The sequence below is a fragment of the Rothia nasimurium genome, from assembly GCF_928381705.1.
In the GTDB taxonomy this organism is placed as follows: Bacteria; Actinomycetota; Actinomycetes; order Actinomycetales; family Micrococcaceae; genus Rothia; species Rothia nasimurium_G.
Map to the genome: position 1 here is coordinate 1 of NZ_CAKMSR010000004.1, position 57,671 is coordinate 57,671.

The 57,671-nt window shown below is 62.3% G+C and carries 47 protein-coding genes (1 of these 47 running past the window's edge); 26 read left to right on the top strand and 21 right to left on the bottom strand.

What is annotated here, in order from left to right; all coding sequences use genetic code 11:
- Window positions 1-158: 158 nt before the first annotated feature.
- The 4 genes from L6762_RS04405 (at window position 159) to L6762_RS04420 (ending at window position 4,650) form a co-directional block, all read left to right on the top strand.
- The gene (locus L6762_RS04405) at window positions 159-1,457 is read left to right on the top strand and encodes a PIG-L family deacetylase (protein ID WP_237185772.1); all 1,299 of its coding nucleotides are present in this window, start codon (window positions 159-161) and stop codon (window positions 1,455-1,457) included.
- 122 nt (window positions 1,458-1,579) lie between these two features.
- On the top strand, window positions 1,580-1,903 hold the full coding sequence (gene fdxA, locus L6762_RS04410; RefSeq protein ID WP_135013646.1) for a ferredoxin: 324 nt from the start codon (window positions 1,580-1,582) through the stop codon (window positions 1,901-1,903).
- Window positions 1,904-2,012: 109 nt separating this feature from the next.
- Window positions 2,013-3,143 carry a succinyldiaminopimelate transaminase gene (gene dapC / locus L6762_RS04415; RefSeq protein ID WP_237185773.1) on the top strand — a complete coding sequence of 377 codons (1,131 nt, stop codon included), beginning with the start codon at window positions 2,013-2,015 and terminating at the stop codon, window positions 3,141-3,143.
- 226 nt (window positions 3,144-3,369) lie between these two features.
- Window positions 3,370-4,650, top strand: coding sequence for a citrate synthase (locus tag L6762_RS04420; RefSeq protein WP_237185774.1), 1,281 nt, complete (start codon window positions 3,370-3,372; stop codon window positions 4,648-4,650).
- Between the two features lie 85 nt (window positions 4,651-4,735).
- Here L6762_RS04420 and galE read toward each other — a convergent pair whose 3' ends face one another.
- The 3 genes from galE to dapD all read right to left on the bottom strand — a co-directional run bounded on the left by galE (window position 4,736) and on the right by dapD (window position 9,094).
- Window positions 4,736-5,749 carry a UDP-glucose 4-epimerase GalE gene (gene galE / locus L6762_RS04425; RefSeq protein WP_237185775.1) on the bottom strand — a complete coding sequence of 338 codons (1,014 nt, stop codon included), beginning with the start codon at window positions 5,747-5,749 and terminating at the stop codon, window positions 4,736-4,738.
- Between the two features lie 118 nt (window positions 5,750-5,867).
- Window positions 5,868-7,979 carry a 5'-nucleotidase C-terminal domain-containing protein gene (locus L6762_RS04430; protein WP_237185776.1) on the bottom strand — a complete coding sequence of 704 codons (2,112 nt, stop codon included), beginning with the start codon at window positions 7,977-7,979 and terminating at the stop codon, window positions 5,868-5,870.
- A 149-nt stretch (window positions 7,980-8,128) separates the two neighbouring features.
- Window positions 8,129-9,094: a 2,3,4,5-tetrahydropyridine-2,6-dicarboxylate N-succinyltransferase gene (gene dapD / locus L6762_RS04435; protein ID WP_237185936.1), complete on the bottom strand. Its 966-nt coding sequence runs from the start codon at window positions 9,092-9,094 to the stop codon at window positions 8,129-8,131.
- 50 nt (window positions 9,095-9,144) lie between these two features.
- Between dapD and dapE the strand changes: the two genes are divergently transcribed.
- The gene (gene dapE, locus L6762_RS04440) at window positions 9,145-10,293 is read left to right on the top strand and encodes a succinyl-diaminopimelate desuccinylase (protein ID WP_237185777.1); all 1,149 of its coding nucleotides are present in this window, start codon (window positions 9,145-9,147) and stop codon (window positions 10,291-10,293) included.
- Between the two features lie 151 nt (window positions 10,294-10,444).
- On the opposite strand, the gene L6762_RS04445 is transcribed toward dapE, so the two are convergent.
- The 4 genes from L6762_RS04445 to L6762_RS04460 are packed head-to-tail and all read right to left on the bottom strand — an operon-like array spanning window position 10,445 to window position 13,691.
- Entirely contained in the window at window positions 10,445-11,362 is a 918-nt protein-coding gene (locus tag L6762_RS04445; RefSeq protein WP_237185778.1) for an amino acid ABC transporter permease, read from the bottom strand.
- Window positions 11,359-12,042, bottom strand: a complete 684-nt coding sequence (locus tag L6762_RS04450; RefSeq protein WP_135013730.1) for an amino acid ABC transporter permease — start codon at window positions 12,040-12,042, stop codon at window positions 11,359-11,361. Before L6762_RS04450 ends, L6762_RS04445 begins: the two co-directional genes overlap by 4 nt.
- Before the next feature lie 59 nt (window positions 12,043-12,101).
- The gene (locus L6762_RS04455) at window positions 12,102-12,950 is read right to left on the bottom strand and encodes a glutamate ABC transporter substrate-binding protein (protein ID WP_237185779.1); all 849 of its coding nucleotides are present in this window, start codon (window positions 12,948-12,950) and stop codon (window positions 12,102-12,104) included.
- 12 nt (window positions 12,951-12,962) lie between these two features.
- Entirely contained in the window at window positions 12,963-13,691 is a 729-nt protein-coding gene (locus L6762_RS04460; RefSeq protein ID WP_237185937.1) for an amino acid ABC transporter ATP-binding protein, read from the bottom strand.
- Window positions 13,692-13,911: 220 nt separating this feature from the next.
- Here L6762_RS04460 and L6762_RS04465 point away from each other — a divergent pair, with 220 nt between their 5' ends.
- From L6762_RS04465 to L6762_RS04475, 3 genes are all read left to right on the top strand, one after another.
- Window positions 13,912-14,268, top strand: coding sequence for a DivIVA domain-containing protein (locus L6762_RS04465; protein WP_237185780.1), 357 nt, complete (start codon window positions 13,912-13,914; stop codon window positions 14,266-14,268).
- Window positions 14,269-14,272: 4 nt separating this feature from the next.
- Window positions 14,273-15,592, top strand: a complete 1,320-nt coding sequence (locus L6762_RS04470; RefSeq protein ID WP_237185781.1) for a hypothetical protein — start codon at window positions 14,273-14,275, stop codon at window positions 15,590-15,592.
- Window positions 15,593-15,714: 122 nt separating this feature from the next.
- Complete coding sequence (locus L6762_RS04475; RefSeq protein WP_135013726.1) at window positions 15,715-15,876, top strand: DUF3117 domain-containing protein; 162 nt, start codon at window positions 15,715-15,717, stop codon at window positions 15,874-15,876.
- Window positions 15,877-15,932: 56 nt separating this feature from the next.
- Here the strand turns inward: L6762_RS04475 and L6762_RS04480 are convergent, their stop codons facing one another.
- Window positions 15,933-16,574 (bottom strand): O-methyltransferase, encoded by a 642-nt coding sequence (locus tag L6762_RS04480; protein ID WP_237185782.1) that lies wholly within the window; start codon window positions 16,572-16,574, stop codon window positions 15,933-15,935.
- 110 nt (window positions 16,575-16,684) lie between these two features.
- Here L6762_RS04480 and L6762_RS04485 point away from each other — a divergent pair, with 110 nt between their 5' ends.
- Entirely contained in the window at window positions 16,685-17,050 is a 366-nt protein-coding gene (locus L6762_RS04485) for a Sec-independent protein translocase TatB (RefSeq protein ID WP_135013724.1), read from the top strand.
- 90 nt (window positions 17,051-17,140) lie between these two features.
- Here the strand turns inward: L6762_RS04485 and L6762_RS04490 are convergent, their stop codons facing one another.
- Genes L6762_RS04490 through L6762_RS04500 form a run of 3 tightly spaced genes read right to left on the bottom strand, consistent with a single transcriptional unit; the run spans window position 17,141 to window position 20,285 of the window.
- Window positions 17,141-18,274, bottom strand: a complete 1,134-nt coding sequence (locus tag L6762_RS04490; RefSeq protein WP_237185783.1) for a P-loop NTPase — start codon at window positions 18,272-18,274, stop codon at window positions 17,141-17,143.
- Between the two features lie 12 nt (window positions 18,275-18,286).
- Window positions 18,287-18,985, bottom strand: a complete 699-nt coding sequence (locus tag L6762_RS04495) for a DUF1003 domain-containing protein (protein WP_237185784.1) — start codon at window positions 18,983-18,985, stop codon at window positions 18,287-18,289.
- The gene (locus L6762_RS04500) at window positions 18,978-20,285 is read right to left on the bottom strand and encodes a magnesium transporter MgtE N-terminal domain-containing protein (protein ID WP_237185785.1); all 1,308 of its coding nucleotides are present in this window, start codon (window positions 20,283-20,285) and stop codon (window positions 18,978-18,980) included. The genes L6762_RS04495 and L6762_RS04500 overlap by 8 nt, the downstream gene beginning before the upstream one ends.
- A gap of 138 nt (window positions 20,286-20,423) precedes the next feature.
- Here L6762_RS04500 and L6762_RS04505 point away from each other — a divergent pair, with 138 nt between their 5' ends.
- Together L6762_RS04505 and L6762_RS04510 are read left to right on the top strand one after the other, a co-directional pair.
- Window positions 20,424-21,509, top strand: coding sequence for a general stress protein (locus L6762_RS04505; RefSeq protein WP_237185786.1), 1,086 nt, complete (start codon window positions 20,424-20,426; stop codon window positions 21,507-21,509).
- A complete protein-coding gene (locus tag L6762_RS04510) occupies window positions 21,506-21,871 on the top strand; it encodes a hypothetical protein (protein WP_237185787.1) in 366 nt (121 codons plus the stop codon). The genes L6762_RS04505 and L6762_RS04510 overlap by 4 nt, the downstream gene beginning before the upstream one ends.
- A gap of 80 nt (window positions 21,872-21,951) precedes the next feature.
- On the opposite strand, the gene L6762_RS04515 is transcribed toward L6762_RS04510, so the two are convergent.
- Window positions 21,952-23,502 carry an aminopeptidase P family protein gene (locus L6762_RS04515; protein WP_237185788.1) on the bottom strand — a complete coding sequence of 517 codons (1,551 nt, stop codon included), beginning with the start codon at window positions 23,500-23,502 and terminating at the stop codon, window positions 21,952-21,954.
- Window positions 23,503-23,622: 120 nt separating this feature from the next.
- On the opposite strand from L6762_RS04515, the gene L6762_RS04520 reads away from it, so the two are divergent.
- Complete coding sequence (locus L6762_RS04520; RefSeq protein ID WP_237185789.1) at window positions 23,623-24,444, top strand: PHP domain-containing protein; 822 nt, start codon at window positions 23,623-23,625, stop codon at window positions 24,442-24,444.
- A 225-nt stretch (window positions 24,445-24,669) separates the two neighbouring features.
- Here the strand turns inward: L6762_RS04520 and L6762_RS04525 are convergent, their stop codons facing one another.
- Window positions 24,670-26,355: a glycoside hydrolase family 13 protein gene (locus tag L6762_RS04525; protein WP_237185790.1), complete on the bottom strand. Its 1,686-nt coding sequence runs from the start codon at window positions 26,353-26,355 to the stop codon at window positions 24,670-24,672.
- Window positions 26,356-26,635: 280 nt separating this feature from the next.
- On the opposite strand from L6762_RS04525, the gene L6762_RS04530 reads away from it, so the two are divergent.
- Window positions 26,636-28,069 (top strand): GuaB1 family IMP dehydrogenase-related protein, encoded by a 1,434-nt coding sequence (locus tag L6762_RS04530; protein ID WP_237185791.1) that lies wholly within the window; start codon window positions 26,636-26,638, stop codon window positions 28,067-28,069.
- Window positions 28,070-28,159: 90 nt separating this feature from the next.
- Here L6762_RS04530 and L6762_RS04535 read toward each other — a convergent pair whose 3' ends face one another.
- The 4 genes from L6762_RS04535 to L6762_RS04550 form a co-directional block, all read right to left on the bottom strand.
- Window positions 28,160-29,779 (bottom strand): DEAD/DEAH box helicase, encoded by a 1,620-nt coding sequence (locus L6762_RS04535; protein WP_237185792.1) that lies wholly within the window; start codon window positions 29,777-29,779, stop codon window positions 28,160-28,162.
- A gap of 272 nt (window positions 29,780-30,051) precedes the next feature.
- Window positions 30,052-30,279 carry a DUF3107 domain-containing protein gene (locus L6762_RS04540; RefSeq protein WP_237185793.1) on the bottom strand — a complete coding sequence of 76 codons (228 nt, stop codon included), beginning with the start codon at window positions 30,277-30,279 and terminating at the stop codon, window positions 30,052-30,054.
- A gap of 134 nt (window positions 30,280-30,413) precedes the next feature.
- Window positions 30,414-31,070 (bottom strand): TetR/AcrR family transcriptional regulator, encoded by a 657-nt coding sequence (locus L6762_RS04545; protein WP_237185794.1) that lies wholly within the window; start codon window positions 31,068-31,070, stop codon window positions 30,414-30,416.
- A 63-nt stretch (window positions 31,071-31,133) separates the two neighbouring features.
- On the bottom strand, window positions 31,134-32,426 hold the full coding sequence (locus L6762_RS04550) for a glutamyl-tRNA reductase (protein WP_237185795.1): 1,293 nt from the start codon (window positions 32,424-32,426) through the stop codon (window positions 31,134-31,136).
- A gap of 87 nt (window positions 32,427-32,513) precedes the next feature.
- On the opposite strand from L6762_RS04550, the gene hemE reads away from it, so the two are divergent.
- From hemE to hemL, 8 genes are all read left to right on the top strand, one after another.
- Window positions 32,514-33,641, top strand: coding sequence for a uroporphyrinogen decarboxylase (hemE, locus tag L6762_RS04555; protein WP_237185796.1), 1,128 nt, complete (start codon window positions 32,514-32,516; stop codon window positions 33,639-33,641).
- Window positions 33,642-33,654: 13 nt separating this feature from the next.
- Window positions 33,655-35,118, top strand: a complete 1,464-nt coding sequence (gene hemG / locus L6762_RS04560) for a protoporphyrinogen oxidase (protein WP_237185797.1) — start codon at window positions 33,655-33,657, stop codon at window positions 35,116-35,118.
- Between the two features lie 45 nt (window positions 35,119-35,163).
- The gene (gene hemQ / locus L6762_RS04565) at window positions 35,164-36,009 is read left to right on the top strand and encodes a hydrogen peroxide-dependent heme synthase (protein WP_237185798.1); all 846 of its coding nucleotides are present in this window, start codon (window positions 35,164-35,166) and stop codon (window positions 36,007-36,009) included.
- Window positions 36,009-37,310 carry a ferrochelatase gene (locus tag L6762_RS04570; protein WP_237185799.1) on the top strand — a complete coding sequence of 434 codons (1,302 nt, stop codon included), beginning with the start codon at window positions 36,009-36,011 and terminating at the stop codon, window positions 37,308-37,310. Before hemQ ends, L6762_RS04570 begins: the two co-directional genes overlap by 1 nt.
- A gap of 382 nt (window positions 37,311-37,692) precedes the next feature.
- Complete coding sequence (gene hemC, locus L6762_RS04575; protein ID WP_237185800.1) at window positions 37,693-38,700, top strand: hydroxymethylbilane synthase; 1,008 nt, start codon at window positions 37,693-37,695, stop codon at window positions 38,698-38,700.
- A gap of 4 nt (window positions 38,701-38,704) precedes the next feature.
- The gene (locus L6762_RS04580) at window positions 38,705-39,526 is read left to right on the top strand and encodes a uroporphyrinogen-III synthase (protein ID WP_237185801.1); all 822 of its coding nucleotides are present in this window, start codon (window positions 38,705-38,707) and stop codon (window positions 39,524-39,526) included.
- A gap of 32 nt (window positions 39,527-39,558) precedes the next feature.
- Window positions 39,559-40,566, top strand: coding sequence for a porphobilinogen synthase (gene hemB, locus L6762_RS04585; protein ID WP_237185802.1), 1,008 nt, complete (start codon window positions 39,559-39,561; stop codon window positions 40,564-40,566).
- Window positions 40,567-40,571: 5 nt separating this feature from the next.
- Complete coding sequence (gene hemL, locus L6762_RS04590) at window positions 40,572-41,897, top strand: glutamate-1-semialdehyde 2,1-aminomutase (RefSeq protein WP_237185803.1); 1,326 nt, start codon at window positions 40,572-40,574, stop codon at window positions 41,895-41,897.
- A gap of 232 nt (window positions 41,898-42,129) precedes the next feature.
- Here hemL and L6762_RS04595 read toward each other — a convergent pair whose 3' ends face one another.
- Together L6762_RS04595 and L6762_RS04600 are read right to left on the bottom strand one after the other, a co-directional pair.
- A complete protein-coding gene (locus tag L6762_RS04595; protein WP_237185804.1) occupies window positions 42,130-43,467 on the bottom strand; it encodes a threonine/serine ThrE exporter family protein in 1,338 nt (445 codons plus the stop codon).
- A gap of 143 nt (window positions 43,468-43,610) precedes the next feature.
- Window positions 43,611-44,297 carry a 3'-5' exonuclease gene (locus L6762_RS04600; protein WP_185174396.1) on the bottom strand — a complete coding sequence of 229 codons (687 nt, stop codon included), beginning with the start codon at window positions 44,295-44,297 and terminating at the stop codon, window positions 43,611-43,613.
- 140 nt (window positions 44,298-44,437) lie between these two features.
- Between L6762_RS04600 and L6762_RS04605 the strand changes: the two genes are divergently transcribed.
- Window positions 44,438-47,914, top strand: a complete 3,477-nt coding sequence (locus L6762_RS04605) for an ATP-dependent DNA helicase (protein ID WP_237185805.1) — start codon at window positions 44,438-44,440, stop codon at window positions 47,912-47,914.
- Window positions 47,915-47,924: 10 nt separating this feature from the next.
- Window positions 47,925-51,605 carry an ATP-dependent DNA helicase gene (locus L6762_RS04610; RefSeq protein ID WP_237185806.1) on the top strand — a complete coding sequence of 1,227 codons (3,681 nt, stop codon included), beginning with the start codon at window positions 47,925-47,927 and terminating at the stop codon, window positions 51,603-51,605.
- On the opposite strand, the gene L6762_RS04615 is transcribed toward L6762_RS04610, so the two are convergent.
- Window positions 51,590-52,546 carry a phosphotransferase gene (locus tag L6762_RS04615; protein WP_237185807.1) on the bottom strand — a complete coding sequence of 319 codons (957 nt, stop codon included), beginning with the start codon at window positions 52,544-52,546 and terminating at the stop codon, window positions 51,590-51,592. The two genes, L6762_RS04610 and L6762_RS04615, sit on opposite strands and share 16 nt — an antisense overlap.
- Before the next feature lie 53 nt (window positions 52,547-52,599).
- Here L6762_RS04615 and nudC point away from each other — a divergent pair, with 53 nt between their 5' ends.
- The 3 genes from nudC (at window position 52,600) to L6762_RS04630 (ending at window position 56,279) form a co-directional block, all read left to right on the top strand.
- Window positions 52,600-53,817 carry an NAD(+) diphosphatase gene (gene nudC / locus L6762_RS04620; RefSeq protein WP_237185808.1) on the top strand — a complete coding sequence of 406 codons (1,218 nt, stop codon included), beginning with the start codon at window positions 52,600-52,602 and terminating at the stop codon, window positions 53,815-53,817.
- Between the two features lie 63 nt (window positions 53,818-53,880).
- Entirely contained in the window at window positions 53,881-55,707 is a 1,827-nt protein-coding gene (locus L6762_RS04625) for an ATP-dependent helicase (RefSeq protein WP_185174401.1), read from the top strand.
- Complete coding sequence (locus L6762_RS04630; protein WP_237185809.1) at window positions 55,707-56,279, top strand: M48 family metallopeptidase; 573 nt, start codon at window positions 55,707-55,709, stop codon at window positions 56,277-56,279. The genes L6762_RS04625 and L6762_RS04630 overlap by 1 nt, the downstream gene beginning before the upstream one ends.
- Window positions 56,280-56,322: 43 nt before the next feature.
- Here L6762_RS04630 and L6762_RS04635 read toward each other — a convergent pair whose 3' ends face one another.
- Window positions 56,323-57,671, bottom strand: the 3' portion of a protein-coding gene (locus tag L6762_RS04635) for a zinc-dependent metalloprotease (protein WP_237185810.1). 40 nt of this gene lie beyond the right edge of the window; 1,349 of the gene's 1,389 nt are visible here — the last part of the coding sequence; its start codon lies off the right edge, out of view; the stop codon is at window positions 56,323-56,325.

Below are 57,671 nucleotides of genomic sequence, written 5' to 3' on the forward strand. Positions count from 1 at the left end.
CCCCCGGTTGAGGGAGCGGGCCACGGCCCTACTGATAACCACAGGGATAAGAGCGAGATGACCAAAGCACATCGTTAAAACAGCAAACCCAGCTAGAGCCCAGTAACTAAAGCTAAAATTGCTAGGAACCAAACAGCACCCAGCAGAAAACCGCCACCATGGAACTCGACGCCCAGCCCCACTACCCGGTCGCCGGTGAAGTCATCACCGACAGCGCCACTTTCAGCCTGATACCCGACGGCCTCAAACCCAAAGACGCCACCGTCCTCTTCGTCCACGCCCACCCCGACGACGAAGCCTCATCCACCGGCGCCACCATCGGCGCCCTCACCGCCGCCGGCGTCACCGTCCACCTGCTCACCATGACCCGCGGCGAAATGGGCGAAGTGATTGACCCCGCCCTGCGCCACCTCGAAGCAACCCACCCCGCGAACACCGACCGGGGCCATGCCCTGGGCGAGTACCGCACCGGGGAACTCAAGGCCTCCCTCAAAGCCCTCGGCATCCGCCACCACCTCTACCTGGGCGAAGGGGCAAGTTACCTGCCCGGCGAGCGCACCAGCTACCGCGATTCCGGTATGACCTGGGGGTCGGACGGGCGCGCCATCGCCAACCCCGCCGCAGCCGACGATTGCCTCACCCGCCTGCCCCTCAAGTCCCAGGCAGACGCCATCGCCAGCGCTATCCGCGAGATCCGGCCGGACGTCGTCGTCACCTACGACGCGGACGGCGGCTACGGGCACCCCGACCACAAACGCACCTACGAAGCTACCTTGGCAGCCGTCCGTTCCCTGGACGGAACCCCCTCGGCTCCCATCGCTCTATGGGGCATCGAGGGCGACCCCAACCCGCACGATACCCGCCAGCAAGCCGTCATCATGGGCAGCATCGACCACAAGCGTGAGGCCATGCGGGCCCACGCCACCCAAATCGTCATCACCAGCGATACCACCTTCGAATACTCAAACGGGGTCTCCCAGCCCATCAACCCCACCGAAACCTACCGCCTACTCTGGGGTACTGCCCAAGCAGGAACCCCAGCGGACGCTGCCCCCGAAGAGAGCGTCGAAGCTCCCGGCCCTATCAACTCGGCCATTACCGCCGTCGCCCTCGGCCTAATCGCAGGTTTTGCCGGAACCATGTACCACGCCCACATCTGGTACCCCACCAGCACCCTCTGGGTGCCCTGGGGCGCTGCCCTCGGCCTGCTCACGGTCTACTTCGCTGCGACCTGGGCAGCAATCCACACCGAAAAGAACTGGGCCGCGGCCGTCGTTGGGGCCACCGCCTTCGTGCTCATCGGCATCTTCGCCTTCACCAAAGGCACCTCAATGCTGGTCTACATCAACCCCATCAACCCCGTGGGGACCGCCGGAACCATCTGGGCACTAGGCTCCCTGGCCGCAGCAACCTTCGGCATGGTGAGCGCTACCAGGTATCGCCGCAACAAAACTTAACCCGGCTCAACAAGCTATCTCATCCATCACAAAAATCTGCCCCCCACACCGGTGACCAGATACACTAGAGCACAGTTAACCAACACACCACGCACCGGTGCGTCACCACCAGAAAGGCACCCATGACCTACATCATCGCCCAGCCCTGCGTCGACGTAAAAGATCGCGCCTGCGTCGAAGAATGCCCTGTCGACTGCATCTACGAAGGCGAACGCTCCCTCTACATTCACCCCGACGAATGCGTCGACTGCGGTGCCTGCGAGCCCGTCTGCCCCGTAGAAGCTATCTACTACGAAGACGACGTACCCGAAGAATGGGAAGATTATACCGCCGCTAACGCCGACTTCTTCGACGATCTTGGCTCACCCGGTGGCGCAGCCCGCCTGGGCGTCATCGCTAAGGACGCCCCCATGATTGCGGCCCTGCCCCCGCAGAACCAGGACTAAGATTCTAAACGCGGTTCAAGGAGCGAGTATCTCGTGAGATACTCGCTCCTTTAGTTTTAAGCGAAGGCTTACACTAGAAAACAAACATATTTACAAGAGAAAGCAGACCATGCGCGAATTTGGCCTCGACCTGCCCGACTACCCCTGGGACACTATGGCCCCCTACCGGGCTACCGCTGAAGCCCACCCCGAGGGACTCATTAACCTTTCTATTGGAACCCCGGTTGACCCTACCCCCTCAGTTATCCGTGATGCCCTGGCCGGTGCCACCGACGCCCACGGCTACCCCACGACCCACGGTACCCTTACCCTGCGTCAGGCTATCGTTGACTGGTTCGACCGCCGCCGCGGCGTGCCCGGCCTAACCACCGACCAGGTCATGCCCACTATCGGTTCAAAGGAGCTTGTTGCCTGGCTGCCCTTCCTGCTGGGTCTGGGGGAGGGGGATGTGGTCGTCCGCCCCACCGTTGCCTACCCTACTTATGACATCGGTGCCCAGCTCGCCGGTGCAACCCCCGTGGCCGCTGACTCCCTGGACGAGCTCGATGAGGCGACCCGTGCCCGCGTCCGCCTGGTATGGATCAACTCGCCGGCCAACCCCACCGGCATCGTGCGCGATGTGGATGAGCTGAAAAAGATAGTGGAGGACGCCCGCGCCCTGGGTGCCGTGGTTGCCTCCGACGAGTGCTACGCAGAACTGGGTTGGGGAGAATGGGACGCTACCCGCGGCGGGAAGCCGGTGCCCTCCGTCCTGGACCCCCGCGTCTGTGGCGAGAACCAGGACCTGGTGCTGGCAGCCTACTCTCTTTCTAAGCAGTCCAACTTCGCTGGCTACCGCGGCGCTTTTATCGCGGGAGACGCCGCGATTATGGCCAACCTGGTCAACTCCCGTAAGCACGCAGGTATGATTGTGCCCGCTCCCGTGCAGGTTGCCATGACCGCAGCGCTCTCAGATGACGCGCACGTTGAGGCCCAGAAAGACCTCTACCGGGCTCGCCGTGAGACCCTACTGCCCGCCCTGGAACGCTTTGGCCTGACCGTCGAGCACTCCGAGGCAGGGCTCTACCTGTGGGCTACAGCAGGTGAAGATACCTGGGCTACCGTCCAGCGCTTTGCAGACAAGGGTATCGTGATTGGCCCCGGCATTTTCTACGGAACCGCAGGTGAGGGCTATGTGCGCATTGCCCTGACCGGCTCAGACGACGACATTTCCCGTGCCGCTGCCCGACTGTCAGAGTAAAGCAAAACTGTTAATGTCAAATAAGCTCAGCTAAAGAACGTAATGTAGCTTCTGAACTCACACCAATGTGACCCTGCGCATCATTCTGCTGTAATGTAGACCATAGATGACGTGCGTACGTGCACGGTGCGGCCTTCCACCACCCCGCGAAAGCCGCACCGTCCTTTTTTAGAATCCCACTTCATCACACAGCACGTACGTTGCCTCGTATGACAGGAGGAACACAATGACTGAGAACAAAGCGCTGCTGAGCTATGACGGCAAAGAACTGCCCCTGCCCGCAGTAGAAGCAACCGAAGGTAACGGTGCCTTCGAAGTTGCAGGCATGCTCAAAGAAACCGGCAAGGTAGCCTACGACCCGGGCTTCATGAACACCGCAAACGCAAAGTCAGCTATCACCTACATCGACGGTGACGCCGGCATCCTGCGCTACCGCGGCTACCCCATCGAAGAACTGGCAGAAAAATCCAGCTTCATCGAAACCGCCTACCTGCTTATCTACGGGGAACTGCCCACCCCCGCCCAGCTCGAAGACTTTGACCAGATGATTCGCCGCCACACCATGGTGCACGAAGACTTCAAATTCTTCTTCCGCGGTTTCCCCCGCGACGCCCACCCCATGGCCGTCCTCGCATCCAGCGTCTCAGCCATGTCAACCTTCTACTCTGACTCCCTCGACCCCTTCGACCCCCGTCAGGTAGAAATCTCAACCTACCGCCTGCTCTCCAAGGTGCCCACCCTGGCAGCCTATGCCTATAAGAAGTCCAAGGGCGAGCCCTCAATCTACCCCAAGAACCAGCTCAACTACACCGAGAACTTCCTGCGTATGTGCTTCGGCTTCCCCACCGAGGAGTACGAGGTTAACCCCCTGCACGCTAAGGCTCTCGATCTGCTGCTGCTTCTTCACGCAGACCATGAGCAGAACTGCTCCACCTCCACCGTGCGCCTGGTCGGCTCATCAAACGCCAACATGTTCGCCTCCGTCTCAGCCGGCATTAACGCCCTCTACGGCCCCCTGCACGGCGGCGCCAACGAGGCTGTGCTGAAGATGCTCAACCAGATCAAGGATCAGGGCATCAGCCCCGAAGACTTCATGGAGAAGGTCAAGAACAAGGAAGACGGCGTGCGCCTCATGGGCTTTGGCCACCGCGTCTACAAGAATTACGACCCGCGCGCCCGAATCGTCAAGAAGACCGCCGACGAAATTCTCGAAAGCATCGGCGGTAACAACGAACTGCTCGATATCGCCAAGCGTCTCGAAGAGAAGGCCCTCAACGACGACTACTTCATCGAACGTAAGCTCTACCCCAACGTAGACTTCTACACCGGTCTCATCTACAAGGCCATGGGCTTCCCCGAGCACATGTTCACCGTCCTCTTCGCACTGGGCCGCCTCCCCGGCTGGATCGCCCAGTGGACCGAAGGCATCCAGGACCCCGACCGCAAGATCGGTCGCCCCCGCCAGGTCTACATCGGCGAAGCTGAACGCCACTACCCCGAACGATAAGCTGCCAGGCAGAGCATCACTAAGCCCCGGCGTCCTTACCTCTGTGGAGATAAGGACGCCGGGGCTTGGCTTTAGGGGCTACCCGTTACGCTTCGTAGCCATTCGGGTTATTCTTCTGCCAGTTCCAGTGGTCGCGCACCATGGTGTCGATGTCGCGGGTAGCAGACCAGCCCAGATCTGCCAGGGCAGCAGCGGGGTCGGCGTAGGAAACAGCCACATCGCCGGGGCGGCGGTCCACAATCTTGTAGGGTAGCTCTTTACCAGCAGCCTTCTCGAAAGCGTGCAGAACCTCAAGCACCGAGTAGCCGTTACCGGTACCCAGGTTCCAGGTGTGCAGGCCGCCGTGGGTGGTGATGTAATCCAGGGCCTTGAGGTGGCCGTCCGCCAGGTCAACGACGTGAATGTAGTCGCGCACGCCGGTGCCGTCGACAGTGGGGTAGTCGTTGCCGAAAACGTTGAGATATTCGCGGCGCCCCACAGCGACCTGGGCGATGAAGGGTACCAGGTTGTTGGGGATGCCGGCCGGGTCTTCACCGATGCGGCCGGACTCGTGGGCACCTACCGGGTTGAAGTAGCGCAGCAGGGCGATGTTCCACTTAGAATCTGAGGCTGCCAGGTCAATGAGCATATCCTCGATGTGTTCCTTGGTGCGGCCGTAGCAGGACTGGGCGTCCATGTTTAGCTTTTCGGTCAGCGGCATAGACTCGGGTTCGCCGTAGACGGTTGCAGACGATGAGAAGACGATGGAGTGGCAGCCTGCGTCTTCCATGGCGTAGAGCAGGTTGAGGGTGCCGGTGACGTTGGTCTGGTAGTACAAGAGGGGCTTCTCTGCGGATTCGCCTACAGCCTTGAGGCCGGCGAAGTGGATGACGGCATCGGGCTTGACCAGGTTGAAGAGCTGCTTCATCTCGGGCAAATCCAGTAGGTCAACCTTGCGGAACTCCACAGTCTTGCCGGTGAGTTCTTCAACGCGGGCCAGGGACTCCATGGATGAGTTTGAGAGGTTGTCCATAACGGTTACCTCGTGGCCTGCCTTGAGTAGTTCGAGTACGGTGTGGGAGCCGATGTAGCCGGCGCCGCCGGTAACGAGAATCTTCACGTTTTCCCCTAGTAGACGATTGGTGTTTTTTCTAGCTTACCTGCACTCAGCCCCGCCAGCCGGTATAAGCGGTGGCGGGGCTGAGCACATCTAGGGTAAAAGGCGCGGACGCTTACTCCTAGCTGTTCTTGCGGCGGGCAGCGAAGAAAGCGGTAGCGCCTAGACCTAGCAGGAGGGCAGCACCTGCGAGGAGGTGCAGGGCAGTAGCGCCGGTGTGGGCTAGTGCGCCGCTCTTTCCAGTTTCATGGGCCCCTGCCACAGCGCTCTGGCTGGTGTTAGCGGAGGCCGATGAAGCCGGGCTATCGCTGGGAGCCGGGGCGGGGGCGTCCGCGCTGGGGCTTGCAGTCGGCTCTTCGGTGGGGGCTACCGTGGGCTCAACCGAAGGAGCAGCGGTAGGGCTGTCGCTGGGAGCCGGGGCCGGGGTCTCTTCGGGTGCCTGCTCGGTAGGTAGGGAGCTGGTGCCAACCGTCCAGTTCTTGACGAAGAAGGTGGTCGGGTCGATGGTCTTGTTGGTGATAGCCCAGTCGATCATGAGGTCGCGCACGGCCTTCTGCTCCTCGTAGACGATAGGAGCTGCGGTGACGTGCGGGTAGCCTGAGCCGCCTGACCAGCGGTAGTTGTTCAGAGCCAGGATGACCTTCTGATCATCGGCGAGGGGAGTGCCATCTGGCAGGGCTAGACCCTCGATGCGCTCGCCGACAGGCTTGGAGATGTTGATGTGGTAGTTCACACCTGAGAGCACGTCGTAGGAGTAGTCGGGGATACCGCGGGTTGCTCCCTCGTAGAGGGCGTTAGTAACGGTGGACCAGTCGGTGATCTCAGCGCCGGGCTCCTGCTGCTTGTAGTAGCGGGCTGACCATTCAAGGTAGTCCTTGAGTTGGGCGCCGGTGAGCTCAACAGCGTAGAGGGTGTTGTCGTAGATGTAGAGGCTTGCCATATCGGCGATGGTGACATCGCCCTGCTTGAAGACGGCGGTGCGGGAGAAGGGGGAGGCCTCAGCAAGGACGGGCAGGCCCTCGTACTGGGTTCCGGCTAGGGCCCGGGCGACTTCTTCGGTCTGTACCATGTTGATGAAGTCCAGAACAGCGGTGTCTTCCCAGGCGCTGGTGGCGGCGGGCATTTCAGCGGTTGCCTGAGCAACGACGGTCTGCACCCACTCGGTTGTCTTTGAGTGGTAGGGCTCGATAGCGGTGAGGACGGACGCGTCGGCAGCGTAGTCACCGGCGTTGAGGGCAACGGCGGTGGGCTTTTCGGCTTCAGTCCACTTGACCTCGATGTCACCGTCTGCTTCCTTGACCAGGGGTAGGGTGACTTCGGAGAGGAAACGGGCCCAGTAGCCGGGCTGGGTGTAGAGCACCGGCTCACCGTTCTTGTTGGTGAAGTATTCCTGAACCTTGTTGGTGACGTGGGAGTGACCGCCCACGACCACATCAACGTCGGTGGACTGTTCGGCAACAGACTTAGCGACGTTTTCGGTCAGGTCGGCGGGGTCGTAGGTGTAGCCCTCGGCGTCCAGGCCGGTGTGGGCGAGGACGACAACCACGTCGGCCCCTGCCGCCTTGACCTTGGGTGCCCATTCGGCGACGGTAGCGGCGGCGTCCTTAAATTCCAGCTTGCCCTCAACGGTAGCCTTATCCCACACGCGAACTCCGGGGGTTACCACGCCGATCACGGCTACCTGGATCTTCTCGCCGCCCACGGTCTTTTCAATCATGGTATAGGGCTCGTAGGCGGGAGCGCCGGTTGCGGTGTCGATGACGTTAGCGCCGAGCAGGGGCATGGTCAGGTTCTGGGTGTACTGGGAGGCTGCATCGGGGCCATAGTTGAACTCGTGGTTGCCCACTACACCGGCGTCATAGCCCAGCAGGTTGAAGACCGAGGCCATGGGGTCAACACTGGTTGCGGTGCGGTTGTTCTGGTAGTAGGTCTGTAAGGGGTTGCCCTGGTTGGCGTCACCGTTATCGAGCACCAGGGTGGACTCTGTACCCTTTGCTGCCCGGGTCTGGGCGATGGCGGTTGCCAGGTGCTCCATACCCAGAGCCTTAGCACCTTCGCCGTACGGGGCGCCGGTGAAGTAGTCGTAGTTGAGGGCGCGGCCGTGGACGTCGGTTGAGGCCAGCACAGTCAAATCGCCCAGGTCGGTAGTACCGTCTGCTGCAAAAGCTGCGGGAACGAGAATGCTGGAAGAAACCAGGCCAAGACCTGCCAGCAGAGAAAGAGAACGCTTCATGAATAGCTTTCTGATGTGTTGTGAGTGTGTTCTCCCATTGTAAAGACCCGCCCTACCGGTAAGCCGGTAGGGCGGGTCTTGCGTATATTAATCTTCAGTAAATATCGGCAGCGAGCATAAGCCCGTCTCGCGAAATGATTACTTACTTTTTAGTTAGCGTGCAGCTCTGAGTTCAGCTCCACGGTGTTGTTGGCGCGGGGCAGAACTTCGATAGCGCCGGTCACGGAGTTGCGGCGGAAGAGCAGGTTGTTGGCGCCGGAGAGTTCCAGGGCCTTGACGATCTTGGGCTCAGCGCCGGGGTTGAGGACGGTCACGCGGGAGCCAGCGGTGACGTACAGGCCAGCTTCAACCACGCAGTCATCGCCCAGGGCAATGCCGATACCGGCTTCAGCGCCGAGTAGGGAGCGCTCGCCGATGGAGACACGCTGGGTGCCGCCACCAGACAAGGTGCCCATGGTGGAGGCGCCACCGCCGATGTCGGTGCCGTTGCCAATGACAACGCCCTGGGAGATTCGGCCCTCAACCATGGATTCACCGAGGGTACCGGCGTTGAAATTGACGAAGCCTTCGTGCATGACGGTGGTGCCTGCGGCCAGGTGGGCACCCAGGCGGACGCGGTCGGCATCACCGATACGAACACCGGCGGGCACGACGTAGTCAATCATGCGGGGGAACTTGTCGACGTGGGTGACGACCAGGGCGCCGCGGCGACGCAGCTTCAGCGAGACGGTGTTGAATTCGCTAGCCAGGACGGGGCCGAAGTTGGTCCAGGCGACGTTGGCGAGAGCACCAAAGAGACCGTCGAGGTTGATGGTGTTGGGGGCAACCAGGGTGTGGGAGAGCAGGTGCAGGCGCAGGTAGGCATCCGCTGCGTTGGCGGGGGCCTCGTCGAGGTTGATGGTGACGTTGACCAGCTCACGCACGACGTTGCGGTCTTCGTCGGCTTCGACCAGGGCTTCGAGGTCGGCTGCTACGGAGTCGTCGGGGGTGTCGGTGAGGGCGGGGGCGGGGTACCAGACATCGAGTACGGTGCCTTCGTTCTCGCCGGAGGCGACGACGGTGGCCAGGCCCAAGCCGGATGCTACACGGGTGTTGTTTTCAGTCATGCCTACCAGTCTACGGAATCAGGCGGGTGCGGGGCGCTATCTGCTTGTATGGTGGAACTATGATCAAGAACCCTACCCTCGCCCAGGCCGCTGAGTTCGCTCAGGTGGGCCCCGGCGTCCTGAACCTAACCCAGCCCGTTGAAGATCTCACTGCTGACCTGCTCAATATTTATTCTGTTTCTGGCGCCGAGGTGCGCCTGGCGGACGCCGTGCAGGCGGCCCTTGAGGGGATTGGCGGCTTAGAGATAACCCGCGACGGTGACGCCATTATCGCCCGCACTAACCTGGGCCGGGATACCCGCATTGTGCTGGCAGGTCACCTAGATACGGTGCCCCTGCCCCGTACCGAGGGCTCACGAGGTACCGTACCTGCTTCTTGGTCTGAGGAAGCGGGGGAGCGGGTTCTCTACGGCCGCGGGGCCGTGGATATGAAGGGCGGGGTTGCCGTGCAGCTAGCCCTAGCTGCCCGCCTGAAGGAGCCCCACTACGATATCACCTACGTCTTTTATGACAATGAAGAAGTTGCATCAGAGCTCTCAGGGCTTGCTCGCCTGATGCGCAACCACCGGGAGAAGCTGACCGACGCGGCCTTTGCCGTGCTCCTGGAACCCACCGACGGCACCATTGAGGGCGGCTGCAACGGCACCATCCGCTTCTGGATTCGTACCTCGGGTGTCGCCGCCCATTCTGGTCGCGCCTGGAAGGGCGTCAACGCTATCCACAAGATGGCGGACGTTCTGGGGAGTCTTGCCGCTTACCAGCCTGCCACCTATGAGGTTGAGGGCCTGGCCTACCGCGAGGGGCTCAATGCCGTGCAGATTTCAGGCGGGGTCGCGGGGAACGTCATTCCCGATGACGCGGGCATCCATATCAACTACCGCTTTGCCCCCAATAAGACCCTGGATGAAGCCGTCGCGCACCTGCACGAGGTTTTCGAGGGCTACGAGCTGGATTTCGTGGACCTTTCATCAGCCGCCCGCCCCGGCCTGGACGCTCCGCTGTCTAGATCTCTGATTGAGTCGGTCGGCCAGGCCCCCAAGCCCAAGTACGGGTGGACGGATGTTGCCCGCTTCAGCGAAATCGGTATTCCCGCCGTAAACTTCGGGCCCGGCGACGCCCTGCTGGCCCATACCGATAACGAGCACGTTAAAGCCTCCGAGGTGCGTACCTGCTATACGGCGCTGGAAAGCTGGCTGACGGCGTCCTAACCCTGCCAGCCTGTGCAGACTTCTTGGGCTGTGTGCAGAGAAAAACCTGCTCACAGCCTAAAAACCCTGCACAGCCCCATCGAGAAAAATGCCAAGGGCCCCATCGTATGATGGGGCCCTTGACCTGTAACCGGAGCGTAAAGCGCGGACGCTAGTGCTTGGGGATCTTGAACATCAGCTCGGTCTTGGGGCGGGCTTCGTCCACTTCACCGGGCACACCGTCGGCGTGCTTGATCTCTACGTCGGAGCGGGAGCTCATGTACTTAGCGAGCCACTCAGCGAAGAGGGTCAGGGCGAAGTTGATCACCACGAAGATGAGGGCTGCCAGCAGGAGCATCTGCAAGATATTGCCCTCGCCAGAGCCGAAGCGGCGGGCAGCGGCCAGCAGCTCGGGGTAGGAGATGATGTAGCCCAGGGCGGTGTCCTTGAGAATGACCACGAACTGCGAGAGCAGCGAGGGCATCATGGCGGTCAGAGCCTGGGGTACCAGAATCAGGGTCAGAACCTTCCACGGAGTCAGGCCGATAGCCAGACCGGCTTCACCCTGGCCCTTGGGCAGCTGCTGCACACCGGAGCGCAGAAGCTCAGCGATGACCGAGCCGTTGTAGAGGGTCAGACCCAGAATAACGGCGATGAAGGGCAGCTGGGAGGGGGCAAAGAGGTTGAGCTTGCCCAGGAAAAGCCAGAAGAAGATCATCATGATGAGCACGGGTACGGCGCGGAAGAATTCCACGACCACGGTGCCGAAGGCTCGCACGGCCTTATTGGGTGACAGGCGGGCCAGACCGAAGAAGAGACCGAAAGCCACCGAGGTGACCACAGAGATCAGGGCTGCTGAGAGGGTCTTCCAGAGGGCGGGCAGGATGTAGTTGGCCCAGAGGTTACCCGAGAAGAGGGAGGTCCACTTATCGGCTTCCAGCTGGCCCTGGCGGTTCATCACCATCATGATGTAGGCAAAGCCTGCTGCCAGGAGCACAAGAGCCACGATGTTGAAGATGCGGGTTCGGGCACGGGCCTTGGGGCCGGGTACGTCAAAGAGTACCGAGGTTGAGGTCATACGCTTGCTCATCGCTTCACCGCCAGTTTACGAGAGGCCCAGGTGGTTAGCAGGCCGATGGGGACAACAATAATCACAAAGCCCATGGCGAAGACGAAGAAGATCATGAAGATGAGGTCTGAGTTGAACTCAATCATGGACTTCATCATGCCGGATGCCTCAGCGACTGAGGCTACGGTGGCTACGGTGGTGTTCTTGGCTAGCGCAATCAGGGTGTTGCCCAGCGGGGTGATGGAGCCGCGTAGAGCCTGCGGGAAAATCACGTAGCGGGCGGTGGGGAGGAAGCCCAGGCCGATGGCGCGGGCCGCTTCAGCCTGGCCGACGGGTACGGTATTGACGCCGGAGCGGATGGCCTCACAGACGAAGGCCGCGTGGTAGATGGCAAGGACGATGACGGCGTAGATAAAGAAGTTCCACTCAAAGCTGGTTGCTAGTGAGAGCTGGAACTGGGTCCACACGCCCAGGATTGCCAGGGTCATCAGAATGGTCAGCGGGGTGTTGCGAACCAGGTGCACGTAGGCGGTACCCGCCCAGCGTAGGGAGGGCACAGGCGAGATACGCATAAGTGCCAGCAGAGAGCCGAGGACGAAAGATCCGATGGCTGCCCAGAAGGTCAGCTGGATGTTGGTCCAGAAGGCGCCGATGACGTCGTAGGTGGCAAAGAGCGTGGAGAGCTGTTCAGAGAACGACATGAAAGCCTCCGATGGTTGAAAGATTGTGGTGTGGTGAAGGTGCGCTGGGCGTCGCGGCCTTATTTGGCGTCAACGGTGGCGCAGGCGTCGGTGAGGACGGGCGGGTTCAGCTCGGCGTTGTAGGTGTAGTTAGCGGCACCTACGTTCTTTTTGATGGCTTCTTCCCAGGCGCCGGTTTCGACCATCTTGTTGATGGCTGCGTTGATGGCGGCGCACTTGTCGGAGCCCTTGGGCAGGCCGACACCGTAGTTTTCGGTGGAGAAGGTGTTGCCCACGAGCTTGAGCTCGCCCTGGTTGGCCTTGGTAGAGGCAAGGCCCGCGAGGATGATGTCGTCGGTGGTCACAGCATCGACCATGCCGGCGTTGAGGGCGACGACGCAGTCAGAGTAGGAGTTCTGCTGAACCAGCTGGACCTCTGATGAGTACTTGTCCTGGATCTTCTTTGCACTGGTTGAGCCGGTGACGGAGCACAGGTTCTTCCCGGCAAGAGATTCGGGGCCGGTGATGTCGGTGTTCTCTGCCTGGACTAGCAGGTCCTGGCCAGCGACGAAGTAGGGGCCGGCGAAGTCGACGGTCTTGAGTCGCTTTTCGGTGATGGAATAGGTCGCAAAAATCATGTCTACCTGGTTGTTGGTGAGCATGTTTTCGCGGTTGGCGCTGGGGGCTTCGACCCATTCGATCTGCTCTTCGGAGTAGCCGAGTTCAGCTGCAACGTAGCGGGCTACGTCGGTGTCGAAGCCGGTGTAGTCGCGTCCGTCCTGGTAGCCCAGGCCGGGCTGGTCGTACTTGATGCCGATGCGGATGGTGTCTTCGCTGCCGGTAGCGGAGCAACCGGAGAGCGCGAGGACGCCGGTGGCGAGCAGAGCGGCGCAGGCTGCGGCCTTTGCTTTGGCGCGGGAGAGATTCATGGCTGGCCGTCCTTAGTGACCCAGGATCTTACCCAGGAAGTCCTTGGCGCGGTCTGACTGGGGGTTGGTGAAGAACTGGTTGGGGGTGGCTTCTTCGACGATTTCGCCGTCGGCCAGGAAGACGATGCGGTCTGCTGCCTTGCGGGCGAAGCCCATTTCGTGGGTTACCACGATCATGGTCATGCCTTCGCGGGCGAGAGAGACCATGGTGTCGAGTACTTCGTTGACCATTTCGGGGTCAAGGGCGCTGGTGGGCTCGTCGAAGAGCATGACCTTGGGCTTCATGGCGAGGGCGCGGGCGATAGCGACGCGCTGCTGCTGGCCGCCGGAGAGCTGGGCGGGCATCTTGGAGGCCTGGTTATCGACGCCAACCTTCTTGAGCAGGCTCATGGCCAGTTCTTCGGCTTCGGCCTTGCCCATGCCGCGTACCTTGCGGGGGCCAAGGGTGACGTTTTCGAGGATGGTCTTGTGGGCAAAGAGGTTGAAGGACTGGAAGACCATGCCGACTTCTGCGCGCAGGTTGGCGAGTTCTTTACCTTCTTCGGGCAGTTTTTTGCCGTCGATGGTGATGGTGCCGTCGGTGATGGTTTCAAGACGGTTGATGGTGCGGCAGAGGGTTGACTTGCCGGAGCCTGAAGGGCCGAGGAGGACGACAACCTCGCCCTTGCCGATGGAAAGGTTGATGTCCTTGAGGACGTGGTTCTCACCGTAGTGCTTGTTGACGTGGGTGAGCTGAACCAGTGCGTCAGTAGTCACTGGGCTTCCTCTCTTGTGGTGGATTCAGTGCGTGCACCGGTAGCATGGAGGTGCTGTGGCACAAACCAAATGGTGTATGTGCCTTACCTTACCCCCTGTAAGGTAAACAACTTGTTACACGGGGTGTCGTGTTTTTACAGTCATATTTGTTGGGTTTTGTTGAGGGGCGCTGGGCGAAAGGGCTTGGCTCCTGCGGGAGGACGGTATGAATTATCTACTGGTTGCGGTGACCTTTGTGGTGCTGGCGGCGGTGATGGCCGGGTGCGCGGTGCTGGGTACTGACCGCTTGATTCCGGGGCGGAAGGCTATCGAGGCGGCAAGCAAGGACGGCGTAGCGCTGGTTCCTGCCGCTGAGCCGCCCCTGATTCTTTCGGACCGCCCGGGCGCGGACGAGCTGGAGCGGGTTCGTTTTGCTACCTCGGCCCTGGGCTATAACCGCGATGAGGTTGATGGGGTGCTCGCTAAGGTGGTTGCTGAGAATAGCCGCCTGCGGGCAGAACTTGAGACCCTGCGCGGTGATCGGGGTCAGGACGCCGCTACCGACCTTGGCGGGGAGGGCTAGGGGAGTGGGGCGTCCGTCCGCACCACAGCATAGCGGGGTGCTTGACCGCACCGCTGCGACCCTGAGCGTGAGCGCCAGTCGGGGCCTGCTGTTCTTCACGAGCCTGCCCATCGGCCTGCGGGTGGCCCTGGTCTATGCCGCAAGCCGGCTCTGGGGCTGGTTTATTTTCTCAACCGTGGGTCTGCACCAGACCTTTAGCCCCTGGAAAAATACCTCAATGGGTTACCTGGAGTTTGTCACTATTTGGGACGCCGACTGGTACGCCAAGATAGCCGCTGGTGGCTACCCTGCGGTTCTCCCCGTGGACGCCAGCGGTCACATTGCCCAAAACGAGTGGGCTTTCTACCCCCTCTACCCCCTGATCAGCGGAGCCATGACGAGCGCGACCGGGCTGAGCTATCAGACGGTTGCCCCTACTGTCTCCCTGCTGTTTGGCTTTGGGGCAGCCTGGTTTATCTACCGGCTCTTTGAAGCCAGCCTACAGGCACGCGAGGCAGCTGCCGGAAGCGCTCCTGCCCACCGGGGCACTGAGCTAGAGACAACCGTCCTGTGGGCAACCGCCGCCGTTAGCTTCTGCGCCGTTGCACCGATTCTGCAAACCGGCTATGCCGAGGCAACCGGCCTCTTCTTCCTGGCCTGGGCCCTCTACTGGCTGGTACAGCAACGCTATGTACTTCTGCTTCTTCCGGCCCTTGGGGCGGCCCTGTCCCGCCCTGTAGGTGTGCCCCTGGGAGCCGTGGTTGGCATCTGGTGGTTCGTGTGCTGGGTTCAGCAGGCCCGCACTGAGAACCTGCTGAGCGCCCTGAAAGCAACCGCCCCGCAGCTGGCCTCTGCCCTCACCGTGTGTGCTTTCGCCTTTATCCACCCGGCCATTGCCTGGGCGTCCACCGGGCGTATCGACGCCTACACCGCTACCGAGGCCGCATGGAGAGCTGGCGGGGAGCACGTGCTGCCCTTTGCGCCCTGGTACACCCAGAGCCAGCTCTACCTGGGGCAGGGGAGAGGCCCCCTCGTCCTTATCCTGCTACTGGGCGCCTACCTGCTGGCCCTGCTGGCTCCCGTGACCCGGCGGGTGCTCCACCCGGCGCTCATCACCTGGTGTGCAGCCTACGCGGTGTATATGCTGGCCTTCTTCAACCCGCAGTCCTCCACTTTCCGCCTGCTGCTGCCCCTCTTCCCGCTCCTGCTGCCCCTCGTGGCCCTATCCGCTTCGCGGGCCTACCGCTGGCTGCTGATTCTCAGCGGAGCAACCCTGCAGTTTGGCTGGGTCGGCTGGCTCTGGCACTGGAAGCAGCTACCCGGCGGCGGGGACTACCCGCCCTAAACCTGTAAGTTTCCACCCAAAAACGCCAGAAGTGAGCCACTAAGCACTATGATTAAAAGAAGGTGAGACCGGCAACAGAAGCCGAGAAACCGCAGACCAACCCTCGTTGAAGGAGAACCAAGATGGCAGCTCAGAAACCACGCACCGGCGACGGCCCCCTCGAAATCGTGCGCGAAGGGCGCAGCATCGTCATGCGCATTCCCGTTGAAGGTGGCGGCCGCCTGGTTCTTGATATCACCGAAGAAGAAGTTGAAGCGATCCGCAAGTGCGTTGAAAACGTCTAGGCTTCGGCTCTAAGCCCGGCCCCTGCTCCGAACCCCACCGGTTTGGGGCGGGGGCTTTAGCGTTTGTAGACCAGGTAAAGACCCTCGCCCGCGTGTACAAGGGAGACAAAAACATCGGCGGTACAGGCCGCTACCTCGTGTAAGACAGAGCGTACCGAAACGGTTACGGCATCACGGGCCGTGGGATTAGCAACAGCCCCGCCCACCAGCGGGTCGTGCAGAATCAGGAGCCCGCCAGGTTCTAGGAGGGCCAGCGTATCGTAGACCAGCTGTTCAGCTAGCTGGCTACCGGCGTCTATAAAGGCCAGATCGTAGGAGGCCGCTGAGAGGCGGGGGAGTACCTCGGCAGCATCGCCGGTGATGACGCGCACCCGGTGGCTCTTATCAAGACCGGCAGCTGCCAGCAGCGTGCGAGTTGCCTGGCAGCGGGTGGCATCGATATCGATGGCGGTGAGCGCCGCACCGGGGGCCAGACCCGTGAGCAGGGCAGCCGTAGCAACTCCGGCACCGCAACCGATTTCTACAGCGTGTTGGGCCTTGGTAGCTGCCGCGAGCACCGTAAGCAGGGAAGCTACCGACGGGGCGACGGGGGCGGCGTCCAACCGCTCGGCCCCAGCCCGGGCAGAAGCCACCGCCGGAGCCTCCAACGGGAACTCTTCAGCATAAACCCAGCTTCGAGCCTGTTCCTGAGTATTCACCTAGTACTTCACCTTCACATGAGTGCGCGCGGGAATGATTCTGGAAACATCTTAATCAACCCCGCTCGTTTTATGGGCGAACACTCGGGCTGAGCTGGTAATCTCTTTGTGTGTTTGGAATTAGCGGCCTCGAATTTATCGTTCTAGCGATCCTGGTGTTTGTTGTCATCGGGCCAGAACGCATGCCCGAATATGCCCAGCAGCTCAAAGACTTTATCAAGTGGGTTCGCCGTATGGCCTTTGACGCTAAGGACGACCTCAAAGAAACTCTCGGCCCCGACTTGGGCGATATTAACTGGCGCCAGTACGACCCCCGCCAGTACGATCCCCGCGTCATTGTGCGCGAGGCTTTTGCTGAGGACGACGAAGAGCGCCGCAAGGAACTTGAAGAAAAGGCGGCAGCTGCACCGGCTCCCTCTGTGAGTGTGCGCCTGCCCCGCGGCGCCTGGGCTCCCTTCGATACTGAGGCCACCTAAATTCTTTCTCCCGCTAAGGGGACCTGATTTTCAAAAAAGGACCGCATAATATGCGGTCCTTTTGAAGTTTTGCGGTCCCCTTGGGCCGGGCTAGACGGTGAAGGGCAGGGGGGCTCCCGCTAGCCCGCGCGGACGGTGGGTCAGGGCCCGGGCGGTTTTGACCAGTTCCTGCGCCGCAGCGGTCTCGGGCGCACCCCAGACCACCGGGGTGCCGGCGTCCCCGCCCTCGCGCAGGGCAACCTCGAGCGGTACCGACCCCAGTAGGGGCACCTCGTAGCCCAGGGCCCTGCCCAGGGACTCGGTGAGGACGGCCCCACCCCCTTCTCCGAAGAGGGGCAGGGTGGTGCCGTCCGGCAGCTGCATGGCGGCCATATTTTCTAGCACCCCAATCACCTTCTGCTCGGTCTGCAGGCTGAGGGTTCCGGCCCGCTGGGCCACGTCCACGGCGGCCAGCTGCGGGGTTGAGACCAGAAGAATCTCGGCGTGGGGCAGCAGCTGGGCCATTGAAATCGCGATATCGCCGGTGCCCGGGGGCAGATCGAGGAAGAGCACATCCAAGTGACCAAAGTGCACGTCGGTGAGGAACTGCTCTAGAGCCCGGTGCAGCATAGGGCCGCGCCAGGCGACCGGCTGGTCTGGCTTCACGAACATACCTATAGAAATTACCTTGATGACACCGTCACCTGACGGGGCCTCAACCACCGGTGGAATAATCATGTCGTCCATGCGGGTAGGGCCAGCGGTAATGCCCAGCAGCCCGGGAATCGAGAACCCGTGCACATCGGCGTCAATAATGCCAACGCTCAAACCCATGGAGGCACAGGCCGCTGCCAGGTTAGCGGTCGCAGAGGACTTGCCAACCCCGCCCTTACCCGAAGCTACCGCAAAGATACGGGTCAGTGAGCCGGGGGCAGTAAAAGGGTTCTGCTTGGTGTGTCCAAGACGCTGGCGCAGGGTCGCGCGCTGATCCGGGCTCATATAACCAATCTCAAGCTGCACCTCGCTCACCTGCTCCAGGGCAGAGACCGCAGCGCGGACGTCCGCCTCAATCGTCGAACGCAGGGGGCAGCCCTCAATGGTCAGGAGCACCCTGATATCGGCGACCGAACCGGTCAGCTCAGCCCGGTCGACCATACCCAACTCGGTGATGGGCTGGCGCAGCTCAGGGTCAATAACGGTTGCAAGAGCTGCAAGCAGCTCCTCATTCAGATGTGATGTCTGCATGGGGTAAATCGCCTACTCAAACGAGCGGTCGATGTCCTTTACCTTCTTCTTCTTACGCATTTTCGGGTGGTCATCGCTCAGCACATCAAAGGCGCTGGTCACAGGCTGGGCGGCATTGGGATCGAAGGGCTTAGTTTCTTCGGGTGCCTCAAGCTCATTCGCCTTAGCCGCCAGGGCCTCAGCGCGGGCAAAGAGCTCCTCCTGGCGACGCTGCACCTCAGCGAGCTCTTCCATAATGTCGCGCATCTCGCCGCGTACAAAGTCACGGGTGGCAACCTCACGCAGGGTAATACGTAGGGACGCAATCTCACGAGTCAGATACTCGGTTTCTTCGAGGTTACGCTGGTCGCGCTGCCTGTCCTGGCAGGCAACCACGCGGTCGCGGTCGTCCTGCCGATTCTGCGCCAGCAGCAGCAGGGGAGCCGCATACGAAGCCTGCAAAGAGAGCATCAGCGTGAGCAGAGTAAAGTTCAGCGCACGGGGGTCAAACTGAAGCTCCTCAGGCGCCAACGTATTCCAACCCAACCAGAGGGCACAGAAAATCGTCATCCACAGCAAAAACTGCGGAGTACCCATAAAACGCGCAATTTTTTCGGTCATTTGACCGAAAGCATCGGGGTTAGGGCTCAGCTGAAAGAGAGGCCGCCGCTTCTTCTGCTGCGGGGTCCCGAGAGTCTGCGCTGAATCGTTGCGCTCGCGTGCATCACTCAAAGCGGCGGCCTACCTTTCGAATTGGGGTTCCATCGTCATAGGTGCGCCAGTCGTCGGGCAGCATCTCATCGAGCACGTCATCCACGGTGACCGCCCCAACCAGGCGGTCGTGGTCGTTGACCACCGGGATGATGGTCAGGTCGTAGGTTGCCAGCACGCGGGTTACTTCTTCAATGCTGGCTGCGTCGGCGACCGGCTCAATGGAGGTGTCGATAATGTTGCCCACCTGTTCGCTGGGGGAGTGGCGCAGTAGCCGCTGCATGTGCACAATGCCCAGGTACTTGCCGGTGGGGGTTTCAAGGGGCGGACGCGTGACCACAACCGCCGCTGCCATGGCAGGGGAGATTTCTTCCTGGCGGATATGGGCCAGCGCTTCAGCTACGGTCGCTTCGGGCGAAAGAATGATCGGCACCGGGTTCATGAGCGAACCGGCGGTACCCTCCTCGTATTCGAGCAGGCGGCGCACGTCGTCCGAATCTTCGGGGTCCATCAGGGTCAGCAGCTCTTCACGCTGGGTGTCTGAGAGCTCACCCAGAAGGTCGGCGGCGTCGTCCGGTTCCATCTCTTCCAGAACGTTGACCGCTCGCTCCACCTCAAGGTGGGACAGAATCTGCACCTGGTCTTCTTCGGGGAGCTCCTGCAGCACGTCCGCTAGGCGTTCGTCCTGGAGCTCCTGGGCCACCTCAACCATGCGCTTATCGGGCATCTCGTGAATAGCGTCTGCCAGGTCAGCGGGGTTGGAGTCTTCGTGGCTTGCCACAAACGCGGTTGCAGCCTGCGGCTCAAAATCTGTGGAGAGAATGACCTCGTCCCAGTCCACAATCAGGGTTTCCTTGCGGCGGCGCATCAGGCTGGTGTGGCCGCGCGAAATAAAGAGCTCAGAGATAAACCAGTCGCCGTTGCGGCGCTGCTCCATCGCAACGTCCTCAATCTGAGCCCTACCCGACCCGTCACGTAGCTGTACCTTGCGGTCAAAGAGCTCACCGACCACCAGAGCCTCAGAACCGCGCTGCTCAAAGCGGCGCAGGTTCACCAGACCGGTCAGAATCACCTGGGTGGAGTCGATACTGGTCACACGAGTCATGGGAACAAAAATACGCTTCTTGCCCAGGATTTCGATGACGATACCCACCACAACCGGTTCCTTGAGCTTAGCCAAGGACCCCACTGCGTTGAACTGGGTGAAACCGCTTTTCAGCACCACCACATCGCGCAGACGGCCCAGGCGGTCGCCGTGGGGGTCAAAAACATCAAGACCCAGAAGGCGGGCGATAAAAATCTTGTTCGGTACGCTACTCACAGTTATCAAGGGTACTCGCCCCAGCCCGCAGCTGCCACCGGTTGCCAGCACAATGAGAATAACCCTACTTAGTTCACCTGTGGCGATACACCGGCGTGCTCCCAGCAAACTCCCTGCACTTTGCGAAAAAATAGGGGCATGGATCAACTCAAAGCACCTCCCGCACTGGCCATGGCAGACGGCACCCACCTACCTCCCGGCGAGCTGGTAGCTACCTTTACCGACCGTAAAGAGGTCAACAAGGCTATCGAATTTCTTGCCAGCCAGAAGTTCCCCGTGCACTCCCTCTACGTAGTGGGCCGGGACGTGCAGCAGGTTGATTACATTACCGGTCAGGCCACCTACCCGCGGGCGGCCCTCAGCGGCGTCTTCCAGGGCCTGAGCCTCGGTGCCCTGGTCGCCCTCTTCAACGCTGTGATTACTCAGACCTCAATTCTGGCTAACTTCCTGAGCATTGTGCCCCTGGCTATTGCCTTCTGCATAATTTACGCAATTATCGTTGCCTCCCGCACCAAGGGCCGCGGAATCCGTACCCGCACCCAGATGCTACCCCAGTGCTTTGACCTGATGGCTATTCCTGCCACCGCCCAGGCAGCCCGCCATCTGCTGCGCGTAACCGTCCTGCCCGGTGGCACCCACAGCGGCGTGCACGGCCCCGGCACCCACCCCTTTGCCCAGAACGGGCAGACCTCAAGCCCCTACGTACACCCCGGCATGAGCCAGGCCAACCCCCAGGGCTACTCGGCCCAGCAGCCCCAGGGCGCCCCGAGCGGCCAGCAGGTACAGAACGGTCAGCAGGCGCAGAGTAACCAGCAGGCCCCCCAATGGTTTGACCCCTCAGCCCCCTCTCCCAAGCAAGAGCAGGCCCCCGAACCCTTCCTGCCTGGATTTAACCCGGCCGACCAGAAGCAGGACCAGGCACCGGCAGCCGAGCAGCGTCCGTCCGCCCCCGTCTTCACCCCTCCCGCTGAAACCAACCGCGACGGCTCGAAGGCCGCCGGTAAGTTCGGTCTGCGCGTGGAGTCCCCCGAAGAATTCGAGCAGATGATCCGCAAGGCCCCCGAGCCCCCTGCCACCAACGAGCGTATCGAAGCGATCCGCGCAGAAAAGGGCGAGCAGCGCTACGGCCTGCGCGTGGAGTCCCCCGAAGAATTTGAGGCAACCATCCGCAAGGCCCCCGAAACCGCAGAAGCCGAGCAGACACCGCAGAAGGACGGCCAATGACACCCGACCAGAAACTCGCCACCCGCTTTGAAGAACTCATCGGCTACATCGGCGAGAACAACCAGCACCTCATTATCGAATTCCTCACCGGCGATTTTCAGCTCACCCTACCCAACGGCGCGGTAAAAACCGCCCAGGAGTGGATTGACGATCTCGACGCAGACCTCTTCGACCTCGACGAGGCAATCATTGAAGACATCGCCACCACCGCCGGGGAAGAAACCGGCTCGGCTACCGCCCAGGTACAGCTGGTAGGAACTGCCTACGAACAGGACGTCACCGGCCCCCACCGTTTCGAGGCTACCTTCATCTGGACCTTCTCAGACTGGTTCATCAAGTCCCTAAAAATCACCCGCCTCTAAACGGCAAAACTTAACGAAAACCCCGCCCGCTCTGGAAGAGAGCAGGCGGGGTTTCGTTATGCAGGAAATGAAGCCCTTACTTAGCGGGAGTTCTCCGCCATCCAGGCTTCGATACCCTCAACGGTGCGGGGCAGGGCGGCAGAAAGGTTCTCGTTGCCGTCCTCGGTGACCAGTACGTCGTCCTCGATACGGATACCGATGCCGCGCAGCTCCTCGGGGATAGCGAGGTCTTCTTCCTTGAAGTAGAGACCGGGCTCAATGGTGAAGACCATGCCGGGCTCGATGATGCCCTCCATGTAGAGCTCGTTCTTGGCCTGGGCGCAGTCGTGCACGTCCAGACCCAGGTGGTGGCTGGTGCCGTGGGGCATCCAGCGGCGGTGCTGGCCGCCCTCAGCCGACAGGGAAACCTCAGCGGAGACAGGCAGCAGGCCCCACTCGTGTAGGCGGGTCGCCAGAACCTGCATGGCAGCGTCGTGAACCTCGTGGAACTTCTTACCCGGCACCGCAACCTTAAAGGCGGCGTCGGCAGCTTCGAGCACGATGTTGTAGGCCTTGGCCTGAACCTCGGAGAACTTGCCGTTGACCGGGAAGGTGCGGGTGACGTCCGCGGTGTAGAGGGTGTCGTCTTCAACGCCGGCGTCGAGCAGCAGCAGCTTACCCTCATCGACGGTGCCGTTATTGCGGATCCAGTGCAGGATAGTGGCGTTGTTACCGCAGGCTGCGATGGTGTCGTAGCCCAGGTCATTACCCTCAACACGGGCCTTGGTGAAGAAGGCGGTCTCGACCACGCGCTCGCCGCGGCGGTGGGCAATAGCTGTGGGCAGGGCCTTGACGACCTCAGCAAAACCGTCGATGGTCAGGTCAACCGAGCGGCGCAGGTTCTCCACCTCGATGGCGTCCTTGACCAAACGGGCCTCAGACAGAGCCTCGGTCAGGGCAGCGTCGAGCTTATCTGACTCTTCTAGATCAACAGAGGTGTTGTAGCGGGAGGTATCGACCAGGGCATCGACATTCAGGTCAACGTTGCGTACCAGACGGATGCGCACGCCGCCCAGGGCCTCGGGGCCGGCGTTCTTGGTGATAGCTACCTCAAGCTCGCCCAGGTCCTTGGTACGCAGACCGTACTCGGCACCCAGCGATTCGAGGGTGGGGCGGGGGCCAATCCAGAACTCCCCGTAGCGGGGGTCGCGGTAGAACATCTCGGTATCGCGGCCTGCCAGGGGACGGAAGTAGAGAGTAACCTCATGGTTCGACCCGTTATCGCCCTGGCCCTCTTCAACGGGCTCAAACACGAGCACGGCGTCCGGCTCGTGATCCAGACCCAGGCCGGTCTGGTGGGCAAAAGCAGAGTGGGGGCGGAAGCGGTAGTCGGTGTCGTTTGAACGCACCTTCAGAGGACCAGCAGGCAGAACCAGGCGCTCGCCGGGGAAGAGCGCAGAAATCTTGGCGCGGCGCTCAGCTGCAAAGTCGGCTACACGGGCGCGGGCCGGGAGCTCGTCGGACGCCGGTGCCCAGTTGGCTGCCATAAAGTCAGTAAAAGCGCTGGACTTGGGGGCAGCAGAGCGGTTGGTGACGCGCTCTTCGATGGGCTGGTCGTCGCCAGGGGTGGGGGTGTTATCGCTAGTAGTCATGCCTACCAGTCTAGTGAGCAGGGTAACGGCGCGTCTAGCTGAAGATAGCGGCACTGATACTTAAGGGCGGCTAATGGTTGCTGCCTGTTACGGACGGGCCGCCGCAGGTAGGCTGGTGCTATGTATGACCTGCACACCCACTCCCGCATTTCTGATGGCACCCAGCCGGTAGCCGAGCTGGTCGCCGACGTAGCCGCCGCCGGGCTTACCGGCTTCGCCCTGACCGACCACGACACCACCGCCGGCTGGGCTGAAGCCCAAGAGACAGCCGGACGCCTGGGGCTAGACTTCCTGCCCGGCATAGAAATCTCGTGTTCGGCTCAGGGGGTGAGCATCCACCTGCTCTCCTACCTGCACGACCCGGCCAATGAAGCCCTCTTAGCTGAAATTAATCGCGCCCGCGACTCCCGGGTAGGCCGTGCCCAGCGCATGGTAGAAAGACTCGCCGAAGACTACCCAATTACATGGGAGACCGTTCAAGAACAGGTACACGAGGGCGCTACCGTAGGCCGCCCCCACATCGCAGATGCCCTGGTGGCCCTCGGCGCGGTAGCCAACCGGTCAGAAGCCTTCGAAACTATCTTGACCACCCGCTCAAAATACTATGTACCCCACTACGCCGTGGACCCGGTGAAGGCTGTTGAACTGGTGCGCGCCGCAGGGGGCGTACCGGTCATGGCCCACCCCAAGGCGTCCGCCCGCGGAAAACTCGCCAGCAACGAAACCATCTACGCCATGATCGAGGCAGGGCTCGCCGGCTTTGAGGTCTACCACCGCGACAACCCCGAAGAAGGCCGCGCCTGGCTGCTCGAAACCGCAGCCAAACACGACCTTCTCGTCACAGGATCATCCGACTACCACGGTGCAGGCAAACCTAACCGTCTGGGCGAGAACACCACGCCCGGTAAGACAGTTGAGAGGATTCGTGAGTTGGCTAGATAGCCGGGTTATAGGGCAGGGCAGACGCGCCAGGTTTCGCAGGCTCACGCTCGCTGTCGACCCTCTCGCCGGTTCGCTAGCTGGCTCGCAAGCTCGCCAGATTCGCACCGAGATTTATTTTCCTCGCGCGCTCGGAATCTCGGTGCTCATCACCGGCGATTCACGCCAGCCCCGCGCCAACAGCTTCGCTGTGAGCCTGCTTCACCTGCCCTGCCCCTAGTTCTTCGGCTACTTCTTGAGCCAGAGCGTAGCTGACCCGGGTACGGAACCTGCGGCGAAGGCGTCCGCGGCGCCGGGGGCAGAGCCCAGCACGAACCCGGCATCAGCCAGGTTAGCTGGCAGGGGAGCGGGCTCGGTGCTGAAGTTGGTCAGGTTGACCCAGCCGCCGGGGCGCTCAAAAGCCAGCAAGTCAGCCGAATCAGTGACGAGCCAGGTCAGTTCCTCGGCGGTCTGGAGCTGACGGCGGGCTGCCAGGGCTGCCCGGTAGAGGTTGAGGGTGGAGTCTTCCTGCTCGTCCTCTACGGCTACAGCGTAGTCGGCGAACCAGGCCGGCTGGGGCAGGTGGGGCTTGGCAGAGCCGAAGCCGAAGGAGGGGCCGTCCGCCTCCCAGGGCAGGGGTACACGGCAGCCGTCGCGCCCGACGTTGACACCGGGGGAGTTGAAGAAGGTGGGGTCCTGGCGGTCTGCGTCGGGAATCTCGGCGACCTCGTGCAGGCCCAGCTCTTCACCCTGGTAGAGGTAGGCTGACCCGGGCAGGGCTAGCTCGAAGAGGGTAGCGGCGCGGGCGCGGGCAGAACCCAGTTCCCGGTCAAGTTCCTCGGCCGGGCCACCTGCGAGCAGCCACTCGTGGCCTACCTTCTCGTTGGTCTTACCCTCCACGAAGGGCAGGCCGTAGCGGGTGGGGTGGCGTACCACATCGTGGTTCGACAGCACCCAGGTGCTCGACGAACCGGATTCGGCTGAGAGCTCCAGGTTCTCAGCCACAATCTTGCGGAACTCGCCCGCCTCGAAGCGGGCGGTGAGCAGGTCAAAGTTAAAGGCCTGGCCCAGACCCTGGGCGGACGCGTAGGCGGGGCGACGGTCGCGCTCCACCCAGGCTTCTGCCACGGCGGTACGGGGCGGGGTGTATTCATTGAAAACGGCCCGCCATTCCTTATAAATCTCGTGCACGTCGTCGCGGTCCCACATGGGGTGGGTGCCGTCCTTAGGCATAGCGTCGAGTTCTGCCTGGCTAGGCAGTACCTCGGGTAGGTCCTTGGCGATACCGTGGGCCACGTCAATGCGGAAGCCATCGACACCGCGATCTGCCCAGAAACGGAAAGTTTCTTTGAAGTCTTCATGGACCTCGGAGTTATCCCAGTTTAGGTCGGGCTGCTCCACCGCGAAGTTGTGCAGATACCACTGGCCGTCACCCACCGGCTCCCAGGCTGGGCCGCCGAAGATGGAGGTCCAGTCAGCCGGGGGCAGTTCGCCCTTCTCGCCCAGACCGTCACGGAAGATATAGCGGTCGCGGGCTGCCGAGCCCGGTGCGGACGCCAGGGCCTCCTGGAACCAAACATGCAGGTTGGAGGTATGGTTGGGCACCACATCAACAATGAGCTTCAGGCCTGCTGCATGCAGGGCGCTCGCCATCTCATCGAAGTCAGCCAGGGTACCAATTTTGGGGTCGACATCGCGGAAGTCATCGACATCGTAGCCGCCGTCGGCCAGGGCTGAGGGGTAGAAGGGGGAGAGCCAGACAGCATCGACCCCCAGCTGCTTGAGGTAGGGAACCTTGGCAGTGATGCCCTTGAGATCACCGATTCCGTTGCCGTCGGCGTCCGCAAAGGACCGGGGGTAAATCTGGTAGACCACGGCCTGACGCCACCAGGTGGGGTCATCGGCTGCCGGAACCAAGAGGTTTGAATCGCTCATCGTTGAACCTTTCACGGAAGAAACTGTAGGGCGGGGCACCTGCCCCTGCCTACCAGCCTACGCCCCGGCGTCCGCGCACAGGGATGAGAAGAAGCTAGACGGAAAAATTGCCCAAAGCTGGCGCGACAAGACTAAGAAAACAGGTGTAGAGGGTTGCGCTGAATAAAAAATCGGGGTAGGATAGACCTAATAACCTTTTAGAATGGGCTAAGACTGTACAAAAATCAGCTCTTGGCGAAAAGTCGTGCCCACAAAGGTCATATCTTCTAGAGTGGGAACCATGCGCTTTCTTAACGATATGACTCCCACCACCGACCTGACCTACAACGATGTGTTCATGGTTCCCTCCCGCTCCGCGGTAGGCTCCCGCATGGGCGTAGACCTCTCCACCGCCGACGGGACCGGCACCACCATCCCCCTGGTTATCGCTAATATGACCGCCGTTTCCGGCCGTCGCATGGCTGAAACCGTTGCCCGCCGCGGCGGCATCGCCATCATTCCCCAGGACGTTCCCACCGACATCGTCGCCGAAACCATCAAACGGGTCAAAAACTCCCACCTGATTTTCGACACCCCCATCACCGTCAAGCCCCACCACACCGCAGGTTACGTGCGCCATCTACTGCCCAAGCGTGCCCACGGGGCCGCTATCGTCGTGGACGGCGAAACCCCCATCGGCGTCATTACCCCCAAGGATCTGCGCGGGGCAGACAACTTTGACCAGGTACAAGACCTGATGAGTACCGAACTGCTCACCCTGCCCGACACCGTCACCCCGCGTGAAGCCTTCGATATTCTGCACGAGAAGTCCCGCAAGGTTGCCCCCGTTGTGGATGCTGACGGCAAGCTGGTCGGCGTGCTGACCCGCTCGGCCGCCCTGCGCGCCAGCCTCTACGAACCTGCCACCGACGCCAATGGCAAGCTCCGCATCGGCGTTGCGATTGGTATCAACGGCGATGTAGCAGGTCGCGCCGCCGCCCTGATCGAGGCTGGTGCCGATGTGCTCGTGGTCGACACCGCCCACGGCCACCAGGAAACCATGATCGAAGCCCTCAAGAAGGTCAAAGCCCTCAACCCCTCCATCCCCGTAGCCGCCGGCAACGTGGTCACCGCCGCGGGCGTCCGCGACCTGGCAGAAGCAGGAGCCGACATCATCAAGGTCGGCGTTGGCCCCGGCGCCATGTGCACCACCCGCATGCAGACCGGCGTGGGCCGACCCCAGTTCTCCGCCGTGCTGGAATGTGCCGCCGAAGCTAAGAAACTGGGCGTACACGTCTGGGCGGACGGCGGCATCAAGGATCCCCGCGACGTCGCCCTGGCCCTGGCCGCCGGTGCCTCCAACGTCATGGTGGGCTCCTGGTTCGCCGGAACCTACGAGTCACCCGGCGACGTACTACAGGACGCTGACGGCCGCCTCTACAAGGAATCTTTCGGCATGGCCTCCCGCCGCGCGGTCATTAACCGCAACTCCAAGACCGAGGCATTTGAGAAGGCCCGCCGGGAGATGTTCGAAGAGGGCATCTCATCAGCCCGAATCTACCTGCCCGAGGGCCGCGGCGGGGTAGAAGACCAGATTGATTCGATTATCTCGGGCGTCCGCTCGTCCTTCACCTACGCCGGTGCTGCCTCCATCGAGGAGTTCGCCGAGCGAGCCGTGGTGGGCATTCAGTCAGCCGCTGGCTACGCAGAGGGCCAGGCCCGCGCCACCCGCTAAGGTAGGTACCATCTAAATCCGAAAGGACCATTTAAATCAGAAATGACCAGCTAGTTGCTGGTCATTTCTGATTTAAATGGTACCTAGGGGTTAGCTGTCGCTGCCCTCTACCCGGCGGGTGCGGCGGCGACGGCGGCGCTGGCCTTCACCCTGCTGGCTACCTTCAGCCGCTTCAGCAGGCTTCTGCTGGCGCTGGCGGCGGGCCGGACGCTCCTGCCCGGCTTCACCCTCAACCCGGCGGGTACGGCGACGGCGCGGCTTAGAATCAGCCTCCCCGCTCTGACCGCCACGCTGATCATCGCGCTTCTGCCCCCGGCCCTCACCGCCAGAGCGTGAGCCCTCGCGGCGCGGAGAACGGGAGCCCGACCGTCCGCGACGATCCCCGCGGCCACCGCGCCCCTGGTGCTTCTCACGAGCCGGGGCACCGCCAAAGTCCTCAGCCTCTTCAGCCTGCAGACCCGCTGCGGTGCGCTCCTCCTTGGGCAGACGGCCCTTGGTTCCCTTGGCAATGCCCAGGTCAGTGAAGAGATGGGGGGAAGAAGAGTAGGTTTCAACCGGCTCATCTACGCCCAGTTCCAGGGCCTTGTTGATGAGCTTCCAGCGGGGCACGTCCTCCCAGTCCACCAGGGTGACGGCGGTGCCTTCCTTCTCCGCGCGGCCGGTGCGGCCCACACGGTGCAGGTAGGTCTTCTCGTCCTCGGGGCACTGGTAGTTGATGACGTGGGTGACGTCCTCAACGTCAATACCGCGGGCTGCCACATCGGTTGCAACCAGAATGTCGATCTTGCCGTTGCGGAAGGCACGCAGGGCCTGCTCGCGGGCACCCTGGTTGAGGTCGCCGTGAATAGCGCCGGCCGCGAAACCTCGGGCGGTCAGCTCATCAGAGAGCTTGGCAGCGGAGCGTTTGGTCTTGGTGAAAATGACGGTGCGGCCCCGGCCCTCTGCGCGCAGAATACGGCCGACCAGCTCGTCCTTATCGAGGGGGTGGGCCCGGTAAATAACCTGGCGAATCGAGGCCTTGGTCATGGTCTCTTCTTCACCGGATTCGGCGCGGATGTGCATGGGGCGGCTCATGTAGCGGCGGGCCATGGTCAGGACGGGTCCGGGCATGGTTGCCGAGAAGAGCATGGTCTGGCGTACCTCGGGCACGGCTGAGAGAATACGCTCCACATCGGGCAGAAAGCCCAGGTCAAGCATCTCGTCGGCCTCATCGAGCACCACAATTTTGATCTGGGTCAGATTGAGGTACTTCTGGCGGTGCAGGTCAATCAGGCGGCCCGGGGTGCCCACAATCAGCTCAACGCCCTTTTCCAGTTCTTTGACCTGGGTGTCGTAGGGGCGGCCGCCGTAGAGGGTTGCTACTCGCACGCCGGTCTTTGAGGCAGCAACAGAGAGGTCATCGCCCACCTGGATAGCCAGTTCACGGGTGGGAACGATAATCAGGGCCTGGGGCGCACCGGGGGCGGGAAGCTGGTTGAAAGCATCCGAACCCGGGACAGCAACACTCTGCAGGGCAGGCAGACCAAAGCCCAGGGTTTTACCGGTACCGGTCTTAGCCTGACCGATGATGTCCTGGCCAGACAGGGCCACCGGTAGGGTCAGGGCCTGAATGGGGAAGGGGGAGACGATGCCCTTCTCGGCGAGGGCATCGGCAATGTCTTGGCGCACGCCGTAGTCGGCGAAAGTTTTAGTGGTATCAGGGTTAGTCACGAATCGTGTTCCTTATAGGGTGAGGCCCCGGCCCGGGGCAAACGAGGAAGCCGATCGTGGGTTTTCATGCAACAAAGAAGCTCTATCAACCGCCGGGCGGACGCTTGCAGAGCGTTGGGCGGGAGAGCTAAAGGCAGGTGAGTCTATACGGATGGTACGACCGGGCAACCAAATAACTTCTTTATTCTACCGCCAAGTGCCGTAAATGTAAGAGGGGCCCCGGGAGTTTTGCGTCAAACTCCCGGGGCCCCTCTGGCTGAGTAAGCCCGGTGTTACTGGCCGATACCGAAGCCGATGCGGTGCTTGGTTTCAGCGCCCAGCTCGACATAGCCGATGTTAGCGGCCGGAACCAGGGTGGTGGAACCCTTAGAATCGGTCAGTTCCAGGATGCCGCCCTGCTCAAGAGCCGCAGCGACCTTGGCGCGGACGTCTGAGGCGGTTTCGTCGGTGTCGATGACGACCTGGCTGGGCACGTTGATAACGCCAATCTTGATTTCCATGAGGTTTCCTTTCGATGGTTCCCTACCTGACTGCAGGGGGTCTCTGCCCACCAGTTTACGTGAGTAGGGGCAGGAAAGGTGCGGGGTTTCGGTCTGAGCTGACAGGGGAGAAAAAGGCTGCAACGGCGGGGGCGCTACTCCCAATCTTCATCGATGATGGAGATACCGCCCCAGGCCAGCCGGAAGACCGCACGCTCAGCCATTGCAAGCTGCTGGGGTGAGGCGTCGGTGCCGATGACCATGTGGGCAGCTGCCTGCACCATGCCGGTGAGCATGCGGGCCGTCATCAGGGCCTCTTCAAAGGGCATGCCCGCATTGGGCGCTAGTACCTCGGCGATTCGCTTGGCGATGGTGATGTGCATGGTCTCGGTGCGTTCTTGCACCGCGTAGTCGTTCTGAATATCGGATTCAAAAATGACGCGGTAGCCTGCCACATTATTGCGGGCAAAGCTGAAGAAGGCGCCAATGACGCCCTGCACTCGTTCGCGGTTGACCTTGGTGGTGTAGAGGGGCTGCACCAGCTGGGTCATAAGGTTATTGATTTGCTCATCGAGCACGGCCAGGTAGAGGTCGCGTTTGCCCGTGAAGTGCTGGTAGAGCACGGGCTTGGTCACATTAGAGGCAGCAGCGATGTGATCCATGGTGGTGGCGTGGTAGCCCTGGGAGGCAAAAACTCGCACGGCGTTGCCGATGAGCTGCTGGCGGCGCAGGTCTTTGGGCAGACGGGAGGCCCCGGACGGGTCGATGGGGTCGCCGGGGTCGGAGTCAGCTGAAAATATGGTGGTAGACATCGTTGCTGCCGAACCTTTGGGGTGGTGGGCGGACGGGGTCGCGGCTGGTGGGGTGCCTGCCTGCTAGGAGGCGTCGGTTTGGGGCTCGGCCTCTTCGGGGGTTTCTTGCACTTCGATTCCGTAGAGGACTTCGAGGGCCGCTACATAGTCGTCTACCCGGCCTTCGCGTGCCATGTCGCGGGCGCGGACGGTCGGGGTGTGCAGGAGGGACTTGACCATGCGGCGCATTGCGAGTTCAAGCTGTTCAGTTGCTGCGGTGCACCCATACTGGTTGTGCACCTTAGCGAGCTCGGCGTCGAGCACACTCATGGTGTGTTGTCTGAGAGCAACAATAGCAGCGTCGACGCTGCGGGCTTTCTCTTTGATGGAGAATTCTGCGGCGGCTTCGTCCACAATTGTGCGGGCAGTGTGCACGGACTCTACGGTCTCTTCGGGGGCGGCCAGGCGCACAGATTCGAGGGTGATGAGTTCTACCTCGGGTAGGTCTGCTACCTCGGGGGCGAAGTCGCGGGAGAGCGCTAAATCAAGGATGACGCGCTTGCCAGCGGGGATTTCGATGGGGAGCATGGGGGAGGCACCACCCGAGCAACCGATGATGATATCGGCCGCTGCCATCTGCTCGTGCAGTTCCCCGTGGGGCACTGCCTGTACCCCGCGTTTGTCGGCAAAAGTGGCTGCACGATCTGAGCGGGAGTATATCCAGATATTGGTCGTCCCCCGAGAATGGAGGGCAGCTACGGTAGCCCCGGCGTAGGCGCCGGTACCAAAGACCAGAACCCGGCGATTCTCCCAGGTTTTGTCGGCGATGTCGTCGGCCATATCCAGGGCAACCGACACGATGGAGCGGCCCCGGGAGCCCAGCATGGTTTGCTGACCGACCCGGCGGGCGGTTTGGGCACCGTGTTCAAAGAGGCGCACCAGGTTGCCGGTGGCCCGTCCTTGCTCCTGGGAGAGAGATAGAGCGCGACGCACCTGGCCGGTGATTTCGCGTTCACCCACAACGGCCGACTCTAGGCCTGATGCCACAGTGAAGAGGTGGTGGGCTGCATCGGTATTCACCAGCACATCAAAGCTGTTTTCTACCAGGTCGTAGGAAAGCCCGGACCGCTTGGAGATTAGGTCAAAGATGTGCTCTGAGGCGGTAGCAACATCGTTGGCGATGTTCTGGTCGGTGGCCCCCGGCTTGCTGGGAATCTCTGCGTAGAGCTCTAAGCGGTTGCAGGTAGACAAAATCACCTCACCACGAATGCCGGTGCGTTCAAGATCCCGGTGGATTTTCTCAACGCCTTCGCTGAGATAAGCCACGGTGGTGAGGTCGACGGAGCGATGCGATGCTACAAGGCTGAAAATAGTCACGACGACTCTATTATAGACAGCTCCCTGTTGGGGTCTGGTGACAGGTTGTCTCTAAAGTTGTGCTTTAAACTTGGCAGAATGGTGTATATGAGTCAGACCGTGTCATCAGCGCTGCGTCAGCGCCCCCTGCTCACCGACGAGCAGCTTGCCCACCTGCCCGCTACCCACCCCTTGAAGACCGCCGGTACTGGCGAGTCGGCCATGATTCGTACCCTGACCGGGCGCGAAGCCGAGCACGCCCCGGTCTGGTTTATGCGCCAGGCAGGACGCTCCCTGCCCGAGTACCGCGAAGTCCGCGAGGGAATTCCCATGCTGGATTCCTGCCTTACCCCTGAGCTGGCCGCAGAAATTACGGTTCAGCCGGTGCGCCGCCACAAGGTCGATGCCGGTATCTTCTTCTCGGATATCGTCATCCCCATGAAGCTAGCCGGTGTGGGTGTCGATATCGTTCCCGGGCGCGGCCCCGTGCTCGATGCCCCCGTCCGCACCCTCGCCGATATTAAGAACCTGCCCGAACTCGAAGACTCCGCCCTCGACCCCATTCGAGAAGCTGTCGCCCTGACCGTTGAAAAGCTGGGCTCCACCCCGCTCATCGGCTTTGCCGGTGCCCCCTTCACCGTGGCCGCCTACATGGTAGAGGGCGGGCCCTCCCGTGACCACCTGCGTCCGCGCACCATGATGCACGCCGACCCCGAAGCCTGGGAAGCCCTAGGCGCCTGGGCCGCCCGCACCTCAGCCCAGTTCCTGGCTGCCCAGATTGAGGCGGGTGCCTCAGCCGTGCAGCTCTTCGACTCCTGGGCAGGCTCCCTGGGCGAGGCCGACTACCGTCGCTTCGTCATGCCCCACTCCGCAGCCACCCTCGCAGCCGTTGAACACTACGGGGTACCCCGCATCCACTTTGGTACCGGTACCGCCGAGCTGCTGCCCGCCATGCTCGAAGCCGGCGCCGACGTCATCGGCGTTGACTACCGCCTGCCCCTCTCCGAAGCCCAGCGCCGTTTGGGCGGCGGCATCGTGCTACAGGGCAATATCGACCCGGCCCTGCTGGCCTCGGGCTGGGAAGCGCTTGCAGCCCACACCGATGCGGTGCTTGAAGAAGGACGCAGCGCCCCGGCTCACGTGGTTAACCTGGGGCACGGGGTGCCCCCGACCACCGACCCCACCGTGCTGACCCGACTGGTCGACTACATCCACACCTCAACTCGCAAAGGCTAGGAAAAAGAACCCCATGGCACAGCACCAGCACCTGCATAACACCGCCCTGGTCATCGGCGGTGGCATCTCGGGCCTACTTGCAGCCCGTGAACTAGCCCGCGCCGGTAAGAAAGTCACCCTGGTTGAACGGGAAAGCCACCTGGGAGGTGCTGTAGGTGCCCACCAGCTAGCTGGCCTGGTGCTGGATTCCGGTGCTGAGTCCTTTGCAACCCGTACCGACGCCGTCCGCAACCTGCTGACCGACCTGGGGCTGAGTGACCGCATCGTGATGCCCGAGCCTCTTGGCTCCTGGCTCTACCTACCCACCGGGCCCTACCCCTCACCGTCCACCGGTGTTCTGGGCATTCCCGGTAGCCTCGATGACCCGGCCCTCAAAAAAATTCTGGGCCGGGCAGGCTACCGCCGCGCCAAGCTCGATGCCGTGCTGCCGCGCTCAGCCGGGTCTAACGCCAAAACCCTGGGTGAGTTGGTGCGGGTGCGTCTGGGCCAGCAGGTACTCGACCAGCTGGTAGCCCCGGTGGTATCCGGTGTGCACTCGGTACACCCCGACCAGCTAGAAATCGCCACCATCGCCCCCGGTCTGCTGACCGGCCTCCGCGAGCTGGGCTCCCTCACCGCAGCCAGTGCCCGCCTGCGGGCAGCCTCACCGGCAGGCTCCCAGGTTGCCGGTATCGAAGGCGGCATGAACCAGCTCTCCGAAGCGCTCGTGGATGACCTGCTCCGTCAGCGCGTGCGTATCGTCAGCGGCTTCGACACCATCGCCGTGGACCGCGACCCCGTCACCGGCGGGTGGACGGCCATCCAGCGTCAGCCCGAATACGGCGAAAAATCAGCCATTATCCGCGGCGAACTGCTGGTGGTAGCCACCGACGCCCAGACCTCCATCCGCCTGCTCGGGCCCCACCTACCGGCATCCGCCCTGCCCGCCGTTGCCCCCGGCCCCGAAGTCGCCCTGGTCTCCCTGGTGCTCGACCAGCCAGCCCTCGATACCGCCCCGCGCGGTACCGGTCTGCTGGTGAGCGAAGCTGCCACCGGCGTCCGCGCCAAGGCCCTCACCCACGCCACCGCAAAGTGGGCCTGGGTCGCAGAACGGGCAGGGGAAGGGCGCCACGTGGTACGCCTGTCGTACGGGCGCGGCAAGGACCACGACACCTCACCGCTCTCAGAACTAGCCCTGCACGATGACCAGCTGGTCACCCTGGGTCTATACGACGCAGGCCACCTGCTAGGCGTGCCCATCACCAAGAGCCACCTGGTCGCAGCGGACGTCGTGCGCTGGCGCAGCGCCCTGCCCTCCACCACGCCGGGGCACAGGGACCGTGTCACCGCCTTCCGCTCGGCCCTCGCCGACCTGCCCGGTGCCACCGCCGTCGGCGCCTGGATTGCCGGAACCGGCCTGGCTGCTGTCACCGCAGACACCCAGGAGCACCTGGGGCGCTTCATCCAGAAAAACACCGACTCATCAGCTACTGACTAAGTAGCGGCTACTCGCCTTCAACGTCCCACATCGAAAGGTAACCCCATGTCACACCACGGTAACCCTGCAGAACACCCCCACAGCGCCAGCTCATACGGCAGCGCAGGCCACGGTGCCTACAGCCACGGCGGTAGCGGCCACGGCGGCCGTCCGCCCATGCCCACCGCCAAGGACGCAGCCGGTAAAATTCAGGGCCAGCGCCCCGGCGAAGTAGCCGAAGGCGACAGCCAGTTCCACTACGCCCTCTACACCGTTTTTGCTCGCGAAGGTGCAGCCGACCCCGCCGCTACCGGCGCTGAGGCAACCGCCGAACTCGAAGCCCTGGTTGCTGAGCTCGAAGCCAAGGGCGTGATTACCCGCGGCTTCTACGACGTCTCAGCCATGCGCAACGACGCTGACGTGATGGTCTGGGTTCACGGTGCTGTGCCCGAAGACCTGCAGGCAGCAATCCGCAGCTTCCGCCGCACCGCAGCTTTCTCGGGCACCAAGATTGTCTGGTCAACCATGGGCGTACACCGCGACGCCGAATTCTCAGCCGGTCACACCCCCACCTTCGCCAAGGGTATCGCCCCCGAACGCTGGGTCTGCGTCTACCCCTTCGTGCGCTCCTACGACTGGTACACCATCAACCCCGAAAAGCGCCGCGAGGTCATGAAAAACCACGGCATGAAGGGCATTGACTTCCCCGAGGTGCTGCCCAACACCATCGCTACCTTTGGCCTGAACGACTACGAATGGCTCATCGCCCTCGAAGCCCCCGAACTGGTACTCCTCGTTGACCTCATGCGCTCCTTCCGCAACACCGAAGCCCGCCACTTCGTGCGCGAAGAAGTTCCCTTCTACACCGGCCGCCGCATCGAGGCCGCCGAGGTTGCCCAGGTGATCGCATAATGACCGTCCAGCTCCCTAACGACATCATCCCCAACCAGACCGACCCGGCCAACACCGCCTCCAACGGCCCTACCGTGCTCGATGAGAGCACTATCGGCACCTACACCAGCGAGCGCACCCTCACCCGCCCCCGCGCGTCCGCCCCGCAGGACTACGACCTGGTGATTCTGTCCTCCTTCGGCGGCCCCGAGGGACAGGACGACGTCATCCCCTTCCTGCGCAACGTCACCGCCGGCCGCGGCATCCCCGACGAACGCCTCGAAGAAGTCGCCACCCACTACCGGGCCAACGGCGGCGTCTCACCCATCAACGAGCAGAATCGCGCCCTACTGGCAGCCCTGCGCGAGGCTATGGCCGAAAAGGGCCCGGACATCGAGATCACCTGGGCTAACCGCAACTGGGAGCCCTACGTCAACGACGTGGTCCAGCAGGCCTACGACGAGGGAAAACGCAAGATTCTTGTGCTGGCCACCAGCGCCTACCCCGGCTACTCCTCCTGCCGCCAGTACCGCGAAGACTACGGAATCGCCCTCGAAAAGCTGGGCCTAGACGGCAAACTGCAGATCGACAAGGTCCGCCAGTTCTGGGACACCCCCGGCTTCATCCAGCCCTTCATCGACGGCCTGGTTGAAGGGCTCACGGACGTCCGCGCCCAGCTCGCTGCCGCCCAGCAGGCTGCCGCGGGTAACGGAAAAATCCGCATCATGTTCTGCACCCACTCCGTACCCACCAGCGCCGCCAACGAGGCAGGCCCCCGCGGCGTCGACTACGAAGGCGGCTCCGCCTACGTCGAAAAGCACCTGGAAGCTGCCCGCGCCGTCCTCGCCGGTGTACAGGCCGTTGGCCCCGCCCTCCTCGATAATGTCGACTGGGAGCTGGTCTACCAGTCCCGCTCCGGCCCGCCCTCCATGCCCTGGCTCGAACCCGACGTCAATGACGCACTCGAAGCCCTTGAAGGGCAGGTCGATGGCATCGTGTTGGTCCCCCTCGGCTTCGTCTCAGACCACATGGAAGTCAAGTGGGACCTCGATACCGAAGCTCTCGACACCTGCAAGCGCCTAGGCTTTGCAGCCGTACGAACCCCCACCCCAGGTACCCACCCCGCCTACGTTGAGGGCCTGCGCCAGCTCATCGCCGAACGAGTCGCCTCTACCGCCCCAGCCCAGGACGCCGACGGCGTACAGGCAGCCCGCCAGTCCGTTTGCGGCGGAAACGGCTGGTTCGACGCCTGCAACCCCGACTGCTGCAAGTCCCAGCGCCCCGGCTCCGACAAGCCGGTGATTGCTGATTACAAGGGGTAATTTGCTGGACGGGTAGGCTGCAGGGGCAAGTTGGTGCGGTGCGTAAGCGTGCGCCGCGCCGACAGCCGCTCTCGCTCCTCGCCTGGGGGCTCGTCGCGATTCACCGCCAGCCCCGATCCACGTCGGCTTTCGGCGCACGCTATCGCACCTCCGGCACGTCTAGCTGGGCACAGGGGGGGCACAGGAATATATTTTCCTGAACTTGCCCTAGGGGCGAGGGGACGCGCTTGATGCCGACTGGCTGGGGCTGGCATGAATTGAGCGAGCGCCCTAGCGCGAGCTCAAGAAGGTTAGTCGGCAAAAGCGCGTCCCGAAGCCCCTGAACCCAAGCTCCTAACCTCGGGACTTAAACTCTGATAAAGATTGCACGAAAGGACGCTCATTGGCAGCTCGAACATTTACCGTAGGTACGCGCGGGTCGGCTCTTGCGACCACCCAGACCGGCTGGGCTGTTCAGCGTATACGGGAGGCGACCGGCATTGAGCTAGAGACCGTCACCGTCAAAACTGAGGGAGATGTGCTCACCGGCCCCCTGTCTCAGCTGGGTGGTACTGGTGTTTTTGCTGCGACCCTGCGCTCCCGTCTGCTTGATGGGGGAGTGGATGTGGCCGTCCATTCCCTGAAAGATCTGCCCAGTGCGCCCTGCCCGGGGCTGACCGTTGCTGCTACCCCGGAGCGGGAGGACCCCCGCGATGCTCTGTGCGCCCGGGACGGTCTGACCCTCGATACCCTGCCTGCTGGCGCCCGTGTGGGCACGGGGTCGCCGCGTCGGGCCGCCCAGCTGCTGGCTATCCGTCCTGACCTCACCATTGTTGATATCCGCGGTAATGTGGGTACCCGCCTGGCCCGTGTGGCTGGCAACGAGCACTACGGGGTGGGCGCCCACGGCCTGCACGGTGAGAAGAAGCTTGGCGCTATCACCGGTGACTGCGATGCGGTTGTGCTGGCTGCTGCCGGTCTGCACCGTCTGGGCCTCGCTGAGACCATTACCGAGTATCTGGGGGTTGACAGGGTTGTGCCCGCTCCCGGCCAGGGGGCTCTCGCTATCGAAATTCGTACCGACGATGCCGGCGAGCAAACAGAGCTGGGGCAGGCTGTAGCTGCTGTCAACCATACCGAAACCCAGCTGGCTGTGACCGCTGAGCGCGCCCTGCTCCGCCGCCTTGAAGCGGGCTGCGCCGCCCCCATTGGGGCTTACGCCCTGGTGGACGCTGGCCAGCTCGTCCTTAACATCGCTGTAGCTAACCCCGATGGCACCGAGCTGCTGCGGCATACCGTGCAGACAGAGACCCTGTCGGTAGAAGCCGCCGCCTTCCTCGGCACCCAGGCCGCCGATGACCTGCTGGGCAAGGGCGCTGCCGCCCTCGCCGGTCTTGAAGGCGGTGCTTAGATCTGTGACTTCCTATCTCATTACCCGCACCCCGGCTAAGGCCACTGCGCTGACCAGCGCTCTTTTGGAGCAGGACGCCGAAGCGCAGCTACTCTACGCCCCCATCCTTGACCCCGTGGGCACCGAACCAGAAGACTGGGAAGAAGTCGCTTTCGCCCTGATTCGCGGGGAATTCTCTTGGGTCACTTTCACCTCGGTTAACGGGGTACTGGGCCTAGACGCCCTGGCACAGGGGCTGGGCCAAAGCCTGGTCGAGCTGTTAGGCGCTGCCCAGGTTGCAGCCGTCGGTCGGGCTACCGAGGCAGCCCTGGTTGAGCGGGGCCTGCTGGTCGACTTCGTGCCCGAAACCCAGTCAGCAGCCGGAATGGTCGATGAGTGGCTCATCGACGAAGAATGGGACAACCCCATGGACGAAACCATCTTGGCCGTCCAGGGAACCACAGCTTCCCCGACCCTTGAAGAAGGGCTCACCGACTACGGCTACACCGTAGCCACCCTACCGGTCTACGACATGCTGCCCTACCCAGCAGAGAACCCCCTGACCGAGCAGAACCCCGCTGACCTTGACGCTCCGTCAGGTTCCGCGCTCACCCTGGGCGAGGCTGTCACCGCGCTCGCTACCACCGACGTCCTGATTGCAACCTCGCCCCTGCTGTTGCAGACCCTAGCGGACGCCGCCGGCAGCACCCTGCCCCCCACCGTTGCCATCGGGGCCAGCACCGAAGCCGCAGCCCGCAACCTACCCGAGCAGCAGCGTCCTGCCACCATCACCGTGGCGGCAAGCCCCGCCGCCGCAGACCTGGCAGCAGCCGCCCTCGCCCTCTAAGCTAAAAAGACACCTACCTGTCAAGGAAGACCATGTTTGAACCCTCAGCCCTCCCGGTGCGTCCCCGCCGCCTGCGCACCACCGGCCCCATGCGGGCCCTGACCGCCGAAACCGCCCTAACCCCGGCTAACCTGGTGCAGGTGCTCTTCGTGCGCGACGGAATTGAGGAGCCCGTTGCCATCGAATCCATGCCCGGCCAGTATCAGCACACCCTGGAGACCGTTATCGACGAGGTACAAAAAGCCGTGGACGCCGGCGTGCGCTGCATTGACCTCTTCGGCGTGCCCCGCGATGAAGATAAGGACGCAGCCGGTTCAGCAGCCTGGGCCGAAGACGGTATTCTCAACCGGGCTATCCGCGCTGTGCGCCAGCACTTCGGCGACTCGGTGGTCGTCATGGCAGATACCTGCCTCGACGAATTCACCGACCACGGCCACTGCGGCCCCCTGATCGAAGATGCCTTCGGTAACACCGTCGTTGATAATGACGCCGCCGTGGAGTCCTACTGCAAGATGGCGGTTTCCCAGGCGCGCGCCGGTGCCCACACCGTCAGCCCCTCCGGCATGATGGACGGCCAAATCGCCGCCATGCGCACCGCCCTCGACGAAGCCGGCTTCACCGACGTTTCTATCTTGGCCTACTCCGCCAAATACGCTTCGGCCTTCTTCGGCCCCTTCCGCGATGCGGTGGGCTCCACCTTCACCGGCGACCGCAAAACCTACCAGCAGGACCCCGCCAACCGCCGGGAATCCCTCTACGAAGTCCAGCTCGATATCGAGCAGGGCGCCGATATGGTCATGGTCAAGCCCGCTACCGCCTACCTGGACATCGTGCGCGAAGTCGCCGACTTCTCACCCGTCCCCGTTGCTGCCTACCATGTCTCCGGCGAATACGCCATGATTGAAGCCGCTGCCGCCGCCGGCTGGATCGACCGCAAGGCCGTAGCCCTCGAAGCCCTCATGGGCATCCGCCGAGCAGGCGCCTCCATCATCCTGACCTACTACGCCACCGAAGCCGCCACCTGGCTCAACGAAAGGTAAACCCCTTGACCGTCTCAGAAGACCTCTTTGCTCGCTCCGCCCGCGTCATTCCCGGCGGCGTCAACTCACCCGTACGCGCCTTCAACTCAGTTGGCGGCACCCCCGCCTTCATGGTAGAAGCCTCCGGCCCCTACCTGACCGACGCGGACGGCCACAACTACGTGGACCTGGTCTGCTCCTGGGGCCCGGCCCTGCTTGGCCACAAGCATACCGGCGTGATTGAAGCCGTCCACGCGGCTGTAGAGCACGGCCTCTCCTTCGGCGCTTCAACCGCCGCCGAAACCGAACTGGCTGAACTGGTGGTTGACCGTATCAACGCTGTAGCCCCCGGCACCATCGACCAGATTCGTATGGTCTCCACCGGTACCGAAGCGACTATGACCGCCATCCGCCTAGCCCGCGGCTACACCGGCCGCGACAAGATTATTAAGTTCGCAGGCTGCTACCACGGCCACGTCGATGCCCTGCTCTCAGAAGCCGGATCCGGCGTTGCAACCCTGGCCCTGCCCGGCTCGGCAGGCGTCACAGCCGCCACCGCCGCAGAAACCATCGTTCTGCCCTACAACGATGAGGACGCCGTCCGCGCAGCTTTTGCCGCCAACCCCGGCGACATTGCCGCCATCATTACCGAAGCTGCCCCCTGCAATATGGGTGTAGTGACCCCGGCTGAGGGCTTCAACGCCTTCCTACGTGAAATTACCCGCGAACAGGGCGCCCTCATGATTTTCGACGAGGTGCTCACCGGCTTCCGCGTCTCATCCGCAGGCTACTGGGGCTACTCAGCTCCCGCTGAAGGTAACTGGGCCCCCGATATCTTTACCTTCGGCAAGGTCATCGGCGGCGGCATGCCCATGGCAGCCCTGGGCGGTAAGCGCGAAATTATGGAATATCTGGCCCCGCTGGGCCCCGTCTACCAGGCAGGTACCCTCTCGGGTAACCCCATCGCCATGGCTGCTGGTCTTGCAACCCTCAAGGCCGCTGACGCTGCTGTCTATGAGACTATCGATACCCGCTCAGCCCAGCTCCAGGCTGCCCTGGTTGAAGCCTTCAACGCTGCCGGGGTCAACCACTCCATCCAGACCGCAGGTAACCTCTTCTCTGTTGCCTTCGGTACTGATGAGAAGGGCGTACACAACTACGACGACATCAAGGCGTCAGAAACCTACCGCTACAATGCCTTCTTCCACTCCATGCTGAACTCCGGCATCTACCTGCCCCCCAGCGCCTTCGAAGCTTGGTTCCTTTCAGCAGCGCACGATGACGCCGCCATGGACCGCATCATCGCGGCCCTGCCTGACGCCGCCCGAGCAGCGGCAGAGGCGACAGCCTAGGCTCATACCTTCTACGGGGGGCGGCGCACTGGCCGGTAGCCAACTGGCTGGGTCTGGCATGAATCGCTAGTGATGAGCACCGAGATTCCGAGCGCGCGAGGAAACAAATCTCGGTGCGAATCTGGCGAGCTTGGGAGCCAGTTAGCGAGCCAGCGAGAAGGTTAGTTGGCGAAGGTCAGTGCGCCGCGCCCATAGTTGTGCCTGCTTCACCTACTTCTGCGTGTAAGTTTCCTTATCTCATGTGCCCCTGCGGCAGGGTGGCCAGGTTCTGGGTGTCGCGGTCGTAGAGCCAGTTCTTGTCCATGAGCAGGCGGGACAGGGCCAGACCCATTCCTAGAGCAGCGAAGATGAGCAGGACCTGCACGAAGCTGGCTAGGGCCTCATTGACATCGCCGTTAGAGAAGTGGGCCATGGACATGTAAAACATGACACCGGGAACCATAGTGACGGTAGCCGGCACCGCCAGGGAGATGCGGGAAACCCTGCGGGCATGGAAGGGAGCAATGATTTCTGAGAGTACCCCGGCGGTAAATACGGCCAGAGCGATGGCGAGGTGGGGCGCCCACCCGGCCTCTACCAGCCAGATACGACCCGGGTTTACGATTGCGGCGATTGCCCCTGCCCAGGTGCAGGAGAGGGGAGTGGCTGAGAAAAGCATGGCGAAGCCGAAGGCTGCGGTGAAGGAGGCCAGCATCTGAAGGATCAGGAGCAGCCAGAAGCCCAGGTGCGGGGCTGGGGCCTGCTCTAGGGGCAAGCTAAAGACCAGGGAGATGAGCCAGACCGAGAAGGACGCACTACCCAGGAGCAGGGCAACATAGGTGAGGCGGGAGATACCGGAGGAAAAATCCATGCGGGCTATTTCTAGCATGCCGGTGACCAGGGGGAAACCCGGCACCAGGTAGAGAATCGAGGATATAAAGCCCACCAGGTGGTTATCCGCGATGAGACCGGGGGCGATGAGCGCCGACATGACTCCCACATAGATACCGGCTGAGAGCAGGCCACAGAGCATCCAGACCGCCATATGGTTGAGACCCCGGTGGGCGAGGGTGGAGCGTAGGAGCTGGCCGGCGAAGGCCGCGATGAGAACGACTGAGCATTCAATGACCCCGCCCCGGTTGAGGAAGGCGAAGGCTGCACAGGCTAGGGCTGCAGCGAGAGCTAGGAGCCAGGGGGTGTAGAGAGGTTTTTCTTTCTCAATGCGGGTGAGCGTTGCGTCAGCTAGAGCTAGGTCGATGCGTTCGGGCAGGGACGAGACGAAGTCGCTGAGCAGGTCGATTTTGTAGGCGGAGATTCCCTTGACGCGGGTTTCTGCAATTTCGGTGCGGAAGTTGCCGCCAGAGTAGGCGGTGGTGGAGAGTTCGGTGAAGTGGACCTGGGCGTGGTGTTCTTCAAGTCCTACGGCTTTGGCCAGGCGGGACATGGAGGTTTTGACGCGGTAGGCGCTGGCTCCAGATTTCATGAGGAGCAGGCCTAGCTTGAGGACGACCGCTGATTGGGCTACCAGTTCTTTGTGCTGGTTGCGGGTGGAGCCGAGGTAGATGCTGTTGGTGGGCGCGGGCTCGTTCACGGTCATCCTTGCGGTTGTGGTGTATCTGCTTCTTTAAATCTAGTAGGGGGAGGGCAGAAAAGGACGCCGGTGGGCAGGTGACGGTGCTCAAGGCACCTACCTGCCTACCGGCGTTCTGACGGAGCCTTCACGCTACCTGAACCTTAGTCGGTGCGCACCGGCCAGGCGCCGCTGACGTCCGCCTGCTTGCCAATGCGGTTGAAGTAGTCTTGCAGCTCGGCTGCCTGCTCGGCCGCCCAGGTAATCTGCTGCTCGTGCAGGGCTGTAGCAGGCTGTTCGATCTCTTCGTATTCAAAGCTCATAGCCGTCAGCAGGCGCTCAGCTGCCAGGGCGTCGTCCTTCGAGGTGTGGGCGTTTTCCAGCTCCACGCTGTATTCGCTGGCCAGCACTTCCAGGGTGCGCTTGCCCTTCTTGAACTTGTGCACGTGCTTATTGATAACCAGGGGGTCAAGCACGGGGTAGCAGGTCAGCGGCGGGTATCCGTAGCGAGCCAGCTCAAAATGCAGCACCGAGAAATCGTAGGCAGCGTTGAAGGCGATGACGGGAACACCGTCGGCAAAGAGACCGCCCAGAGCCATAGCCACCTCGTAGGCAACCTGCTGGGCAGGCTTGCCGTGCTCGCGGGCGTACTCGGTGGTGATGCCGTGAATAGCGGACGCCTGCTCAGGAATCTCAACCCCGGGGTCAGCTAGCCATTCCCCGGCGCGCAACACCTCGCCGTCCGGAGAAACCAAGACCAAAGAAGCCGTGACGATACGGGCAGTCTTAGGGTCGATACCGGTTGTCTCAAGATCGAAAGTGGCGCGGGGAAGCTCGGTCCATGAAGTCATACCTTCGATAGTAGCGACAGAACCTGCACTACAAAAATATTTGAGGCAGGTGGCGCCCAGGCTCTTAAAATGTCAGCCACCTATGATGAACTTGGAATACAGTGAGAACCTCGACCACGACAAAAGATGGGGAGTGCACGGTGATACACGAGCAGCTAGAGACTCAGGGCGATACCTTGCTTCTGGGCGCGCCCGGCAGCGGCAAAACCCAGGCCCTACTAGAAGTAGCTACCGCATTCATTGAGCAGGGTAAAGACCCTGCCCGTCTGCTGGTGCTCACCCCCTCACGCGTCAGCGCAACCAGATTCCGAGAAGCGCTCTCAGCCCGTATCACCGCAACAGTCTCAACCGCCCCGGTGCGAGCTTGGCAGGCTTACGCCTTTGATCTGCTGCGACGGGCCCATATCGAGGGTTACCTACCCCACCTGGACTTCACCCCCAAGCTCCTTTCAGGCCCTGAGCAGGACGTCCTGATTAAAGAACTCCTCGACGGCCACCGCAGCGGCGAAGGCTCTGGCATTATCTGGCCCGATGACCTCCGTGAAGCCCTTGAAACCCGCGGTTTCCGCCACGAGGTGCGAGACTTTTTCGATCGCATGGCCGAATACGACCTCACAGCCTCAGCAGTTACAGACCTAGCGCAGCGCTTCGACCGCCCCGAGTGGCGGGCCCTGGCTAAGCTCTACACTGAATACCGCCAGGTGCGCGCCCTCCGCGCCCCGCATGCCTTCGACCCCGCAGCCCTTATCCACGAGGCCACCAAGACCCTGCTAGCCCACCCCGATTTTCTGAGTGCAGAACGCGCCCGCTTTGACCTGGTGCTCATTGACGACGTGCAAGAACTCACTCCCTCTATCTACCGGCTACTGGCTGTTCTGACCGGCAGGTCAGCAGAGTATTTGCGTACCACAGCTAGCAACTCACTGGCCTCTGTCACCGAAGCCGAATCACCAGACCTGGACGGCCTTCTTGCCTCGGGCCCGGCAGCGGTTATGACCTGCTGCACCGATACGGTCGTGCAGGGCTTCCGCGGAGCCAGCCCCCAGCTGGCAGCCAGCCTCCCCGACATCTTCCCCTCTCTCGTTACAGAAGAGCTCACCACGAGCTGGCGCATGGCACCTGTTATCGCCGAGCGCTGGGCAGAACTAGCCTCCCGCCTACCCGTTGTGCCCCGGGCAGCCCACCGGCGCGTCCTTACCCCCGCCCCGCAGGCGCCCAGCGAAGAAGCCCTCCTGCCGGTCGGGGACGACGGCGCCCTGCTAAACCCCGCAAAAGCAGCAGAACCAGACCCCGAGGTGCAGGGCCTGGTTGTAGAAACCCCCCAGCAGGAAAACCAGCTGCTAGCCCAAATGATTCTTGAAGACCACCTCTACCGGGGCAGGGCCTACCAGCGTAGCGCTATTATCGTGCGAAACGGCTCAGACGTCACCCGGCTCAAACGAGCCCTCATTAACCTGGGTGTTCCCGTACAAACAGCAGCCTCCATCACCCCCGTGCGCGATGAACCTGCCGCCCGCCCCTTCCTCGATGCCCTGGGGCTAATCCTGCACACCCGGCGTCTACGGGCTACAGAGCGGGCCACGAGCCCTCACGCTGCAGAGACAGAGCTTTCAACTACCCAGCAAGCAAACACCTGGGGCCTGGGCGCTGATACTGCGGTTTCCCTGCTGACCTCCCGCTTGGGCGGGGCCTCGACCATGGACGTGCGTCGTTTACGCCAGCGTCTCCGCGCCGAAGAACTGCGCGCCGGGGGCACCCGCGACAGCGATGCCCTCCTAGTTGAAGCCCTCGTCAACCCCCAACTACTGCCCACCGGCGAAAGCAGCGCCGCTGCCCGCCGCCTGGGCCGGGTACTCACCGCAGGCGATAAAGCCCTCAACCAGCCCGGCGCTACCGCCGAAACCGTCCTCTGGGCACTCTGGGAGGCCTCAGAACTTGCCCCCCTCTGGAAAGCCCAGTCCCTCTCAGGCGGTGCAGGAGCCGACCGCGCCGGGCGAGACATCGACGCCATGATAGGCCTGTTTGAGGCAGCCGAACGCTACACCGACCAGATGCCAGGAGCCACCGCCGAACAGTTCTTGGCCTACATCGATGCCCAAGACCTACCCATGGATACCCTGGCAGAGCGCACCAACCACCGCGACGCCGTAGAAATCATGACCCCCGCTCTCGCCGCAGGGCGCGAATGGGACACCGTCTACATCGCCGGCCTGCAAGACGGCACCTGGCCGAACACCACCGTCCGCGGCTCCCTACTGGGAACCCTCGACCTTGTGGACGCAGCTACCGGGCGCCTGGATACAAACGGACGCAATAACGGTGGGGGAGTAGCTCCCGGCTATTCGCTCCTTGAACGCCTACGCTCCAACCGTTTCGACGAGTTCCGTATGTTCGCCACAGCAACCTCCCGAGCCCGCTCCCGGGTAGTCTGCACCGCTGTATCTTCTGCAGCCCAGGCCCCCAGCGAGCTGCTCGATATTTTTGCCCCGGCCCCCGGCGGCGAGCGGCCCCTCACCGAGGTCCGCCGCCCCATGACCCTGCGCTCGCTGGTTGCCGAACTGCGCCAGTGGTCAGAAGCCCAGCATATTTCACCGGCGAAAGCCGATGCTGCTGCCCGCCTGCTGGGCCGCCTCGCTGACCCTGAGCAGACCTCCGGGCTGAACCTACCCGGTGCCCACCCCCGCTCCTGGTGGGGACTGCTGCCCCTGTCCTCACAGGCCCCGGCCTTTGAAGGGGACGGGCCGGTTCCGGTATCGCCGTCTCAGATTGAAAAGATTCACCGCTCGCCCCTCGACTGGTTTGTAGCTGCCTCCCGTGCTGAAGCTGCCACCGACGCCTCGCGATCGCTGGGCACTCTCATCCACGCCATTTGCGAAGATATGCCCGATGGGAACGGAACCGACCTGCGCGACGAGCTCCACCGCCGTCTACCCCAGCTAGGGCTCCCCAAAACCTGGGAGAGCCAGAAGATGGTGGAGCGGGCCGAGGGCATGCTCCAGAAGTTCGCCGACTACGTGCGAGACCTCAAGGGCAAAGGACGCTCCCTGGTGGGCGTCGAAGGTTCCTTTAGTGTGCTGGTGCCCGGCCCCGCCAAGGACGCCCTGCTGTCGGGGCGTGTGGACCGCATCGAAGTAGACCAGGTAGGGCGCTTTATCATCATCGATCTGAAGACCGGTAAGAGTAAGCCCAGCAAGGCAGACCTTGAACAGCACCCACAGCTCGCTGCCTATCAGGTTGCTCTAGAAGCCGGTGCAGGCGCCCTGATGCAGCAGGCCCTACAGCACGATGCCCTAGCCCAGAAAGAGGGTGAGCAGCCAGCGAAGCCGCAACCGAACCAGGTGCCGGTACTCGATGGGCTCCACGAGCTTTCTGGCGGTGCCCTGCTTCTACAAATTGGTGGGACCACGAAGAGCTACTCCGAGCAGGAACAGGCCCCTCTGACCGCTGAAAGTACCTGGGCCGTTGAACTCATCAACCGGGCTGCCGAACTGATTGCAGGGGAGCACCTGCAGGCTCGGCATACCGCAGGTGGCCCCTTTGGCATCGGCTGTGCCCTCCCCGATATTTGCCCCATCTGCTCACGGGGCCGCGCTATCACCGTCCGCCCCGCCCAGTAAAGGCAGAATCATGACTGAACAGAAGCCAGCAGAAACCTTTCTCAGCCCTGAAGATATTGCAAAAGCCCTGGGCCGCCCCCTACCCACAGCGGAGCAATCTGCCATTATCAGCTCCCCGCTGGTACCCCGCCTGGTCGTAGCGGGAGCAGGCTCGGGTAAGACCGCCACCATGGTGGACCGTGTGGTGTGGCTGGTTGCAAACGGGCTTGTGCGCGCCGACCAGGTACTGGGGGTGACCTTCACCCGCAAGGCCGCCGGTGAACTGCGGGAGCGTATGCGCTCCCGCCTTGAAGAGCTCCGCCGCCAGGGGCTCGTGCGAGAAAACCCTGATCAAGGCGCGGACGGAGTTACGAGCGACCCCACCATCTCCACCTACCACTCCTACGCTAATACGCTGGTGCAGCAGTACGGGCTTCGCATCGGCGTAGAAGACGATGCCCAAATGCTGGGTGGCGCTCAAACCTGGCAGCTGGTTGCCCAAATCGTGGAGCACTATGAGGGCAAGCTGCCTGAAAAAGACGTCGCTAAATCAACCATGGTGGAAGCCATCATCAAACTCTCGTCCGAGTGCGCTGAACACCTGGTAAGCCCCGATGCTGTTATCGACTGGTGCACAGAAACTCTGAAACAGGTAGATCACCTGGGTAAGCCCACGGTTAAGGGGGCTACCACTGAACAACGAGCCCTGGTGCAGGGGCTACAACTGCGTATTTTTTACGCTGAGCTGGTCAAACGCTATTCGTCCATCAAAGAACAGATGCAGGTGATGGACTACGGCGACCTCATCGCCAAGGCTGCCCACATCGCGAAGACCGTACCTCAAGCTGCGCAGACAGAACGGGAACGCTTTAGGGTGGTGCTGCTGGACGAATTCCAAGATACCTCCCATGCCCAGATGCAGCTCTTCTCCGATCTGTTTGGGGCAAAAGCAGATGCCCCTGCCCACCCCGTGATGGCGGTGGGCGACCCCAAGCAGTCTATCTACGGCTTCCGCGGAGCTTCTGACGGCCAGCTCTTTAGCTTCTACGACTACTTCCCGGCAGAAGACCGTACCGCCAGCTACCTCACTGTGGCCTGGCGAAACGACACTTCTATCTTGGCGGCTGCTAACCGGGTAGCTGAGCCCCTGAGCGTAAGCCCCGACTGGGTTCAACGAACCCACACCATCGAGGTGCCGCCCCTGGTCGCGCGCCCCAACCCCACTGCGGGGCGGGTGCTGGTAGGGGAGTACCTTACCGACCTGCAAGAAGCCCGTGCCCTTGGCCAGATGATTGCTGAGCAACGCTCTAGCTTTGCTGGCCGCCCGCTCTCCGACATGCCGACCATGGCCGTCCTCTGCAAAAAACGGGCCATGATGGAACCCCTGCAAGAAGCCTTCGACGAGCTGGGCGTCCCCTACCAGGTAGTAGGTCTGGGCGGTCTGCTCGATACCCCCGAAATCGTAGATCTGGTGGCGGTACTCCGAGTGCTGAGCGACCCCGGCCGTTCAGATGCGCTCATGCGCATACTGGCTGGCGCCCGCTGGCGGCTCGGCTTATCTGACCTGCTAGCCTTTGGCGAGTGGGCAGAAGCCCTTAAACGCCAGCGAGAACTTGAAATCAGGTTTGGCATTACAGCCCAGGCCGCTGCCCTGCGCGCCGAACAGGAAATCCTCGACGAGGTTGAGGGCCTGAGCGAAGCCGCTGAACGCGGTGCCACCAGTGCGAGGGACCTAAAGGACGCTGGTGAGCAGGTGCCCGCGTCCGCTGAAGACTACCGGCGCCTGCTCCAGGCTGCCGCCCCCGACGTCACCGACGGAGCCTCCCTGATTGAGGCGCTCGAAAACCTGCCACAGGAGGGCTGGGTCTCAGCCCGCAGCGGCCGGTCCATCAGCGCCGAAGGCTTGAAACGACTTCAGGCCGTATCGAGGGAACTGACCTACCTGCGCCAGTTCACCGCCGATGACCTCACCACCCTCATCAGCGAAATCGAGCGCACCCTCCTGCTCGATATCGAGCTAGCTGCCCGCCCGGGGGCACACGCAACATCGGCCCGCAGACACCTTGACGCCTTCTACGATGTGGCCGCTACCTACGAGTCCACAGCTCCCCGCGTGAACGCCCTGCTCTTGGCCGCTGCCAACGGCCAGCCCCTGGAAGAGGGAGAAGCCGGCGTCCGCTTTGCCCTCAGCGCCACCGGCGCCTCGGCATCGGGAATTAGCGGCTTCTTAGCCTGGCTCGATGCGGCAGCCCAGCAGGAAGCCGGGCTCGAAATGGCAGCAGAGACCCCCCGCCACGACGCGGTGCAGATTCTTACCGTGCACGCTTCAAAGGGGTTGGAGTGGGACCAAGTGTATATTCCGGGCATGGCTGCCGGAGACTTCCCCGATGCTAAGGACGAGCGATGGACCAAGCAGTCGGACACCCTGCCCTGGCCCCTGCGCGGGGACGCCGCCTACCTACCCGGCTGGCGGTCAGACTTTGATCATTTGCAGGATCTCGGTGGTTTCATGGCCCAGCTCTCGGAGCAGGCGGTAGAACACCGCACCCTGGAAGAGCGCCGTCTGGCCTACGTGGGGTACACCCGTGCCAGATCCCTGCTCGTTCTGACTACCTCGGCCTGGAAGGGAACCACGGCTAAGCCCCGCCTCATGTCTGATTTTGTCGCCGAGTTGCTCGATGCCCCGGTTGAGTTAGCTGAAATTCTGAGCGATCTTGACCCTGAGCAGGTAGGCACCGTCAACCCCCAGTCAGCCACGATTACCACTGCCCTCTGGCCCTTCGACCCCTTCGACGGGCCCCACCAGATGACCTGGACCTCCCTTCAGGAACTCGAAGCAGCAGGCCCTGCACCCAGCCCGAACGAGAGCAAACAGGGCAACCTAACAGGGCTCAGCCCCCGCCAGGTAGTCGAGCGTGCAGCCCAGAACGTGCTGCGCGGTGGGCTTGAGGCAGATGTGCTAGCTGAAGCTCTCGCTGCCCTCCCCGACCCCACCCCGGAGCAGGCCCAAGAGGCACGAGACGCTATCGAAGACTGGCAGGAAGAAACCGACCTGCTCCTGAGCCTGCTGGCCGCACCCGCGGAAAACAGCTCCTTCGAGCTACCCGGTCACCTGTCAGCCTCCCTGCTCGTCAACCTGGTCAAAGACCCCCAGGCCGTCATCGATAACATGCGACGCCCCATGCCCCAAAAGCCGGGTATCGCGGCCCGCCAGGGAACCATCTTCCACAGCTGGGTTGAAGACCACTTCGGCACCAGCGGCATGCTCGACATGGACGAAGATTTCGATGACGACAGCACCGAAGAAGAGCTCAATATTCCGGCCCTGCGAGAGAACTTCCTCGCCAGCGACTGGGCAAGCCGTGAGCCCTGGGCCCTGGAATACCCCCTTGAAACTCCTCTGGCTGGGATCACTGTACGCGGCCGTATCGACGCTATCTTTACTCGGGTAGACGGGGACGGCGCAACTATCTGGCAGCTGGTGGATTGGAAGACCGGGCGCCCCCCGCGTACCAAGAAGGAGCTGAAGGAGCGCTCAGTGCAGCTCTCCCTCTACCGCCTGGGCTTTGCCCGCTTGCAAGGGGTGCCCGAAGAAAATGTAGAAGCCCACTTCTTCTATGCCTCCACCGGAGAGAGTATCGAAGTTACCAACTTCTCCACCCGGGCAGAGTTAGAGAAGGCTGTAGAGCGAGCAGCTCAGCTGGCTGGTTGAATCGCCCCAACAGCTCGTAACTCGGCTTCAAGATGATCCAACATAGAAACAGCTTCTGAGATCATTACCCTATCCTCTAGCTCAACCCCGCGGATGAGCCATTGGGCCAAACCGAATTCAGCATAGAGATTAGCTCGTGCTTCGAGGTTACGGTCGGGTTCCTGGGGCATTTCTTCCCGGTAGCTTGCGAAGACGCGCTCTCTAAAGAGGGGGTCTTCGCAGGCGTAAAGCCAGGCAAAGTCAGCAGCGGGGTCTCCCACGCAGACTTCTGACCAGCCGGTGATTTCAACAATTTTTTTCTGGTCAAGCACGAGGTTATCTTCGTTGAGGTCCCCGTGAATGACGCGGGGGCGGAAGTCCCACATCACCGTGTTGTTGAGTTGCTGCTCCCAGCGGGTGAGCAACCCGGAGGGCACCTTACCGGTGGCTACAGCCAGGTCCAGCTCTGCAAGCCTGCGCTCGCGGACCTGCTGGCCGGTGTAGACCGGTAGATCGGCGTCCTCAACGATGGTGGTGGGGAAAACGTGAATGGTAGCGATGTGGCGGGCAATCTCGTCCGCAATATTGGGCTGGCCCTCGCGGGTTCGGTGGGAGAGGTCCGCTAAATCGTCGATGTCGTAGTGGGAGCCGGGGTTGTGGGTGTAGATGAAGGCCTGCCGCCCGTCGAGGGGAACGGTACCCACAATGGTGGGTACGAGGAAGGGCAGGCGGGCGCGGAGCCCCGGCGTGAAAGACTGGAGAATGACGTGTTCCGCTTCGAGGCGCACGCTCGCTTCGGGGTGCTTGGGGGCACGGACGCGCCAGCGCTTGTCGGCTGAGTCAATGATGATGGCTGAGTCGAAGTCGAGGGCGTCGTCGGCTGAGGGGAGGGCGGCTACGGGGTAGAGCCCGGGGACCCCAGCTGATACGATGGCGGCAAGTTGAAGCGGTGTTGAAGTCACACTTTTAAGGGTACAAGAGAAGTTGGAACGAACCCGATATGAATGCTGAAAATATGACTAATCTGTCGGCATCTAGTTCGCAGGACGATACGGACGCAGCACCCGGCGTGGGCGGGCAGGGCTGGTTTTCGCCCCTGGGGCGGTTACCGCTGACTACTGACCGGGTGCGAACCAGCGGCGCCGTGCGGGAGCGTCCAGGGTTCTTCGCTCACCTGGGGCAGGCCCTGACGGGCGGGCAAGACACCACAGATAGAACACCCAGCGACCTTTACCCCTGGCTTCTTAGCCCCGCCCTGCTGGCAGTTGACCGGGGCAAGGTGCTGGTTCACCAGACCGGCCAGGGGCTAGAACCGTTGGACCTAGCGCAGGTTTTTGATCTGCATACTGAAGCTGTACTCGACTACACGTCCCGCGACCGTCACCAGCACCCAACCCTCATCTTCGCAGGAAGCCGGGTAGCGGCGTCCGCACCTACACAGAAGGGGGAGACAACCGAACAACCCGTGCTCGTAATCCTGGCTGACTTTGACCGCTTCTTAGACCTGGGAGAATCACCCCTGAACCTCCAGGGCTTTGAAAACCAGGAGCAAACCCTCGCTGAGGTGGTAGCTGCCCGCTCGGGCGGCGAGTGGGTGAACATACGCGACTACGCTGCCTTCGCCTATGAGGGGCAGGGAGCAGCCTTCGCCTGGGGCGAGGTGCTGGCGGCTGCGGCGTCCTTGAGCGCCTGGCATGCATCCTCTGGTTATGATGCGCGGACGGGCACCCCCACCTTCGCTACCCGCGGCGGCTGGGTGCGGGTTACCGAAGAGGATAGAGAGCTCTTTCCCCGCACAGACCCCGCCGTTATCACAGCCGTTACCGCTGAGTTTGGGGGTGAGAGCAAGATTCTGCTGGGACAGGCGCGGGCCTGGGGAAAAGGGCGCTTTTCTACCTTTGCCGGGTTTGTTGAGGGCGGTGAAGCCCTCGAAACCGCTGTCCTGCGCGAGGTCTACGAGGAATGCGGCGGGCTGGTTACTTCACTGAAGTATCTGGGGTCGCAACCCTGGCCCTTCCCCAGGTCGCTGATGTGCGGTTATCTTGCTGAAATCTCCAATCCCGACCAGGTTGAAGCTGACGGGGCTGAGATTGAGGAAATCCGCTGGTTCAGCCGATTAGAGCTCCTTGATGCCCACCGGTCAGGCGCTGTGCAGCTGCCCGGGCCGAGCTCTATTTCCCGCCGCCTGATTGAGTTCTGGCTGGGGCAGCCCCTGGGCCCTGCTGGGCGGTAGACTAGATAGCTGGCGTGGCCGCGCGCGGCCAGCAAGAACATACGAGGGTAGGGGAGAAGCACCATGATTCACGATAAGCTCAGGGCCCAGCCCATTACCCTGTCTGCCCCCAACCCCGAGACTATCCTTGAGGGGCTTGACCCCGAACAGCGTCGGGTGGCTACCGAATTGGCCGGGCCCATGTGCGTGATGGCAGGTGCCGGTACCGGCAAGACCCGGGCCATCACCCACCGCATCGCCTACGGTATCGCCATCGGTCGCTACAACCCACGAGCCGTCCTGGCTCTCACCTTCACCAACCGGGCAGCCGAAGAAATGAAGGTGCGCCTGCGCCAGCTGGGTGCCGCCGGGGTTGTAGCCCGTACCTTCCACTCAGCCGCTCTCGCCCAGCTACGCTATTTCTGGCCCCAGGCCATCGGTGGAGCCCTGCCCGAGATTATCAAGAACAAGTCCCAGTTCATCATCGAATCAGCCCGCCGCCTAGGGCTGGCTACCGACCGGGCCATCGTGCGCGACCTCGCCAGCGAAATCGAGTGGGCTAAGGTTTCCATGCTCACGGCCGACTCCCTCATGCCCCACCTGGCTCACCGGGAGCTGCCGGCAGATATCAGCCCCATCGACATGGTGCGCCTGCTACGTACCTACGAGGAGCTGAAGGACGAGCGCAACGTCATCGACTTTGAAGATATCCTGCTGCTGACCGTTGCCATCATCGAAGAAAATCCCGATATTGCCGCTCAGATTCACCAGCAGTACCGCCACTTCGTGGTCGATGAGTACCAGGACGTCTCCCCCCTGCAACAGCGCCTACTGGATGCCTGGCTAGGGCGCCGCGACGACCTGTGCGTGGTAGGCGACGCCTCCCAGACCATCTACTCTTTCGCCGGTGCAACCAGCCGTCACCTGCTCGAATTCCGCACCCGCTTTGAGGGGGCGACCGTGGTCAAGCTGGTGCGTGACTACCGCTCCACCCCGCAGGTGGTCGACCTAGCCAACCGCCTACTAGCTGCCCGCCGTCAGATGCCCGATTCCACCCGCTACTCCTGGGCCCCGCCCCTGCAGCTGGTCTCCCAGCGCGAGCCCGGGGCTAAACCCGAGTGGTTTGAGTACGCCGATGACGAGCAAGAAGCAATCGGTATCGCTGAAGACATCAAGGACCTCATCGACAAAGAGGGCGTCCCGGCAGCCGATATCGCCGTGCTCTACCGCACCAACTCCCAGTCAGCTGCCCTGGAACAGGCCCTCACCGACGCCGGAATCAACTATCAGCTGCGCGGCGCAGAACAGTTCTTTGACCGCCCCGAAGTCCGTGCCGCCATCAGCATGCTCCAGGGCGCAGCCAAGGGCGCTGAAGCTACTGACAGCGTCACCCAGCTTGTGCGAGATAACCTCAAAAACCTGGGCTGGTCAGCCAAAGCCCCCCAGCGTTCCGGCCAGGAACGAGCCCGCTGGGAGTCCCTTGAAACCCTGGTGTCCCTTGCCGACCGCCTCGCCGACGAGCGCAGGCAAGCGCGGGAGCGGGCGTCCGCTAACGGCGCCACCGACCTGCCCCCCGAATTCACCCTCTACGAGCTGGTTGCCGTGCTCATCCAGCGCTCCCAGCACCGCGATGCCCCCTCCCTCAACGGCGTCACCCTCGCATCCCTGCACGCAGCCAAGGGCCTGGAGTGGGAGGCCGTCTTCCTCTGCGGCCTCAACGAGGGCCTTATGCCCATCTCCTTCGCCCAAACCAGCGACGAGGTAGACGAAGAACGCCGTCTCTTCTACGTCGGTATCACCCGCGCCCGCTCCTACCTGACCCTCAGCTGGTCGCGCTCGCGAACCCCCGGCGGAAGGGCTGGGCGCAAACGCTCCCGCTTTATCAACGACATTGCTCCCAAGGGGGTCTAGTGGCTATTTCGCGTGAGATTCTGCCGGCAACGGCGTCCCGCCCCGAGATTGAGGTGGTGCGCTCTACCCGCCGCACCCGCACGGTGCAGCTAGCTCCACCGAACCAGAGCGGACGCTTGCGCCTGATGGTCCCTGCTGCCACTACAGCTGAGGAAGTCGAGGGCTACCTTGCCCGTCTGCTTCCCAAGATTGAGGCCCGTCGGGCCCGCAAAGACGCCGGTGCCCAGCGGGGTGCCCGTGATGAGTTTTTGCGGGAGCGGGCAGACTATCTGCGTGCTACTTACCTGCCCGAAGCCCCAGAGCCGGTGTCGATTCGCTGGGTGACCAACCAGAAACAGCGCTGGGCTTCTGCCACGGCAGCCGAGCGCACTATCCGCATCTCGCATACACTTCAGGGCGCACCGGAGTACGCCCTGGATTCAGTGATATTTCACGAGCTCTGCCACTTTCTAGAGCCCAACCATTCACCGGCTTTTAGAGCCCTTGAAGCCCGCTACCCCCACCTTGAGAAAGCTCGGGGTTTCTTGGAAGGCGTCAACTTTGGGCAGAAAAAACAAGCAGAGGGTGCCTGAAAGAAGGGGGTCTAGGGAAGATGTTTCCCTAGACCCCTGTCTGTTATTCCTTGTCCTTGCCGTCGGTTCCCTCAGAGGGTTCGTCGTAGCCACCCGCTAGAAGCTTTTCGAGGGCTGCGTCGAATTCGTCCTCGCTGGCGTTGAGAAGGGCCCGGCGGGAGGTGAAACCTGCGGGGTCGTCCAGGTCTTCGCCGGTGGGTAGAGTTTCGGGGCCTTCCCAGAGCTGATCGCGGGCTTCGAAGCCATGGTTCTCTTCATAATGACGCCAGAAGGCAAGGGCCTCGCGCATTTTGCGGGGGCGAAGCTCAAGGCCAACCAGCTGCGAGAAGGCGTGTTCGGCGGGTCCGCCGGTGGCGCGACGGCGGGCCATAGTCTCAGCTAGCTGCGGGGCCATGGGCAGGTTTTTAGTTGCTTGTTCGGTAATGAGGCTGACCCAGCCTTCGATCAGCGCCAGTAGAGTTTCGAGGCGATCAAGAGCCAGCTGCTGGTCTTCCGTCAACTGGGGCTTGAACATGTCGCCGGCAAAGGCGTCCATCATGGCCTCGGGGTTTGAGGGGTCAAAGTCAATGTCGTTTGCGGCCTGCTGCATACGTTCAATATCCACGCGGATACCGCGGGAGAAGCGTGTGATCAGGTCGATGATATCTTCACGCAGCCAGGGGTTGGTTTTGTGCAGGCGAATCAGGGCCGCTTCGCGCACAGCCAGGTAGAGCATAACTTCCTGGGCAGGAATTTCAAGCCCTTCTCCGAAGGCAGCGATACCGGAGGGCAGCAGGGCAGAGCGCCCTTGAGCCAGCGGGATGCCGATATCGGTGGAGGAGACGACTTCTTCGGCGAGCTTGCCAATAGCCTGGCCCATCTGCATGCCGAACATCATGCCACCGAGACCAGCAAAGAGGTTGCCACCGCCTAGCATACCTACCATGTCTTCGGGCATCTGCTGCTGGATCGATGAGGTCATGGCTGCTGAAACTTCTTCTGCAACAGGGCCAGCGATATCTTTCCAGGTAGCAAAGGAGTTTTCAACCCACTCGGCCTTGGCCCAGGCCTCAACGCCGAAGGAAGGACGCTCGAAGACAGTGACGGGGTCAAGCCAGAGATCTGCTAGGGCTGCGGCATCACGGACGGCGCCTACCTGGGTGGATGTTACAGAGGGATCCTCACCCATGGTCAGTACCTGGCGGGCGTGCTGCTTGGCCATGTCCCAGTTAACGGGGTCGTCGCTGGGCTGGGCGTTCATCATGGAGTTCACCTGGGCGAAGATGCCTGAGAGCATGGAAGGGTCTAAGGGGATACCCATGTTTTTAAGGGCATCAGCATCGAAGCCTGCGGCCCCGTTCATAGCTGACGGATCAAACCCCTGCTCTTGGAGCTTCTTGAGGAACTCTTCCA

Coding starts and splice junctions, on each gene's coding strand:
- L6762_RS04510 (WP_237185787.1), top strand. CDS start 21,506: ATGACACCCGACCAGAAACTCGCCACCCGCTTTGAAGAACTCATCGGC.
- L6762_RS04505 (WP_237185786.1), top strand. CDS start 20,424: ATGGATCAACTCAAAGCACCTCCCGCACTGGCCATGGCAGACGGCACC.
- L6762_RS04515 (WP_237185788.1), bottom strand. CDS start 23,502: ATGACTACTAGCGATAACACCCCCACCCCTGGCGACGACCAGCCCATC.
- hemB (WP_237185802.1), top strand. CDS start 39,559: ATGTTTGAACCCTCAGCCCTCCCGGTGCGTCCCCGCCGCCTGCGCACC.
- hemQ (WP_237185798.1), top strand. CDS start 35,164: ATGTCACACCACGGTAACCCTGCAGAACACCCCCACAGCGCCAGCTCA.
- nudC (WP_237185808.1), top strand. CDS start 52,600: ATGACTAATCTGTCGGCATCTAGTTCGCAGGACGATACGGACGCAGCA.
- L6762_RS04475 (WP_135013726.1), top strand. CDS start 15,715: ATGGCAGCTCAGAAACCACGCACCGGCGACGGCCCCCTCGAAATCGTG.
- dapE (WP_237185777.1), top strand. CDS start 9,145: ATGATCAAGAACCCTACCCTCGCCCAGGCCGCTGAGTTCGCTCAGGTG.
- L6762_RS04610 (WP_237185806.1), top strand. CDS start 47,925: ATGACTGAACAGAAGCCAGCAGAAACCTTTCTCAGCCCTGAAGATATT.
- L6762_RS04520 (WP_237185789.1), top strand. CDS start 23,623: ATGTATGACCTGCACACCCACTCCCGCATTTCTGATGGCACCCAGCCG.
- L6762_RS04465 (WP_237185780.1), top strand. CDS start 13,912: ATGAATTATCTACTGGTTGCGGTGACCTTTGTGGTGCTGGCGGCGGTG.
- L6762_RS04600 (WP_185174396.1), bottom strand. CDS start 44,297: ATGACTTCATGGACCGAGCTTCCCCGCGCCACTTTCGATCTTGAGACA.
- L6762_RS04625 (WP_185174401.1), top strand. CDS start 53,881: ATGATTCACGATAAGCTCAGGGCCCAGCCCATTACCCTGTCTGCCCCC.
- L6762_RS04450 (WP_135013730.1), bottom strand. CDS start 12,042: ATGTCGTTCTCTGAACAGCTCTCCACGCTCTTTGCCACCTACGACGTC.
- hemG (WP_237185797.1), top strand. CDS start 33,655: ATGGCACAGCACCAGCACCTGCATAACACCGCCCTGGTCATCGGCGGT.
- fdxA (WP_135013646.1), top strand. CDS start 1,580: ATGACCTACATCATCGCCCAGCCCTGCGTCGACGTAAAAGATCGCGCC.
- L6762_RS04570 (WP_237185799.1), top strand. CDS start 36,009: ATGACCGTCCAGCTCCCTAACGACATCATCCCCAACCAGACCGACCCG.
- L6762_RS04445 (WP_237185778.1), bottom strand. CDS start 11,362: ATGAGCAAGCGTATGACCTCAACCTCGGTACTCTTTGACGTACCCGGC.
- L6762_RS04455 (WP_237185779.1), bottom strand. CDS start 12,950: ATGAATCTCTCCCGCGCCAAAGCAAAGGCCGCAGCCTGCGCCGCTCTG.
- L6762_RS04530 (WP_237185791.1), top strand. CDS start 26,636: ATGCGCTTTCTTAACGATATGACTCCCACCACCGACCTGACCTACAAC.
- L6762_RS04540 (WP_237185793.1), bottom strand. CDS start 30,279: ATGGAAATCAAGATTGGCGTTATCAACGTGCCCAGCCAGGTCGTCATC.
- L6762_RS04405 (WP_237185772.1), top strand. CDS start 159: ATGGAACTCGACGCCCAGCCCCACTACCCGGTCGCCGGTGAAGTCATC.
- L6762_RS04490 (WP_237185783.1), bottom strand. CDS start 18,274: ATGCAGACATCACATCTGAATGAGGAGCTGCTTGCAGCTCTTGCAACC.
- L6762_RS04430 (WP_237185776.1), bottom strand. CDS start 7,979: ATGAAGCGTTCTCTTTCTCTGCTGGCAGGTCTTGGCCTGGTTTCTTCC.
- hemE (WP_237185796.1), top strand. CDS start 32,514: ATGAGTCAGACCGTGTCATCAGCGCTGCGTCAGCGCCCCCTGCTCACC.
- L6762_RS04525 (WP_237185790.1), bottom strand. CDS start 26,355: ATGAGCGATTCAAACCTCTTGGTTCCGGCAGCCGATGACCCCACCTGG.
- L6762_RS04545 (WP_237185794.1), bottom strand. CDS start 31,070: ATGTCTACCACCATATTTTCAGCTGACTCCGACCCCGGCGACCCCATC.
- dapC (WP_237185773.1), top strand. CDS start 2,013: ATGCGCGAATTTGGCCTCGACCTGCCCGACTACCCCTGGGACACTATG.
- L6762_RS04420 (WP_237185774.1), top strand. CDS start 3,370: ATGACTGAGAACAAAGCGCTGCTGAGCTATGACGGCAAAGAACTGCCC.